Source organism: Curtobacterium sp. ABR8 (genome assembly GCF_057812125.1).
In genome coordinates, this window is record NZ_CM173818.1 from 55,794 (window position 1) to 112,948 (window position 57,155).

The 57,155-nt window shown below is 70.8% G+C and carries 51 protein-coding genes (1 of these 51 only partly in view); 35 read left to right on the top strand and 16 right to left on the bottom strand.

Features of this window, described 5'->3' with window-relative positions; all coding sequences use genetic code 11:
* Positions 1-506: 506 nt before the first annotated feature.
* The 4 genes from ACXKZB_RS00270 to ACXKZB_RS00285 all read left to right on the top strand — a co-directional run bounded on the left by ACXKZB_RS00270 (position 507) and on the right by ACXKZB_RS00285 (position 7,766).
* Positions 507-3,056: a glutamate--cysteine ligase gene (locus ACXKZB_RS00270; protein WP_488824233.1), complete on the top strand. Its 2,550-nt coding sequence runs from the start codon at positions 507-509 to the stop codon at positions 3,054-3,056.
* Positions 3,056-4,849, top strand: a complete 1,794-nt coding sequence (locus tag ACXKZB_RS00275; RefSeq protein ID WP_488824234.1) for an N-acetylglutaminylglutamine amidotransferase — start codon at positions 3,056-3,058, stop codon at positions 4,847-4,849. Before ACXKZB_RS00270 ends, ACXKZB_RS00275 begins: the two co-directional genes overlap by 1 nt.
* Complete coding sequence (locus ACXKZB_RS00280; protein WP_488825936.1) at positions 4,849-6,783, top strand: S9 family peptidase; 1,935 nt, start codon at positions 4,849-4,851, stop codon at positions 6,781-6,783. The genes ACXKZB_RS00275 and ACXKZB_RS00280 overlap by 1 nt, the downstream gene beginning before the upstream one ends.
* 80 nt (positions 6,784-6,863) lie before the next feature.
* On the top strand, positions 6,864-7,766 hold the full coding sequence (locus ACXKZB_RS00285) for a GNAT family N-acetyltransferase (protein WP_488824235.1): 903 nt from the start codon (positions 6,864-6,866) through the stop codon (positions 7,764-7,766).
* 21 nt (positions 7,767-7,787) lie between these two features.
* Here the strand turns inward: ACXKZB_RS00285 and ACXKZB_RS00290 are convergent, their stop codons facing one another.
* Positions 7,788-8,642, bottom strand: a complete 855-nt coding sequence (locus ACXKZB_RS00290) for a phosphotransferase enzyme family protein (RefSeq protein ID WP_488824236.1) — start codon at positions 8,640-8,642, stop codon at positions 7,788-7,790.
* Between the two features lie 131 nt (positions 8,643-8,773).
* Here ACXKZB_RS00290 and ACXKZB_RS00295 point away from each other — a divergent pair, with 131 nt between their 5' ends.
* The 10 genes from ACXKZB_RS00295 to ACXKZB_RS00340 all read left to right on the top strand — a co-directional run bounded on the left by ACXKZB_RS00295 (position 8,774) and on the right by ACXKZB_RS00340 (position 23,290).
* Entirely contained in the window at positions 8,774-9,751 is a 978-nt protein-coding gene (locus tag ACXKZB_RS00295) for a matrixin family metalloprotease (RefSeq protein WP_488824237.1), read from the top strand.
* Between the two features lie 135 nt (positions 9,752-9,886).
* Positions 9,887-14,428 (top strand): RHS repeat protein, encoded by a 4,542-nt coding sequence (locus ACXKZB_RS00300; protein ID WP_488824238.1) that lies wholly within the window; start codon positions 9,887-9,889, stop codon positions 14,426-14,428.
* 253 nt (positions 14,429-14,681) lie between these two features.
* Positions 14,682-15,206: a hypothetical protein gene (locus ACXKZB_RS00305; RefSeq protein ID WP_146249658.1), complete on the top strand. Its 525-nt coding sequence runs from the start codon at positions 14,682-14,684 to the stop codon at positions 15,204-15,206.
* Positions 15,207-15,754: 548 nt separating this feature from the next.
* Positions 15,755-16,471, top strand: a complete 717-nt coding sequence (locus tag ACXKZB_RS00310; RefSeq protein WP_488824239.1) for a GntR family transcriptional regulator — start codon at positions 15,755-15,757, stop codon at positions 16,469-16,471.
* A 91-nt stretch (positions 16,472-16,562) separates the two neighbouring features.
* Entirely contained in the window at positions 16,563-17,591 is a 1,029-nt protein-coding gene (locus ACXKZB_RS00315) for a sugar phosphate isomerase/epimerase family protein (RefSeq protein ID WP_488824240.1), read from the top strand.
* Positions 17,588-18,541, top strand: coding sequence for a 3-hydroxyacyl-CoA dehydrogenase family protein (locus tag ACXKZB_RS00320; protein WP_222659034.1), 954 nt, complete (start codon positions 17,588-17,590; stop codon positions 18,539-18,541). The genes ACXKZB_RS00315 and ACXKZB_RS00320 overlap by 4 nt, the downstream gene beginning before the upstream one ends.
* A gap of 11 nt (positions 18,542-18,552) precedes the next feature.
* Positions 18,553-19,314: an SDR family NAD(P)-dependent oxidoreductase gene (locus ACXKZB_RS00325; protein ID WP_488824241.1), complete on the top strand. Its 762-nt coding sequence runs from the start codon at positions 18,553-18,555 to the stop codon at positions 19,312-19,314.
* A 120-nt stretch (positions 19,315-19,434) separates the two neighbouring features.
* Entirely contained in the window at positions 19,435-20,826 is a 1,392-nt protein-coding gene (locus ACXKZB_RS00330) for an MFS transporter (RefSeq protein ID WP_488824242.1), read from the top strand.
* Positions 20,823-22,529, top strand: coding sequence for a dihydroxyacetone kinase family protein (locus ACXKZB_RS00335; RefSeq protein ID WP_488824243.1), 1,707 nt, complete (start codon positions 20,823-20,825; stop codon positions 22,527-22,529). The genes ACXKZB_RS00330 and ACXKZB_RS00335 overlap by 4 nt, the downstream gene beginning before the upstream one ends.
* On the top strand, positions 22,526-23,290 hold the full coding sequence (locus tag ACXKZB_RS00340; protein ID WP_488824244.1) for a triose-phosphate isomerase family protein: 765 nt from the start codon (positions 22,526-22,528) through the stop codon (positions 23,288-23,290). The genes ACXKZB_RS00335 and ACXKZB_RS00340 overlap by 4 nt, the downstream gene beginning before the upstream one ends.
* On the opposite strand, the gene ACXKZB_RS00345 is transcribed toward ACXKZB_RS00340, so the two are convergent.
* Positions 23,287-23,961 carry a response regulator gene (locus ACXKZB_RS00345; RefSeq protein WP_123292887.1) on the bottom strand — a complete coding sequence of 225 codons (675 nt, stop codon included), beginning with the start codon at positions 23,959-23,961 and terminating at the stop codon, positions 23,287-23,289. The two genes, ACXKZB_RS00340 and ACXKZB_RS00345, sit on opposite strands and share 4 nt — an antisense overlap.
* Positions 23,958-25,169 (bottom strand): sensor histidine kinase, encoded by a 1,212-nt coding sequence (locus ACXKZB_RS00350; protein WP_488824245.1) that lies wholly within the window; start codon positions 25,167-25,169, stop codon positions 23,958-23,960. The genes ACXKZB_RS00345 and ACXKZB_RS00350 overlap by 4 nt, the downstream gene beginning before the upstream one ends.
* A 278-nt stretch (positions 25,170-25,447) precedes the next feature.
* On the opposite strand from ACXKZB_RS00350, the gene ACXKZB_RS00355 reads away from it, so the two are divergent.
* Entirely contained in the window at positions 25,448-26,611 is a 1,164-nt protein-coding gene (locus ACXKZB_RS00355) for an epoxide hydrolase family protein (RefSeq protein WP_488824246.1), read from the top strand.
* Positions 26,612-26,798: 187 nt separating this feature from the next.
* Here ACXKZB_RS00355 and ACXKZB_RS00360 read toward each other — a convergent pair whose 3' ends face one another.
* From ACXKZB_RS00360 to ACXKZB_RS00370, 3 genes are all read right to left on the bottom strand, one after another.
* A complete protein-coding gene (locus tag ACXKZB_RS00360; protein WP_488824247.1) occupies positions 26,799-27,485 on the bottom strand; it encodes an SDR family NAD(P)-dependent oxidoreductase in 687 nt (228 codons plus the stop codon).
* A gap of 99 nt (positions 27,486-27,584) precedes the next feature.
* Positions 27,585-27,905 carry a DUF6355 family natural product biosynthesis protein gene (locus ACXKZB_RS00365; RefSeq protein ID WP_488824248.1) on the bottom strand — a complete coding sequence of 107 codons (321 nt, stop codon included), beginning with the start codon at positions 27,903-27,905 and terminating at the stop codon, positions 27,585-27,587.
* 10 nt (positions 27,906-27,915) lie between these two features.
* Positions 27,916-28,287, bottom strand: a complete 372-nt coding sequence (locus ACXKZB_RS00370; protein ID WP_488824249.1) for a DUF6355 family natural product biosynthesis protein — start codon at positions 28,285-28,287, stop codon at positions 27,916-27,918.
* A gap of 169 nt (positions 28,288-28,456) precedes the next feature.
* Here ACXKZB_RS00370 and ACXKZB_RS00375 point away from each other — a divergent pair, with 169 nt between their 5' ends.
* A complete protein-coding gene (locus ACXKZB_RS00375) occupies positions 28,457-28,663 on the top strand; it encodes a hypothetical protein (protein ID WP_488824250.1) in 207 nt (68 codons plus the stop codon).
* Positions 28,664-28,720: 57 nt separating this feature from the next.
* Here ACXKZB_RS00375 and ACXKZB_RS00380 read toward each other — a convergent pair whose 3' ends face one another.
* Together ACXKZB_RS00380 and ACXKZB_RS00385 are read right to left on the bottom strand one after the other, a co-directional pair.
* The gene (locus ACXKZB_RS00380) at positions 28,721-29,371 is read right to left on the bottom strand and encodes a helix-turn-helix domain-containing protein (RefSeq protein ID WP_488824251.1); all 651 of its coding nucleotides are present in this window, start codon (positions 29,369-29,371) and stop codon (positions 28,721-28,723) included.
* Positions 29,368-30,885 carry an APC family permease gene (locus ACXKZB_RS00385; RefSeq protein WP_488824252.1) on the bottom strand — a complete coding sequence of 506 codons (1,518 nt, stop codon included), beginning with the start codon at positions 30,883-30,885 and terminating at the stop codon, positions 29,368-29,370. Before ACXKZB_RS00385 ends, ACXKZB_RS00380 begins: the two co-directional genes overlap by 4 nt.
* A gap of 208 nt (positions 30,886-31,093) precedes the next feature.
* Here ACXKZB_RS00385 and ACXKZB_RS00390 point away from each other — a divergent pair, with 208 nt between their 5' ends.
* From ACXKZB_RS00390 to ACXKZB_RS00425, 8 genes are all read left to right on the top strand, one after another.
* Entirely contained in the window at positions 31,094-32,587 is a 1,494-nt protein-coding gene (locus ACXKZB_RS00390; RefSeq protein WP_123311171.1) for an APC family permease, read from the top strand.
* 80 nt (positions 32,588-32,667) lie between these two features.
* Positions 32,668-34,701, top strand: coding sequence for a primary-amine oxidase (locus tag ACXKZB_RS00395; protein ID WP_488824253.1), 2,034 nt, complete (start codon positions 32,668-32,670; stop codon positions 34,699-34,701).
* A gap of 1 nt (position 34,702) precedes the next feature.
* Positions 34,703-35,320: a hypothetical protein gene (locus ACXKZB_RS00400; protein ID WP_488824254.1), complete on the top strand. Its 618-nt coding sequence runs from the start codon at positions 34,703-34,705 to the stop codon at positions 35,318-35,320.
* Between the two features lie 171 nt (positions 35,321-35,491).
* A complete protein-coding gene (locus ACXKZB_RS00405) occupies positions 35,492-35,674 on the top strand; it encodes a hypothetical protein (protein WP_456795013.1) in 183 nt (60 codons plus the stop codon).
* Between the two features lie 18 nt (positions 35,675-35,692).
* On the top strand, positions 35,693-36,229 hold the full coding sequence (locus ACXKZB_RS00410) for a MarR family winged helix-turn-helix transcriptional regulator (protein WP_488824255.1): 537 nt from the start codon (positions 35,693-35,695) through the stop codon (positions 36,227-36,229).
* 71 nt (positions 36,230-36,300) lie between these two features.
* Positions 36,301-36,915 carry a TetR/AcrR family transcriptional regulator gene (locus ACXKZB_RS00415; RefSeq protein WP_488824256.1) on the top strand — a complete coding sequence of 205 codons (615 nt, stop codon included), beginning with the start codon at positions 36,301-36,303 and terminating at the stop codon, positions 36,913-36,915.
* A 97-nt stretch (positions 36,916-37,012) separates the two neighbouring features.
* Complete coding sequence (locus ACXKZB_RS00420) at positions 37,013-38,215, top strand: hypothetical protein (RefSeq protein ID WP_488824257.1); 1,203 nt, start codon at positions 37,013-37,015, stop codon at positions 38,213-38,215.
* A complete protein-coding gene (locus ACXKZB_RS00425; RefSeq protein WP_488824258.1) occupies positions 38,161-38,700 on the top strand; it encodes a hypothetical protein in 540 nt (179 codons plus the stop codon). Before ACXKZB_RS00420 ends, ACXKZB_RS00425 begins: the two co-directional genes overlap by 55 nt.
* An 83-nt stretch (positions 38,701-38,783) precedes the next feature.
* Here ACXKZB_RS00425 and ACXKZB_RS00430 read toward each other — a convergent pair whose 3' ends face one another.
* From ACXKZB_RS00430 to ACXKZB_RS00440, 3 genes are all read right to left on the bottom strand, one after another.
* Positions 38,784-39,908: a Gfo/Idh/MocA family protein gene (locus ACXKZB_RS00430; RefSeq protein ID WP_222659049.1), complete on the bottom strand. Its 1,125-nt coding sequence runs from the start codon at positions 39,906-39,908 to the stop codon at positions 38,784-38,786.
* Positions 39,884-40,684 (bottom strand): sugar phosphate isomerase/epimerase family protein, encoded by an 801-nt coding sequence (locus tag ACXKZB_RS00435; protein WP_488824259.1) that lies wholly within the window; start codon positions 40,682-40,684, stop codon positions 39,884-39,886. Before ACXKZB_RS00435 ends, ACXKZB_RS00430 begins: the two co-directional genes overlap by 25 nt.
* 230 nt (positions 40,685-40,914) lie before the next feature.
* Positions 40,915-41,262: a hypothetical protein gene (locus ACXKZB_RS00440; protein WP_148061705.1), complete on the bottom strand. Its 348-nt coding sequence runs from the start codon at positions 41,260-41,262 to the stop codon at positions 40,915-40,917.
* A 171-nt stretch (positions 41,263-41,433) separates the two neighbouring features.
* Between ACXKZB_RS00440 and ACXKZB_RS00445 the strand changes: the two genes are divergently transcribed.
* From ACXKZB_RS00445 to ACXKZB_RS00455, 3 genes are all read left to right on the top strand, one after another.
* Positions 41,434-42,756: a carboxylesterase family protein gene (locus tag ACXKZB_RS00445; protein WP_488824260.1), complete on the top strand. Its 1,323-nt coding sequence runs from the start codon at positions 41,434-41,436 to the stop codon at positions 42,754-42,756.
* Between the two features lie 81 nt (positions 42,757-42,837).
* Positions 42,838-43,428, top strand: coding sequence for a TetR/AcrR family transcriptional regulator (locus ACXKZB_RS00450; protein ID WP_488824261.1), 591 nt, complete (start codon positions 42,838-42,840; stop codon positions 43,426-43,428).
* Between the two features lie 77 nt (positions 43,429-43,505).
* Positions 43,506-43,946 carry an NUDIX hydrolase gene (locus ACXKZB_RS00455; RefSeq protein WP_123311152.1) on the top strand — a complete coding sequence of 147 codons (441 nt, stop codon included), beginning with the start codon at positions 43,506-43,508 and terminating at the stop codon, positions 43,944-43,946.
* Between the two features lie 9 nt (positions 43,947-43,955).
* Here ACXKZB_RS00455 and ACXKZB_RS00460 read toward each other — a convergent pair whose 3' ends face one another.
* Entirely contained in the window at positions 43,956-44,324 is a 369-nt protein-coding gene (locus ACXKZB_RS00460; protein ID WP_488824262.1) for a VOC family protein, read from the bottom strand.
* A 54-nt stretch (positions 44,325-44,378) separates the two neighbouring features.
* Here ACXKZB_RS00460 and ACXKZB_RS00465 point away from each other — a divergent pair, with 54 nt between their 5' ends.
* Positions 44,379-45,017, top strand: coding sequence for a nucleoside/nucleotide kinase family protein (locus tag ACXKZB_RS00465; protein WP_488824263.1), 639 nt, complete (start codon positions 44,379-44,381; stop codon positions 45,015-45,017).
* Positions 45,018-45,054: 37 nt separating this feature from the next.
* Positions 45,055-45,885, top strand: a complete 831-nt coding sequence (locus ACXKZB_RS00470; RefSeq protein WP_488824264.1) for an SDR family oxidoreductase — start codon at positions 45,055-45,057, stop codon at positions 45,883-45,885.
* Positions 45,886-45,918: 33 nt separating this feature from the next.
* On the opposite strand, the gene ACXKZB_RS00475 is transcribed toward ACXKZB_RS00470, so the two are convergent.
* The 3 genes from ACXKZB_RS00475 to nucS form a co-directional block, all read right to left on the bottom strand.
* Positions 45,919-47,232 carry an MFS transporter gene (locus ACXKZB_RS00475; RefSeq protein ID WP_488824265.1) on the bottom strand — a complete coding sequence of 438 codons (1,314 nt, stop codon included), beginning with the start codon at positions 47,230-47,232 and terminating at the stop codon, positions 45,919-45,921.
* Positions 47,229-47,885 (bottom strand): HAD hydrolase-like protein, encoded by a 657-nt coding sequence (locus ACXKZB_RS00480; RefSeq protein WP_488824266.1) that lies wholly within the window; start codon positions 47,883-47,885, stop codon positions 47,229-47,231. Before ACXKZB_RS00480 ends, ACXKZB_RS00475 begins: the two co-directional genes overlap by 4 nt.
* Before the next feature lie 101 nt (positions 47,886-47,986).
* The gene (nucS, locus tag ACXKZB_RS00485) at positions 47,987-48,682 is read right to left on the bottom strand and encodes an endonuclease NucS (protein WP_194649676.1); all 696 of its coding nucleotides are present in this window, start codon (positions 48,680-48,682) and stop codon (positions 47,987-47,989) included.
* Between the two features lie 174 nt (positions 48,683-48,856).
* Here nucS and ACXKZB_RS00490 point away from each other — a divergent pair, with 174 nt between their 5' ends.
* The 6 genes from ACXKZB_RS00490 to ACXKZB_RS00515 all read left to right on the top strand — a co-directional run bounded on the left by ACXKZB_RS00490 (position 48,857) and on the right by ACXKZB_RS00515 (position 57,043).
* Complete coding sequence (locus ACXKZB_RS00490; protein ID WP_488824267.1) at positions 48,857-50,230, top strand: purine-cytosine permease family protein; 1,374 nt, start codon at positions 48,857-48,859, stop codon at positions 50,228-50,230.
* A gap of 236 nt (positions 50,231-50,466) precedes the next feature.
* Positions 50,467-52,023 carry a hydantoinase/oxoprolinase N-terminal domain-containing protein gene (locus tag ACXKZB_RS00495; RefSeq protein ID WP_111028775.1) on the top strand — a complete coding sequence of 519 codons (1,557 nt, stop codon included), beginning with the start codon at positions 50,467-50,469 and terminating at the stop codon, positions 52,021-52,023.
* Positions 52,020-53,189 carry an S-methyl thiohydantoin desulfurase family protein gene (locus ACXKZB_RS00500; RefSeq protein ID WP_488824268.1) on the top strand — a complete coding sequence of 390 codons (1,170 nt, stop codon included), beginning with the start codon at positions 52,020-52,022 and terminating at the stop codon, positions 53,187-53,189. Before ACXKZB_RS00495 ends, ACXKZB_RS00500 begins: the two co-directional genes overlap by 4 nt.
* Entirely contained in the window at positions 53,186-54,310 is a 1,125-nt protein-coding gene (locus ACXKZB_RS00505; protein WP_488824269.1) for an S-methyl thiohydantoin desulfurase family protein, read from the top strand. Before ACXKZB_RS00500 ends, ACXKZB_RS00505 begins: the two co-directional genes overlap by 4 nt.
* 118 nt (positions 54,311-54,428) lie before the next feature.
* Positions 54,429-55,523 (top strand): DUF917 domain-containing protein, encoded by a 1,095-nt coding sequence (locus tag ACXKZB_RS00510; RefSeq protein WP_488824270.1) that lies wholly within the window; start codon positions 54,429-54,431, stop codon positions 55,521-55,523.
* Positions 55,520-57,043 (top strand): helix-turn-helix domain-containing protein, encoded by a 1,524-nt coding sequence (locus ACXKZB_RS00515; protein WP_488824271.1) that lies wholly within the window; start codon positions 55,520-55,522, stop codon positions 57,041-57,043. Before ACXKZB_RS00510 ends, ACXKZB_RS00515 begins: the two co-directional genes overlap by 4 nt.
* A gap of 12 nt (positions 57,044-57,055) precedes the next feature.
* On the opposite strand, the gene ACXKZB_RS00520 is transcribed toward ACXKZB_RS00515, so the two are convergent.
* Positions 57,056-57,155, bottom strand: partial view of an MFS transporter gene (locus ACXKZB_RS00520; protein ID WP_488824272.1) — the end only. 1,322 nt of this gene lie beyond the right edge of the window; only the last 100 of its 1,422 coding nucleotides appear in the window; its start codon lies beyond the right edge, outside the window — the gene reads right to left on this strand; its stop codon occupies positions 57,056-57,058.

Below are 57,155 nucleotides of genomic sequence, written 5' to 3' on the forward strand. Positions count from 1 at the left end.
GTGCGGCTTTCGCGGGCCGGTGCGCGATTGGCGCGGGTCGCACGGTGCGCGGGCTGGTGCGTGGTTGGCGCGGGTCGCGCGGTGCGCGTTGCGCGAGCTGGTGCGAGGTTGACCGCTGGGTGCGTGCTTGTAGTGGCGCACGGTGCGTGGAACCTCGCACGGGGTGAAGAGGTGCGCACGGTGCGGACGGGAGGCGCGTGGCGGGCTGGCGCCGTGCCTCCCGTCCGGCGGGTGGTATGCGTCCACAGCACGGTGCGGCTTTCGCGGGCTGGTGCGTGGTTGGCGCGGGTCGCACGGTGCGCGTTGCGCGGGCTGGTGCGTGGTTGACCGCAGGGTGCGTGCTTGTGGGGGCGCACGGTGCGTGGAACCTCGCACGGGGTGACGAAGCGTGCACGGTGCGGACGAGAGTTCAGTGCTCGTGACGCTCGATCGACGACCGTGTTACGGGCACGAGTCGGGCGGTGTGCCGCGGTGCGCACCACAGGGCACACGCGTAGGTTCCAGCCATGAGTGCAGAGCTGACGCTCGGCGCCGAGGAAGAGCTGCACCTCATCGACCTCGAGTCCGGCCGACTTTCCGCGAAGGCCCCGCGCCTTCTGCCCAAACTGCCCACCGACCGCTTCGGCGCCGAGCTGCAGCGCACGACGATCGAGACGAACACCCCGGTGGTGCGGACCCTCGACGACCTGCGGCGGGTGATCGTCGACCTGCGCAGTGAGCTCAGTGCCGCGATCGCCCCGGCCGGGGTCACGATCGCCGCCGTCGGCACCGCGCCGAGGTCGGAGTACGCCGACTTCGAGCTGAGCGCCGGCGGTCGGTACGGCCGGATGCAGGAGCAGTACCGGATGCTCGTCGACGAACAGCTCATCTGCGGCCTGCAGGTGCACGTCGGGGTCAGTGACCGCGACCTGGCGGTGCTCATCGCCCAGCGGGTGGCGCCGGTGCTCCCGTCACTGCTCGCCCTGAGCGCGTCGAGTCCGTTCTGGAACGGGCAGGACACCGGGTACGCCTCGTTCCGGAGCATCATCTGGCAGCGATGGCCGTCGGCTGGCAGCTTCGGTCCGGTGGAAGACGCCGCCGAGTACGACCGGGTGCTCGACGACCTGATCGCCTCGGGCGTGATCGCCGACAAGAAGATGGCCTACTTCGACGTGCGGCCGTCGTCGCACGCCCCGACGCTCGAGCTGCGGGTCTGCGACGCGACCCCGGTGGTGGACGACGCCGTGCTCATCGCCGGACTCTTCCGCGCCGCCGTGCGCAAGGCCGAGAAGTCGGTCGTGTCCGGCGCCGAGTGGCACCCGCGGAGTGAACCCCTGCACCGTGCGGCGATGTGGCAGGCTGCCCGCTCCGGGTTGAGCGGGGAACTCGTCGGCCTCGGACAACACCCCGAACGCCTGCCCGCCGAGGTCGCGGTGCGCCAGCTCGTGTCCCGCCTGCGCCCGGAGCTCGAGGAGCTCGGCGACTGGGGCACGGTGACGGAGCTCCTCGACGCGACCCTGGCCCGCGGCAACTCCACCGACCGGCAGCGCACCGCCTACGCCGAGCGCGGGGAGCTGGACGACGTCGTCGCCCTGGTGGTGGAGGACACCGCGGGGCTCCCGTCCGGACGCGACGAGGACCCGGTGGTCCCGATCCCCGGGTACCGCGTCCGTGCCGGTGACGAAGCGGTCGGCCCCGGGGCACGCCCCCGTCCGGCGTTCCGTGACCTGGCGGCCTTCTTCGACGGCTGGGACGCCGAGACCGCGATCGACCGCTGCACTGCCCGCGACGTCTGGACCCGTGAGCACCACGTCGGCTTCGTGGTGGACGGCGACGCGCAGGCGTTCGGCTGCGACCTGGTGCCCCGGACGATCAGCGCGTACGAGTGGTCGCAGCTCGAGCGTGGCCTGGGGCAGCGTGCCCGCGCGATCGAACTGTTCCTGCGTGACGCGTACGGCGAGCGGCGGATCGTGGCCGACGGCGTGCTGGACGCGGACCACTTCGTCGGCGCGAAGGGCTGGGACCCGGACGCCACCCGGCTGCCGGCGACCGCCGTCCGTGCGCCGGTGCTCGGGTTCGACCTGGTGCGGAACGAGTTCGGCGGCTGGCGGGTGCTCGAGGACAACGTCCGCTCGCCCTCGGGCGTCGCGTACGGCATCGCCCTGCGCGAGCTGATGGACGACGTCGTGCCGGACGCCCCGCGGCCGGCGCACCTGCGCGACCCGCGCGGCGTGATCGACCGGCTGCGCCGGACCCTCTGTGCAAACGCCACCGCGGTGACGGGCGCGACCGACCCCGTGATCGCACTGGTCAGCGACGGCCCCGGCGCCGGCGCGTGGTTCGAACACCGCAGGCTGGCCGACGGGGCAGGGTTGCGCCTCCTGTCCGGATCGGACCTGGACGTCCGTGACGGACGCGTGGTCGACGCGACGACGGGCGACGTGCTCGACGGGCTGTACCTGCGGATCGACCGCGACGTCAGTGCGCTGACGGCGGAGCACGCTCACGACCTCGGTGCGCGGATCCTCGACGCGGCGGAGGCAGGCCGCGTCCACCTGGCGAACGCGCCGGGCAACGCGCTGGTCGACGACAAGGCGATGTACGTCACCGTGCCGGACCTGATCTGGTACTACCTGGACGAGAAACCCCTGCTGGCATCGGTGCCGACGTACCGCACGAGCATCGAGGTGGAACGGCTGTCGGTCCTGGACCGCGTCGGGGAACTCGTCACGAAGCCGGTCGACGGTGAGGGCGGGCGCGGGGTCTTGATCGGACCGAGCGCGAGCGCCCCCGAGGTGGCCGAGCGACGGCGCGAGATCGCCGCGGACCCCGCCGGGTGGGTGGGGCAGGAGGTCGTGCAGCTGTCCTCGCACCCGACGATCGGACCGGCCGGTCTCGACCCGCGGCACGTGGACCTGCGGGCCTTCGTCTACGCGACGGGGACCGGACCGGACGACGTGCACCTGGCCGACGTGGCCCTGACCCGCGTCGCACCCGAGGGCAGCATGGTCGTCAACTCGTCGCAGGGCGGCGGCGCGAAGGACACGTGGATCATCGGGACGACAGGGGAGCGCTGATGTGTGGACTCGCGGGTGAGATCCGGTTCGACGGCCGAGCGCCGGACGTCGGGGCGGTCGCCCGGATGACCGGGTGCATGGTGCACCGCGGCCCCGACGGTGACGGGCTCTGGGCGCGCGGTCCGGTCGCGCTCGGACACCGACGGCTGTCGATCGTCGACCTGTCCACCGCCGGTGCGCAGCCGATGGTGCTGCCCCGGGCCGGACTGACGATCGCCTACAACGGCATGGTCTACAACTACGAGCAGCTGCGTGACGAGCTGCGCGGCAAGGGCCACGAGTTCTTCTCAACGTCGGACACCGAGGTCATCGCCGTCGCCTACGCCGAGTGGGGCACGGCCTTCGTCGAGCACCTGATCGGCATGTTCGCCATCGCGATCTGGGAGCACGCCAGCGGCCGACTCGTGCTCGCGCGGGACCGGCTCGGCATCAAGCCGCTCTACGTCGCGCCGGTGCGGGGCGGGCTGCGGTTCGCGAGCTCCCTGCCCGCGATCCTTGCGGGAGACGGCGGGACGGACGTCGACACGTCCATCGACCCCGTCGCCTTCGCCTCGTACATGAGCTTCCACTCGATCGTCCCCGCGCCCCGCACGATCCTCTCCGGCGTCGGCAAGCTCCCGCCCGCCACCGTCCGGGTGATCGAGCGCGACGGCACCGCCCGCGACACCGTCTACTGGGAGCCGCGGTTCGAACGCGACCCCGCCAAGGCCGACTGGACCGACCGGGACTGGGAGCAGGCGTTCATCGGCTCGCTCCGCACCGCGGTCGAGCGGCGCATGGTGGCCGACGTCCCCGTGGGCGTCCTGCTGTCCGGCGGCATCGACTCGTCCCTGGTCGTCGGGCTGCTCGCCGAGGCCGGGCAGCAGGACCTCGCCACGTTCAGCATCGGCTTCGAAGCGGCGGGCGGTGAGTCCGGCGACGAGTTCGAGTACTCGGACCAGGTCGCGGAGCACTTCGGCACCGACCACCACCGCATCCACATCCCCTCGTCGCGCCTGCTCGACGGCATCGACGGTGCGGTCGCTGCCATGAGCGAGCCGATGGTCAGCCACGACTGCGTCGCGTTCTACCTGCTGTCGCAGGAGGTCTCGCAGCACGTCAAGGTCGTGCAGTCCGGCCAGGGTGCCGACGAGGTGCTCGCCGGATACGACTGGTACCCGCCGCTCGCCGACGTCCCCCGCGACCAGGCGGCCGAGGCCTACCGTTCCGTGTTCATGGACCGCCGCTGGCCGGCACTGCAGGGGCTGCTCGGGGAACGGTGGAAGAGCGACGACGACACCCCGTCGGCGTTCGTCGACCGCGAGTTCGCGCGTTCCGGAGCGGAGACGAGCGTCGACGCCGCGCTCCGCAGCGACACCACGATCATGCTCGTCGACGACCCGGTGAAGCGGGTCGACAACATGACGATGGCGTGGGGGCTCGAGGCCCGCGTGCCGTTCCTGGACCACGAGTTCGTCGAGCTCGCCGGTGCGATCCCACCCGCGCTCAAGCTGTCGGACGGCGGCAAGGGCGTCATGAAGCGGGCGTCCCGCGGGATCGTCCCCGACAGCGTCATCGACCGCAGCAAGGGCTCGTTCCCGGTGCCCGCGATCCGGCAGCTCGAGGGCCCCTACCTGGAGCGGGTGCGCGCGGCACTGCACGCGCCGGAAGCACGTGAGCGCGGCCTGTTCGACCCGGGTACGGTCGAGCGGATGCTCCAGGACCCGAACAGCACGCGGACCGAGATCGGCGCGAACGCGCTCTGGCAGCTCGGCCTGATCGAGATGTGGCTGCAGCAGCAGGGGGTGCGGTGATGCAGCCGGGAGGCGCGGCGAGCGTCGCGTCGTCGGCCGACGTCCGTCCCTCGGTCACGACCAGGGCCGCGGCCGACCTGGGTGAGCGGCTCGCCGCCGCCTGGGGGTCGTGGGGCCCCACCATGACCCGGAACGCCCGGCGCGTGGCGTTCGTGTCCGACCGGCACGGCACCCCCGAGGTGTTCGTGCAGGACGTCGTCGTCGACGGCGAGCTGCCCGAACCGGTCCGGATCGCGCTGTCCGACGACCCCGTGATCCGGGTGTCGTGGTCGTCCGACGGGGAGTGGCTCGCCGTGGCGATCGCGACCGACGGTGGCGTGAAGCAGCAGGTCTGGGTGGTCCGGCCGGACGGCACCGACGCCGCGCAGATCGCCGGTTCGCGGTACCAGCACGCCGAACTCGGGCCGTGGAGCCGCAGCGGGCACCGGGTCGTCATCACGCTGCCCTCGACCGAGGCCGACCAGCCGGCCCGCTCGTACCTGGTCGACCCGGTGTCCGGCGACCGCGACGACCTGGCCGTCGGCGAACTCATCCACATCCTCGACCTGTCGGTGGAGGAACGGCTCGTCGTGCTGAGCGACGGGCAGCGCGGCCAGGAGTTCGTCGTCGTGGTCGACCGGCTGACCGACGAGAGCCATGCCCTGTTCGCCGACGACCCCGACGGGTCCGCCGAGATCGCGTTCCTGCGGCCCTCGCCCGCGAGCGAGACCAGTCCCCTCGTCGCCTACGTCGCCACCGAGGCCGGACTGCCCCGCCGCGGACTCGTCGCCCAGCCGGTCGGTCCGCACGGGTGGCGCGGCACACCCCGCCGGATCGCCGAACGGCCCGACGCCGAGCTCGAGTACCTCGACGCCGACGACGCCGGCCGCACGCTGCTGCTCGTCTGGAACGTCGACGGGCGCAGCGAACTCGACCTCATCAACACCCACGACGCCTCGCGCACCCCGGTGCCCGACCTGCCCGGGTACGTGGTCACCGACCCGGTCCTCAGCCGTGACGGCCGGAGCGTGCTGCTCGCCGTCGAAGGGCCCACCCGACCGCGGGAACTCTGGCGGCTCGACACGAACGCACTCACCTGGAACCGGGTCACCGACGTGCCGGTGCTGCCCGACGTGCAGCTGGTCGAGCCGACCCTCGAGCGGTTCGCCGCCCGTGACGGACTGGAGCTGACCGGCTGGCTGTACCGGGCGGTGGAGCCGGCCGCGTCGTCGGCGGATGCCGATGGCGCGACGCAGGACGTTCCTCCCGGCCCGCACGCAGCGCTAGTCCACCTGCACGGCGGACCGGAGTCGCAGGAACGACCCACGTTCTCGCCACAGCACCAGGCGCTGGCCGCCGCCGGGGTGACCGTGTTCGCCCCGAACATCCGCGGATCGTCCGGCTACGGGCACGAGTTCGTGCACGCCGACGACCTGGCGTTGCGGTGGAACGCGCTCGCCGACGTCGTCGACTGTGTGCGGTTCCTGGTGACCAACGGGTACGCCGATCGCTCCCGCGTCGCCGTCGAGGGGCGCTCGTACGGCGGGTACGCGACCCTCGCGTCGTTGGCGTTCACCCCCGACGTGTTCGCGGCCGGGGTCGCGGTGTGCGGGATGAGCGACTTCGCGACGTTCTACCGGGACACCGAACCGTGGATCGCCTCGGCGGCCGCGACGAAGTACGGACACCCCGTCGACGACGAAGCGCTGCTCGCGGCCCTGTCGCCGATGCGTGCCATCGACGACGTCACGGCGCCGCTGCTCGTCGTGCACGGCGAGCTCGACACGAACGTCCCCATCGGTGAGGCGCACCAGGTCGTCGCGGCGCTGCGGGAGCGGTCGCACGACGTCGAGTACCTGGAGCTCGAGGGCGAGGGGCACGAGTACCGGCGGGCGTCGTCGCGGGCGCTGCTCGTGCGGCGGATGGTGGAGTTCGTGGCGGCGCGTTTGGCGTGAGGCGCCGCGGGTTCTCGGAGGGGGCGTCACGGGGTGCAACGATGCGCCGGCGGCGCTTGCCGCGGGCAGAGAATGGTGGGATGACGACGACTGACCTGACACGACCCGGAGAGGTCCTCGTGACCTCGGCAGCGGACGTCGAGCAGGTCGTGCAACGCGCCACGAACCAGTACGCCTCCGGGGTCGTCGCGGACACCACCGGGTGGGCCGACGGCGATCGTCGGCGGATCGAGGACCTCGGGTTCCGTGGTGGTGATGCCCGCGGCGAAGCGCTCCGGACCCTCGATCTGACCATCGCCGCCGACGGCACCCCGACGCGCGTGCTCGACGCGCCCGCGATGGCCGCGCTGAACAGCCACCACGCGCGGTTCGCCGAGCGGCGCGGTGACGTGGTCCGCTACCAGACCGACGTGTCGGTGTGGACGGGGATCCCCGCGCAGCCCACGCCGCGGGACTGGGAGGACGTCCGGGCGCTGCTCGGGTCGGGCGGGATGCTCGGCGTCGGTGCGGCTGCCGTCCTGCCCGAGGGGTGGGAGCTCGTCGAGGGTGCCGGCGGCGTACAGCTCACCGGTGAGGCGATCGAGGGTGCGCCCGACCCCGAGGCCGTCGTGCTGACGCCCGACGACGTGCCGGAGATGACCGCCCTGGTGGAGCGGACGAAGCCGGGGCCGTTCCTGCCGCGCACGATCGAGCTCGGCACGTACCTCGGCATCCGGCGCGACGGCCGGCTCGTCGCCATGGCGGGGGAGCGCCTGCACCCGCCGGGGTGGACCGAGATCAGCGCCGTGTGCACGGACGAGGCGTACCGGGGGCAGGGGTTCGGGCGCCGGTTGGTGCTCGCCGTCGCGCACGGGATCCGGGAGCGTGGGGAGACACCCTTGATGCATGCGGCCGCCGGGAACACCGGGGCGATCGGGCTGTACCAGCACCTCGGGTTCCGGCTGCGGGACCGCGGGGCGCCGCGGTTCGTGCGGGTGCCGTGAGCTGCGTTCGGGCCTGACGGGTCAGAACGCGGCGAGGGCGCGGCGGAGCATGTCGTGGCCCTGGGCCTCGTAGCCCTCGTCGCCGACCGCGTAGGCCCAGGTCGCGGTACCCACTGCTTCGCGGAGTTGCAGCCAGCGCCAGGCGTCCGACTCGCGCGGATCGTTGCCGTAGCCGTCGAAGAACGCTGCTTCGAGGGGCGGATCGTGCTGCCAGTGGAGCACCGCGAGGCGGGTGAGGTCGAACGATGCCGGGCGCCAGCCGAAGCGGCCGAAGTCGATGACGCGGAGCCGTCCGTCGTCCACGATCCAGTTGCGCGGGTGGAAGTCGCCGTGGGTCGGGACGAGGGGCTGCGTCGCGTGGTCGGTCGGGAGTGCGCGCAGTGCTGCTCGTGAGCTGGCGACGAGGTCGTCGGGGATCCGGTGCGGTGCGTCGAGCGCGGCCAGTGCCTTCGCCTGCTCGTGCAGCAGGAACGTCGGGTCGTGCCGGGTGCCGTGCTCGTGCAGACGCCGGAGGACTGCGCCGGCCTGCCGGTGGACGTCAGGGGCGTGCTCGTCCGCGGTGCCGAGCGCGAGGTGACCAGGGACGCGTTCGAGGACGAGGACGCGGTGCTGTTCGTCCGCGGCCACGAGGGCACCGGTGTCCCCGGCAGCGCGTAGGGCGTCGGTCACGGTCCGGTGCGCCTCGAGTTCCCGGGGGAAGTGGGTGTTGTCCCGGCCGGACGCCTTCACGGTGTAGCTGACGTCGCCGTTGACGATGTGCAGGACCCTCGTGTCGAGAAGCCCCCACGAGTCATCCGCCACCAAGACCGCGCCGGGGAGCGTCCGGAGCACGAACGCGATCTGGTGGTCGTCGAGTCCGGTGTCGCCCCACTGCATGGCGGCACGCTACCCGGTCCGCTCTGCGCACCGCGGCCGTTCTGGGGGCTTGTCGACCCTTCCGCTCCCTCGGACACTGATGCAGCCGTCCGCCACCGTGGTTCGGGTGCGGTGTGATCAAGGAGGGCGCAGTGCGCACGTCATCGAAGGCCGCAGCCGCGGTCGCACTCGGGTTCGCCCTGACGGCGGTCATCGCCGCACCGGGGATCGCGGATGCTGCGAGCTGCCGAGGCGACAGCATCTCGGTCAACGACCTCGCGTCCGGGTGTCACGTCGGCTCCGGCGTGGTGGCGCTCGACGACGGCCGGACCTTCGCGGTGCCCGCCGCGGGCGTCACGCTCACCGCCGCGCCCGTCGCTGAAGGGGACACCGACCCCGGTGACGTGGTGATCGCGAACCGTGGTGCCGCCGGCATCGCCGTGCAGGTCGACGAGGTGTGGGCCGGATCGCCCACCGCCGTCCGGCAGGAACGCGCAGCCCAGCAACGGCGAACGCTCGGGCCGACGATCCGCGGGACTGCCTCGCACGGCGGCGCCACGACGTTCGCGAGCTGCGGGAGCAGGGCGTACGTGCTGACCGGCGCGCACTGGGAGTCGCCGATCCGGTGGCGGTACAACCCGACCGGGGCGAAGGTGTCGAAGGTCGCAGCGATCCAGCGCGGTGCAGAGGCCTGGACCGGCACGATCACGGCGTGCGGTCAGACGGTCCAGTCGACGGCGGCGCAGGAGTACCTCGGCACCGCGACGCAGAAGCCCGCGGTCACCGCCGATGGCGGCTGCGGGACCTCGAACCGGACGAGCGTCATCGGGTGGGGCAAGCTGCCGTCGAAGACCCTGGCGCTCACGTGCATCTGGTCCTTCACGGACGGGGTCGCCTTCGAGACCGACCAGCGCTACTCGACGAGTCACCGGTGGGGATCGACCAGCACCTGCTCGGGCAACCGGTTCGACCTGCGCGGCATCGCGACGCACGAGTGGGGGCACTCGTACGGGCTCGGGCACACGGCGCAGAAGTCCGGGCTCGTGATGAAGCCGTCGTCGACCGTGTGCGACACGGCGCAGCGGACGCTCGGGCTCGGCGACGTGCGGGGGATCGCGGCGCTGTACTGAGCGGTTCCTTCGTCCATGCAGGCACAGCGAGGTTCCGGCCGTATCGGTGCGACGCTCGTCCTTTCGACCCCCACATGTGGGGGTGCGGTGGTGAGCGATGCTCCGTAACGTGCTGTGGAGTTGCACAGTGCAGCCATGGGGGCTGTGCGCTGGTGCGACGTGCTGAGGGGTTCTTTTCGCGTGTTCGCTGCGTCGTTGTCCGGTCGTGTTCGTGGAGTGATGCTGGCAGTGGTGACGTTGGTCGCCTTGCTGGGTTCGTTGTTGGTGGTGGTGTCGCAGCCGGCACCGGCGCAGGCTGTGGTGACCGGTACGGGCGGGCAGTACGTGCCGATGCCCTCCAACGCCCGCGTGTTGGGCGGTGCGACCGAGAAGGGCGTGTTCCGCACGGTGAAGGTCGCCGGAGTCGCCGGGCTGCCATCGTCCGGGATCGGCGCGGTGACGATGATGGTCACCATCGCCGATCCGTCGGGGTCGGGTCAGTTGCAGATGCGCGCCGACGATGCAGACACGACGACGCTGATGATGATCTACAACTCTGGTGTCGGCGGGAACACGTCGAACACGGGTCTGCTCGCGGTCGCGGACGACGGCACGATCCAGGTGCGGACCGAGACGGCGCAGTCGAAGGTCGTCATCGACATCACCGGCTACTACACGTCGACGAAGAACGGCGTGTCTGCCGGTGGGTTCGTCGCGATGTCGCCGTCCCGAGTGCTCGATTCCCGTGGCGGCATCGGTGCCGCGCAGGGGCAGATCCCAGCAGGTTCGCAGCGCACCATCCAGGCAACCGGCTCGAACGGCATTCCGACTGGCGCTGCGGCGGTCGCGGTGAACATCATCGTGATCAACCGCGAAGCCAAGGCCGGCTACGTCCGTCCCACCCCGACCGGTGAGACCCGCAGCACGGGTGTCCTGAACTACAACTCCGTCGAGGGCCAGTCGACCGCGATGAACGCGCAGGTCGCGTTGAACGCCGATGGGAAGTTCAGCATCGACACCGCTGAGGGCGGGGGGAAGATCGACCTCGTCGTCGACATCCAGGGCTACTTCCTGCAGTCGAACCCGGGTGGCGGCTTCACCCCGCTGAACGGTCGACTCATCGACACCCGCAACGGTGGGAGCATCGCTTCGGGTGCATCGTTCACGGTGCAGGTCGGCGGTGTCCAGGGTGCTCCGACGGTCGAGGGCGGCTTGTCGGCTGCCGCGGTGACGTTCACCGCGGTGAACGACAGTGGTGCTGACTCGTACGCGAAGATGTGGGCCGATGGTGCGGCGGAGCCGGAGTCGTCTGCGATCAGCTCCGACCGGACGTCGAAGATGACGAACACCGTGGTCGCGCCGGTCGGTGCGAACGGCAAGATCCGCATCAAGAACATGGGCACGGCGGCGATGAACTACCTCGTCGACCTGCAGGGTGCGTACAACTCGCTCCCCGGCGGCCCGGGCAACACGAACCGCACCGGTCAGCGGACGTCGGCGACGACGTTGCCGTTCCCGATCACGGACCAGACCAACGCGTCCGTCGATGTCGGGACCGGAAACCTGCTGGTCACCACCTCGGCGATGTCGTTGCCTGGGGCAACGAGCTCGACGCCGATCGGTGCCGCGTACAACTCGCGCAGCACCACCGTCGGGGACGTCAACACGATGGCTGCGAACCGGTGGCAGTACAGCCTCGCCGGGGCGGGGGATCTCACCGCCAATGCAAACGGTGTCATCTACACGGACGCGGTCGGGACAGCTTGGCAGTTCCGGCCGTCGGGGGCGCAGGGTGCGTTCATCAGCCCGGCCGGTCTGCAGCAGACCCTGACCCGGACGACCCCGGCGGGTGAGAGCCCGCAGTACCAGCTGAAGGGCTGGACGACGAACCAGACCACGGTGTTCAACCTTGCGGGGCAGCCCACCAAGGTGAAGGACCGTAATGGCAACATCGTCGACTTCAGGTTCGACACGGACGACCGTTACAAGCTGACCAGCCTCGTCTCCACCGCTGGCACGGCGGCGCAGAAGACTGCGACGTCGTCGTATGCGAACCGGACGCAGACGTTCACGCAGGGCTCCGGGTCGAGTGCCCGGTCAGTTTCGTGGGCGAAGAACAGCACCGGTGACATCACCACGTACACGGACGCCACCGGCAAGCAGACCACGTTCGGGTACACCAACGGCGACCTCACCTCGATCACCGCACCCGAGGGCGGCGTGACGGCGTTCACGTACGACTCGTCTGACCGGATCACCAAGGTCGAGCAGCGCAACACCACCGCCGGTTCCCCGGGCACCGCCGTGACGCGGTTCTCGTTCAAGGACGACACCACGACACTGGTTGCCGACCCGCGGTCCGATCAGTCGGCGGCTGTTGCCGACGCGAAGCACACCACGTACACGCTCTACGACACCGACCTCGTCAAGAAGGCCGTCGATCCGGCTGGCCGTGAGCGGGGCCGTGAGTACAACCCGGCGAACAACGGCGTCACGACTGCGACGACCGGGACCGGCGACACCACGTCCACGTCGACGAAGGAGTACGGAAAGAACTCGAGCCAGTCGCTGACGAAGAGCACGAGCAGCTCGGGTTCGTCGTCGTCTGCGACCTATGACGCGCCGGGGGCTGCGAACAAGTACCTGCCGTCCTCAACGACGGACTCCGCGGGTGACAGCACGTCGTACGAGTACAGCGGCGTCGGCAACCCGACCTCCACCAGCACGGGCGAAGCCGCGGATGCGGCGAAGGCCGAAGTCGACTACAACGACGACGGCACTGTGAAGACGGCGACCGCACCCGGCAACGGCGGAAATCCGACGAAGTACGAGTACGAGAACAAGCAGCTCACGAAGGTCACCGCCCCGAACAACCCCTCGAGCAACACCGACATCGTCGGCGCGAAGGTATACACGTACGACGCGTTCGGACGTGTCCGGACCGAGACCGACGGTCGCGGCAACACGACCACCTACGGGTACGACAACGACGACCGAACCACCTTGATTGCGTTCAGTGACGGCACCGCGTCGGTGACCAGGTCGTACGACGGCAACGGCAACCTCCTCACCGAGACCTCCGCCACCGGCACCATCACCAACACGTACGACCAGCGGAACCGCCTCACCTCCACGGTGAACACCGCCGGCGGCGGAACGGTCTCCTACGGCTACGACCTCGCCGGCAACACCTCCACGGTCACCGATGCGCAGGGGACGGTGACGCACGAGTACGACCCGTCGAACGTGCTCACCGCGACGACGTACCCGACCACCACGGGCACGGCGAAGCAGGTCTACCTGACCGATGACCACGGCCGCCGCACGGACACGTGGCTCGGCGCCCCGAGCAACGCGACTCCCGGGGTGCAGCCGACGTCGTGGACAGGCCACCAGCAGGTCGAGTACGACTCCTCCGGCAAGATCACCCACATCAAGGCGTGGACCGGTAAGGACACCGCGCTCGAGGTGAACACGAAGTACTGCTACCAGTTCGAGGCACCCTCTGACGGCACCTGCGACGACAGCGACAAGTCCAAGGACCGCAGCAAGCTGCAGTGGTCTCGCGACGGCTCTGGTCAGGCCACGAAGTACGGGTACACCTCCGGCCGACTGACGAAGATCACCCAGTCCGGCGGTGACACTCCCACCAATTGGTCGTTCACCTACGACAAGGCCGGAAACCGCACCCGCGCCACGGCAACCAACGCCACCACCGAGGCGACGGTCAGTGACCAGCAGCTGAGCTACAACGCGCTCGGCCAGATCACCACCACCGGGTACGCGTACGACAAGACCGGCAACATGACCGCATCGCCGGGTGCGACGTACACGTACAACGGTGCGCAGCAGATGACGTCTTCCACGAAGGATGGCAAGACGACCACGTACGAGTACGCGGGCGCGGACATGAACAAGCTGCTCTACCAGGCAACCGACGGGGGAGCGGAGTACGGCTACACCTATGGCACATCCGACTCGAATGGTGTCCCCGTGATCGCCAGCCGTGAGCTCGTTGGTACGGGCACGGCCGCGGTGATCAGCGACCCCACCACTGGTCAGCTGCTGGATCTGCGGACTACGGACGGCACGACGAGCATGTACGTCCTCGACGGGATCGGGAACCCGGTTGCATCCCTCAAGGACACGGGCGCTGTTGCCTACAAGGTGACGTACGACGCGTACGGCAAGGAGCAGGTCAACGCCGACGGTGGCAGCAGTGCGCAGTGGCAGCAGAACCCGTACGGGTACAAGGCCGGCATCCGCGCCAGCAACACTGACACCGGACTCACGAAATTCGGCTACCGCTGGCAGTCCGCCGCCACCGGCAGCTGGATCGAACGCGACACACTCGACGCGCCTCTCAGTCCTAGTAACGCGAACCGATATGCCTACGCGGGTGCTGACCCAATCAACAAGTCTGACCCCCGTGGGCGAGACGTTTTCGACTCAGCCACTGACGCTTTCGGGAAAGCCGGTTTGGTTGGCAACCTCGCCAATATTGGCTACTACGCTGCTACAGGGAATAGTAAGGCGGCAGCGACAGAGACTGTCGGCTTGATCACCGGCACTCTTGCCGGAGCCGCCTGCGAACTCGGCATAGCAGCCGCTACTGGCGGTGTCGGGGTTATTGCAACAGCTGGCTGCTACGCGGTCGGTACTGCCGTGTCAAACGTAACGACTGGGAAGGTGTTTTAAGTGTTCAGAATGAAGGGCAACCTGCTACTTCCCACCATCATCGGCATATTTGCCATAGCTCTCGGTGTCGTCGCGCTACTTTCGCCTAATCGCGCCGACGCGGGCATTGGAATCTGGGGTGCAATCGCGGGCTTGTTCGGCATTTACGTGATCTGTGGGGTCATCGTTTCGGGGTGGGGAAGACGCAGATAACGGGGAAGGCTGAAATCCGCAATCCTCACACATGTCGCGGCTAGTTGAATGAGTGATCAGCGTGAGTATCAGCTCGTTCGATGTTGAAAAGATCGATCACCGGCCGCTCGTCCGCTGGGTAGCTGGAGTGATAGGTGCATTCACTGGAATCCTTGCCATCATTGGATGGCCGCTCCCCATAGTTTCGGGGCGATACGTACAGAATGACGCATGGGAACGCACCTTGTCGTTGATTAACGCATGGTTGAACCATGCCGGTTGGAGAATGTCCGGGTCCTCGTGGTTTTGGAGCGGCATTTCAATTGCTGCGATCACTGGCGTGATCTTGACAATAAATCAACGTGATCTTGCCTGGCCCAAAAAATGGCTCGTGATCCTGATCCCGGGCGGACTTGTTGGTACTCTGGGCCCTCTATTCCAGATGCTCTTAGGTGTTCGGTGGTCGAATTACGCATCCGAGGACAATAGTCCCGTGGCTCTCGTGTATTTGATCAGCATGGTCGTCGTCATCGGTCTTCTCCTTCTGCGTGGCTGGGTGATGCGTATCCGGGATCAACCCGATGACGCCAATGCTACAAAGCGCTGATGGCAAGCTGATACACCGCTCATTTCTCGGCCGAAACGCAGGGCCCCATCATGAGCGGATTGAGCACGCACTTCGTCGGCGCTGCTACACGGACGCCGCTTACCGGCACCTGACCGTACTGGGGTCAGCGACCCGCTTTGTTGAACTGCGGGACATGTGCCCAAAGGCACACAGCTGATGGGCCATACCTGGCAGTACGTCAACGTCCGGGGCGGCCCGACCGACGCTTTAAGAACAATCCCGCTCTTCCCGTCGTGCAATATGGCCAGCTCGATATCAGCACAGCGCAAGGCCTGTTCTGAAGCGCGCAATCCTCACGTGCCACCGCCCTCGACGAAGCTGGCTCACTCCTCGAAAAGGCACCACGCCGCCGCGATCACCGGCGGCATCGCAACTAGTTACGCGCCTGGGGAGGGGCGGTCGAGCAAGCCCATCGGCGGCAGAGCGCAAGGTGAAGGCGACGTCAATTAGGCGACACCTCGTGACGGCGCGGCCTGGCTCGGGGCCTCCGCACCGAGCCCGAGTCGTGGATTCTCTAGGATCGACCCATGTCCACGACCATGCCCGGCTTCGGGACGGAGCGCATCACGCAGCTCGGCCTGCGTGACCGTGTCTACGACCGGGTGCTCGAGGTCCTGATGGGCCACGACGTCGAACCGGGCATGCGGCTGTCGATCGACGGGCTCGCCCGAACCCTCGGCGTCTCCCCGACCCCGGTGCGAGAAGCCCTGGTGCAACTCGAACGCACCGGCCTCGTCACCCGTGAAGCGAACAAGGGCTACCGGGTCTCCCCGCCGCTGGCCGGCGACCAGCTCGAGGCCCTGTTCGACGCCCGGTTGATCGTGGAGAGCGGCGCGGTCGAGCTCGCGGCCCGCGGCGACGTCGACGGCCTGCGTGAGCGACTTGGGGCAGCGCTCGACGAGCAGGCTGCGGTGGCCGCTGAGGTCGCGTCCGTCGGTGCTGCGAACGCCCCGGAGGAACTGATGGCCCGCTTCTTCCGCAGCGACTGGCAGTTCCACCAGCTGATCTTCGACGCGACGCGGAACCCGTTCCTCGAGGAGATGTCCGAGATCATCACGACGCGCGTGCACCGCATGCGGCAGATCGTCGAGGGTGGCGGGGACGACACCGACCGCGCCGTGCACGAGCACCGAGCGGTGGTCGATGCCCTCGCGGTCGGGCCGACCGAAGCAGTGGCGGCGATGCGGCACCACATCGACGCCGTCCGGCTCCGGTCGCGCGAGGACGCTTCGCACACGAGCTGATCCCGCAGGGGTTGCGCTCTGTCGAGGTGCGAGTATCTTTCCTATAGGAAAGAGGTTCACTGCCGAACCCCGACATGCGAAGGAGCATTCCGTGAGCACACCGCAGGACTGGGTCGACCAGGATTGGGACCCCACCACCTGGACGTCGGACACCTGGCCGATCGCCGCCTGTCTGCACGGCTTCGCCCAGGTCACGCGTGACGGCACTGCGTTCCACGATGCCCCGGCCGAGGTCTGGGACGACGTGTTCGCGCAGATCGAGGCCGTCGGCTTCTCGCTGGCCGAACTCGCCGACAGCCACATCCGGCCCGCTGACCTCGAAGCCTCCCGCCGCGACGAGCTGTTCGCCGTCGCGAAGGCGCACGGCATCGGGATCCCGTCCGTGCACCTGCAGCGCAAGAGCGTCATCCAGCCCGGGCACGAGGACGAGAACCTCGCCTACGCCCACCGGACCATCGACGCGGCGGCCGAGTGGGGCATGCAGGTCTTCTCGACCGGGCTGCACCAGCCGTTCACCGAGGCCCAGAAGCGCGCGCTGTGGTTCTGGACAGCGCAGGGCCCGAAGGACCCGGACGACCCGGAGGTCTGGAACGCCGCGGTCAAGCGACTGCGGGAGCTCGGTGAGCACGCTGCGAGCGTCGGACTGCCGATGGCCCTCGAACTGTACGAGGACACCTACCTCGGCACCGCCGACAGCGCCGTGCGACTGGTCGAGGACATCGGGCTCGACAACGTCGGCCTGAACGCGGACGTCGCGAACCTCATCCGCCTGCACCGGCCGATCGAGGACTGGCGGGAGCTCTTCGCGAAGACGATGCCGCACACGAACTACCTGCACGTGAAGAACTACACGCGTGACGAGGCCGGCGACGGCAGCTGGGCGACGAGCGCTCCGAGCACCATGGAGACGGGCCTCATCAACTACCGCCAGGTCCTGCGCGACGCCGTCGCCGACGGGTTCCGCGGGATCGTCATGACCGAGCAGTACGGCGGGGACAGCCTCGGCGTCTGCGCCACCAACCAGCAGTACATCCGATCCGTCCTGGCGACGACGAAGCTCGACGCGACGGCGACGGCGGCCCCGACTGCAGCAACCAGCACCGAAGGAGCAATCCGATGAGCACCCTCGACATCGCCGTCGTCGGATCCGGCTACATGGGCGGCGGGATCGCCCAGGTCCTCGCCCTCGCCGGCCACACCGTCCGGATCGCCGACGTCTCGGCCGAGATCGCCGCGTCCAACCGAGCCCGGCTCATCGCAGAGACCGAGCAGTTCGTCGCGGACGGCCTGTTCCCCGCGGACGCCGTGGCGCGCGTCGACGCCCACCTCAGCGCAGCCGCCTCCATCGAGGAAGCGGTCGCCGAGGCCGACTTCATCGAGGAGGCCGTGCCCGAGAAGATCGAGATCAAGCACGCGACCCTGCGCCGCATCAGCGAGGCCGCCCGCCCCGACGCGATCATCGGCTCGAACACCTCGACGATCCTGATCGAGTCGCTGGCCGAGGCCGTCGTCGGCCCGGAGCGGTTCCTCGGCGTGCACTTCTCGAACCCGGCACCGTTCATCCCCGGCGTCGAGCTCATCCCGCACCCGACCACGAACGAGCACGCGATCGAGGTCGGCGAGACCGTCGTCGCCGCGACCGGCAAGCAGTCGGCGCGGGTGAAGGACTCGACGGGCTTCGTCCTGAACCGCCTGCAGTACGCGTTGTTCGAGGAAGCCACGAAGATCGCCGACGAGGGCATCGCCACCCCCGACGACATCGACACCATCGTGCGGACCACGTTCGGCTTCCGCCTGCCGTTCTTCGGCCCGTTCGCGATCGCCGACATGGCCGGTCTCGACGTCTACGCGTTCTGCTTCGAGTCGCTGCAGACCCGTTGGCCCGAGCGCTTCGCCACCCCGCCGTCGCTGCAGCAGCACGTCGACGCGGGCGAGCTCGGCACGAAGTCCGGCGCCGGGTACCTCGAGGTGCCGGCCGACCGGACGCCGGAACTCGTCGCCTACCGCAACAAGGCCTACGTCGCGATGCAGAAGCTGCTCGACGACCTCGGCCCGGCCCCGATCCACTGAGCGGCACGACGATGCGCAACGAACAGCAAACCGCCGTCCTCACCGGAGCGGCATCACCGCGTGGCATCGGTCGCGCCACCGCCCACCACCTGGCCGAGGCCGGCTGGGACATCGGCATCATCGACCTCGACCAGACGGCGAGCGAACAGGTCGCCACCGAGATCCGCGAGCAGCACGGCGTCCGCGCGGTCGGCGTCGGCGCGAACGTCGCCGACGAGACCGCGGTCCGGGCAGCGTTCGACACGATCGAGGCCGAACTCGAACCCATCGTCGCCCTCGTCAACCTGGCCGGCGTCTCGTCCGCGCACGCCTACCTCGACCTGCCCGAGGGGGAGTGGCACCGCGTGCTGTCGATCAACCTCGACGGTGTGCACTTCGCCAGCCTCCGGGCGGCGGAGTCGATGGTGCGGTCCGGCTACGGGCGCATCGTGAACCTGTCGTCGGTCTCCGCCCAGCGCGGCGGCGGCACCTTCAGCAAGACCCCGTACACGGTGGCGAAGGCCGGCGTGATCGGCCTGACCCGTGGCCTGGCGCGCGAACTCGGTCCGCGCGGCGTCACGGTCAACGCCATCGCCCCCGGCCCGATCGACACCGACATCATGGGCGGCACCCTGACCGAGGAGCGCAAGACCGAGATGGCAGCGGACGGCGTGCTGCCGCGCATCGGCACCCCGCGGGACATCGCCGCGGCGATCGCGTACCTGATCAGCGAGGACGCCGGCTTCGTCACGGGCCAGACGCTCAACGTCGACGGCGGCCTGTACATGCACTAGGGCCAGCCGCCCACGGAACGCGCGCCGACCGCGCGACGCGATCCGTGCCTCCCGTCCGGACGACCGAACCGACCGCCGGACGCCAGAACGACCGCACCGTGCTCGCAAAGGAGCGAACCCGTGTCACTTCCCCCTGCCCCCGCGCTCGGGTCGACGAACGACCCCGGCCTCAAGTCCGCCATCGGCAAGGCGACGAAGCACCTCATGCCGATGCTCGTCATCCTGTACTTCGTCGCGTTCCTCGACCGCACCAACGTCGGGTTCGCCGAAGAGGCCCTGAGCGTCGACCGCGGCATCTCCGACGCGGCCTTCGCACTCGGCGCCGGCATCTTCTTCATCGGCTACGCGATCTTCGAGATCCCGTCGAACCTGCTGCTGAAGCGCTTCGGCGCCCGGTTCTGGCTCGCCCGCATCGCGGTCACGTGGGGCATCGTCGCCGCGCTGTTCGCCTTCACGACGAACGACACGATGTTCATCGTCCTGCGGTTCATCCTCGGAGTCACCGAAGCGGGGCTGTTCCCGGGCGTGATCATGTACCTGTCCGAGTGGTTCCCGAACAAGGTGCGCGTGCGCATGTTCGCGATCTTCTACCTGGCGCAGCCGTTCTCGCAGATGATCGGCGCCCCGCTGTCCGGCGGGCTGCTGAGCTTCGGCGACCAGGCGACCCCGTTCCACGGCTGGCAGGTCATGTTCTTCGGCGAGGGGATCCTCGCGGTGCTCGCCGGCATCGCGGCCCTGGTGTTCCTGACGAACAGTCCGCAGCAGGCGAAGTGGCTCGAACCGGGCGAGAAGGCGTCGCTCACCGCCGCCATGGAACGCGAGGACACCGCCCGAAGCGCGGACGGTCCGACGGGCATCTGGAAGGCCATGGCGAGCGGTCGGGTCTGGTACTTCACGATCATCTACTTCTGCCTGCAGGTCGCCGTGTACGGCACGACGTTCTACCTGCCGCAGCAGGTGTCCTCGCTGCTCGGGCAGGACGTCGGCTGGCAGGTCGGCCTGGTGTCCGCGATCCCGTGGCTCGTCGGACTCGTCGCCTGCTACCTGGTCGGCTCGAAGGCGGACTCCGTCGGTCGCCGCCGTCGGTGGGGGACCATGTTCTACGTCACGACCGGGCTCTCGATCCTGGGCTCGGCCTGGGCCGGAGCGAACGGGCAGCCGATCCTGGGGATCGTCTTCATCACGCTGGCGGTCGCGAGCTTCCTCGCCGTCGGCCCGATCACCTGGGCGTACCCGACGGCGTTCCTCACCGGGGCGGCGGCCGCGGCGGGCATCGGCCTGATCAACTCGCTCGGCAACCTGGGCGGGTTCGTCGCCCCGATCATGCGCACGGCGATCAACGAGGTGGTGCCGACCGACAGCGGTGCGTTCGGGATCGTCTCGCTCGGGGTCCTGGCGTTCGTCGCGGCGGTGATGATCTTCTGCACGAAGTTCTTCCGGGGGTCGAAGGCGGATGATCTCCTCGACACCTCGCATGTCCGCACCACGACGTCGAAGGAGACGAACGCGTGACCAGACTGTTCAACGACCCGGCGGACTTCGCCGACGAGGCGACCGACGGCTTCGTCGCCGCGAACGAGCGGTGGGTGCGGAAGGTGCACGGCGGCGTCGCCCGTGCGACCACCAGCCCCGACCGTACGGTCGCGGTCGTGATCGGGGGCGGCTCCGGCCACTACCCGGCCTTCGGCGGACTCGTCGGACCCGGCCTCGCTGCCGGTGCCGCGATGGGCAACCTGTTCGCCAGCCCCAGCGCCCAGCAGGTGGCCGGCGTCGCGCGGGCGTCCGAGCACGGCGGCGGTGTGCTGCTGAGCTACGGCAACTACGCCGGTGACGTCCTGAACTTCGACGCCGCGGCCCGAACGCTCGAGGCCGACGGCATCCCGGTCCGCACCGTCCGCGTCACCGACGACGTGGTGAGTGCGCCCGCGGACCGCCCGCAGGAGCGGCGTGGCATCGCCGGCGACCTCTGCGTCTTCAAGGTCGCCGGTGCCGCCGCCGAGCAGGGCCGCAGCCTCGACGAGGTCACGGCCGTCGCCGAACGTGCCAACGACCGCACGCGGTCGTTCGGCGTCGCGTTCTCCGGGTGCTCCCTGCCCGGTGCCGACGAACCCCTGTTCACGGTGCCCGAGGGTCGGATGGCCATCGGCATGGGCATCCACGGCGAACGGGGGATCGACGAGACGGACGTGCCCACCGCGGACGGCCTGGCCGAGCTGCTGGTGTCCCGTCTGCTCGACGAACTGCCCGACGGCGTGACACCCGACGGCGCGCGCGTCGTCCCGATCCTGAACGGGCTGGGCAGCGTCAAGTACGAGGAGCTCTTCGTCGTCTACCGCTCGGTGCAGCAGCGGCTGGCCGACGCGGGGGTCGTCATCGTCGAACCCGAGGTCGGTGAACTCGTCACGAGCTTCGACATGGCCGGCGTCTCACTCACCCTGTTCTGGCTCGACGCCGAACTCGAGGAACTCTGGGCCGCACCCGCGGACACCCCCGCCTACCGCAAGGGTGGCGCCGTCCCGCAGGAACGCGTCGACCCCTCCACCGTCGAAGCGGACGCCGAGGCGGTCGCCATCGGCGCGGCGAGCGACGACTCGCGCGCCGCCGGTGAGCAGGTCGCGGCCGGCTTCGCCGCCGTCCGCGCGCTCCTCGACGAGCACGCCGACGAACTCGGACGCATCGACGCCGTCGCCGGGGACGGCGACCACGGCATCGGCATGCAGCGCGGCGCGCACGCCGCAGCGGCTGCGGCCACGGACGCAGTAACCGGCGGCGCCGGTGTCGGTACCGTCCTGCGGATCGCGGCAGACGCCTGGTCCGACAAGGCCGGTGGGACGTCCGGTGCGATCTGGGGGGCCGCCCTGGAGGCACTGGGTCGCGTCCTCGGGGACGACGAGCGCCCGTCAGCCGCCACGGTCCAGAGCGCGGTGCACGCCGCCACCGAGGCCGTCCTCGCGTTCGGCGCGACCGTCGGCGACAAGACCATGGTGGACGCGCTCGTACCGTTCGACGAGGTGCTGCGCACCCGGATCGACGCGGGAGCGTTGCTCGGAGAGGCCTGGACGGACGCCGTCCGCGCCGCCCGCGAGGCCGCCGACGCCACCGCCTCGCTCGTGCCGAAGATGGGCAGGGCCCGCACCCACGCCGAGCAGGCCGTCGGCACCCCGGATCCCGGCGCGGTGTCCTTCGCCCTGATCGTGGAGACCGTCGCACCGTGATCACCATCGGGGTGTCGCTGAAGACGTACTTCTCGCATGCCCGGACCCTCGAGTGGGCCGGAGCCGTCGCCGAGATCGCCCGGCGGCACCCCGCGACGCGGTCGGGAGCAGCCTCGATGTTCGTGGCGCCGACGTTCCCGGCGCTCGTCCCCGTGCGCGACGTGCTCTCCGGGTCGGGAGTGCTCCTCGCCGCGCAGGACCTGTCGTGGGCCGACGAGGGAGCGTTCACCGGCGAGGTCTCCGGCACCGAACTGCGGGAGATCGGGGTCGACCTGGTCGAGATCGGGCACGCCGAACGCCGCTCCCTGTTCCACGAGGACGACGCGACCGTCACCGCGAAGGTGCACGCGGCCTTCCGCAACCACCTGCGTCCGGTCCTCTGCGTCGGGGAGACGACCCGGGCCTCCCGGTCGGGTGCAGCGGAAGCGGTGGCGGAGGTGACCGCGCAGCTCGACCGTGGTGTCTCGACGGCCGTCGCGGACGGTCTGGCCGGGGCGCTGACCGTCGCCTACGAGCCGGTGTGGGCGATCGGTGCGCCCGCGCCGGCGCCGGACGACCACATCGTGGCGGTGCTCGCGGGGATCGAGCAGCACCTCGCCACGCGGCCCGAGCTGCGCGGGAGCACGGTCCTGTACGGGGGCAGCGCCGGGCCCGGTCTGCTCACCCGGGGGCAGGGGCGGATCGGCGGGCTGTTCCTCGGTCGGTTCGCGCACGACCCGGCTGCGGTCGAGGCGATCCTCGACGAGGTCGCAGCGGGCTAGGACCCGTCGCGGGTGCCCGCCAGCCCGTGGTCATGCGCGTAGACCACGAGCTGCACGCGGTCCCGCAGCGAGAGCTTGCCGAGGATGCTCGAGATCTGGGTCTTCACGGTCGACTCGGTGACGTACTCCTTCGTCGCGATCTCGGCGTTCGAGAGCCCGCGCGACGCCCAGCCGAACACCACCCGCTCCCGCTCGGTCAGCGCCTGGAACTCGGACGGCTGCGGAGCCGGTGCCCTGGCGACGTCGGCCCCGAACAGCTGCGCGAGGTCGTTCGGCGCGATGACGGAGCTGCCCTCGTGCACCGCCCGGACCGCGGCGAACAGGAACGTCGGAGTGGCGTCCTTGAGCAGGAAGCCGCTCGCGCCGAGCCGGATCGCGGTCGCGGCGGCGGGGTCGAGGCCGAACGTGGTGAGCACCACGACGCGGGGGAGCGGCCCCTCGACGGCACCGGAGAACAGCTGACGGACGGTCTCGACACCGTCCATGCCGGCCATCCGCATGTCGAGCAGCATCACGTCGGGTCGGAGCTCCCGGATGCGGTCGAGGGCCTCGGCGCCGTCGGAGGCCTCACCCACCACGTGCATGTCGTCCTGGGCGTCGAGCACCACGCGCAGACCGGCGCGGAACAGCGCCTGGTCGTCGGTGAGCAGGATCCTGATCGGTTCGGTCATCGGACGGGTCCCCCTTGGACGTCGAACGGGATGCGGGCGCGTGCGGCGAACACGTCGTCCAGCGCGGCGGCGTCGAACGACCCGCCGAGTGCGGTGAGGCGGGTGTGCATGCCGTCGATCCCCCGGCCGGAACCCCCGGTGGTGCCGTCGCCGACGACGTTCTCGACCTCGAGCACGACGTCGGCGCTCCGCCAGGTCTCTCGGACCACGACGGGAAGCCCCGGTGCGCCGTGCCGGAGTGCGTTGGTCAGCATCTCCTGCAGCACGCGTCGGGCCGCCGTGCCGGTGTCCGGCCGGAGCGGGACCGGGACGCCACGCACCGTGCGGTCGACGTCGACACCGGCCTCGCGGATGCCCTGCACGATCTCCTCGAGCGAGCCGGGGTCGGTCGTCTCCCCGGAGCCGTCGATGTGCCCGAGGACCTGCCGGACCTCGACCAGCGAGCTGCGGGCGGTGCTGGCGATGGTGGCACTGACCTCGCGGACGCGGGCCTCGTCGGCCAGGAACGGCACCGAGTCGGCCTGGGCGATGATCACCGCGAGCGAGTGGCCGACGACGTCGTGCACGTCGCGGGCGATGTCCGCGCGGATGCGCTCGGACTCCGCGACGTCGATGGCGCGGGTGGCGGTGGCCTCGGCCTCGGTGGCGACGGCCTCGGCGCGGGACGCGGCAGCCTCGGCATCGGCGCGGCGGACGGACTCGCGGTCGCGCGACCGGAAGGCCCGGACGGCGACCCCGCCGGCCCACACCCCGAGGAGCGCGGCGACCGGTGCGGCCATCGCGAGGAACGCCTGGTCGCGGGGGCCGTTGAGCAGCACCAGGTACCGGAAGCCGGTGACGGCGAGGTAGAATGTCGCGCCGACGCCCGCGACGAGTGCGAGCACCCCGGAGAGGATGACCTCGGTCCGGGTGCCGACCACGGCCGCGGTGCCGATGACGACGAAGATGGCGAGGTCGACGAGTGACGGGCGCTCGCCGCCGCCCACCTGGATGATCCCGAGGACGACCACCATCAGCATCGCCGCCGACGGGGAGACCCGACGCAGGGCGATCGCGCCGGCGGCGGCGAGCACCGCGAAGAAGCTCGCGTGCTCGAGCTCGACCTCGATCGGCAGCAGGAAGACGAACGCCGCCAGGACCGCCCACGCCACGTCGACGACGATCGAACGGGTGGCGAGCGGCCGGATGAACGTGCGCCGGTCCGTCACGGCTCGATCATCGCATGCCGCCCGCGCCGGGCGGCGTGCACCGACGTCACGCGCCCGGGGTCATGGCGGCGAGGGCGATGACGGTGGTGGCGACGATCGCGGCGCAGAGCAGCAGCGTGGCGATCGTGTGTTTCGTCGAGGACTCCATGTCACCAGACTCGCGGTCCAGAGTCTCCGGGGGCATCGGGCGCAGGGGCGAAGCGCTTCGTCCCTGCGGGTGAAGCTCCGCCGGGACCTCCACGCGATCGGTGTCGGTGCCCGGCGTTAGCGTTCGGCGCATGCGCCCGTTCCGCCTGCAGGTGTCCGCTGACGACCTCGACGATCTCCACCGGCGCCTCCGGGATGCCCGCATGCCCGACCCGGTGGGCGGGGCCGCGTCCGAGAGTGCACTGTCGCTGGGTCGGCTCGGGGCACTCCTCGAGCACTGGAGGAACGGGTTCGATTGGCGGCGGATCGAAGCCGAACTCGCGGCGGTCGACCAGTACGAGGTCGACGTCGACGGGCAACGGCTGCACTTCGCGTCCCTGCCCGCCAGCGGTTCGGCGACGGTGCGGACACCCGTCATCGCCGTCCACGGCTGGCCGTACTCCTTCGTGGAGATGCTGCCCCTCGCCCGTGACCTCGCCAGCCGAACCGTCGACCTCGGGAACGGGCGCACCATGGGCTTCGACGTCGTGGTGCCGTCGCTGCCCGGATTCGGGCCGTCGATGCCGCTCGCCGATCGGCCGTTCACCGGGCCGGTCGTCGCTCGACTGTTCCACGGACTCATGACGGACATGCTCGGCCACCCTCGGTACGTCACCTACGGTGAAGACGTCGGCTCGACCACGAGCGACTGGTTGGCTGCGCTGTTCCCGGAATCGACCATCGGCTTGTTCGCCACGCACGCCGCGTTCCCGCCGCCGTCCCGAGCGCAGGACCTGACCGATGCAGAGTCTTCCTGGCTCCGGCGGCACGATGCAGCGTGGGCGCGCGGCCTGGGGTACGCCCGCGTCCAGGCCACGCGCCCCGAGATCCTCGCCGCCGCGTTGAACGACTCGCCGCTCGGTCTCGCGGCCTGGATCATCGAGAAGCTGCTGGCCTGGTCCGGTGCAGGGACGTGGTGGACCGACGACGAACTCCTCCGCACGGTCTCGTTGTACTGGTTCACGAGGAGCGTCGGAGCGTCGTTCCGTCCGTACCTCGACTTCCCGCAACAGCCGGAGCTACCGGCCATCGACGTCCCGGTCGCCGTGGCGGTCCAAACCGGAGAGCGCGGCCTGCCGCGGTCGTACGGTGCGCGGACGTACCGGGACATCCGCAGCTGGCGCGACCTCGATCACGGTGCGCACTTCACCGCTTGGCAGGTGCCGGGCACCGTTGCAGAAGCGATCGCGGCATTCGCAGCCGACGTCGCGGGCAACGAGCACGATCACGTCAGCGTGGACGCCTCGGCGCGGTGAGGAACGCGGTCCACGACAGGACGGCACTCGCGAGGAGCCCACTGCGGGCTCGTCGACCGATCCCCATCCGTTCTTCCCCTCTGCACGCCGCACACTGCGGCCAGGCCGTCCTCGGCGGGGGCAACTCTAGTTCGCCCCGGCCGAGGCCGACGATGCGCCTGCACTGCACAGCGACCCCGATCCGGGATCAGACGACGACGGACCCCCGCTGGCGGTGCGCGATCGAGACGGACTCGCCGGACACCGCGTTCAGCGGCGACGACAGGAAGGCGATGAGGTCGGCGATCTGCTGCGGGGTCGAGTCGCCGGGGCCTCCCGGGCGGACCTCGGTGGACGGGGTGTCCGTCACCGTGCCGGGGTTGACGACGTTCACCGTGACCCCGGTCCCCGCCACGTCGTCGGCCAGGTTCTTCGCGATGACGCTCACCGCGGTGTTCCGGAGTGACGCCGTGATGTTGCCGGAGAAGTAGGCGTTCTGCCCGCTCACCACGACCACCCGGCCGAACCCGGCCTCGCGCTGCGCGGGGAGCACGGCGTTCGCGACCCGGAGGAACCCGAGGGCCTTGCCGTCGATCGCGTCGAGGACCTGCGCGGGGTCGGACTTCCGGGCCGGGTCGAGGGTGCTCGCACTCGGTGCTGCGGTCACGACGAGCACGTCGATGCGCCCGTGCCGCTCGAGGACGGTGGCGATGCCCGCGTCCACCGAGTCCTGCGAGGCGGTGTCCATCGACACGCTGCCGTCGGAGTCCTCCGCGCTGCGGGACGCGACGACGACGGTCGCCCCCTCTGAGCGGAGGCGGTCGGCGACGGCGGTACCGATGTACCCCTTGCCTCCGACGACGAGTGCGACACGGTTCTTGAGTTCGAGGTCCACGCGCCCACGCTATGCCGGGGCGCTGCAGTCTGCTCGCCGTCGCGGCGCGGAGCCCCTGCCCGGCGGCGGGCAGGGGCTCCGGTGGTGCTCAGATCGCGATCAGCAGTACTTACCGGTCCAGGACGCACCGGTCAGGGCTCCGTAGTCCGGATTGGCGTACAGCGTGGTCTCGCCGGCCGACAGGCACATGCTCTTCGACGTGTACGTGTACTTGACGGTGATCTGGACCGGGTCCGACTTGCAGTTGTTGTAGGTGCCCTTCTCGTAGTGTCCGTCGTCCCCGCCGCCGATGTTCCCCGTCGTGATCGGGTAGAACCCGCACGGTGACGCGGCGTTCGCGGGACCGGCCATCGCCAGCGACCCGCCGAGCATCACGGTGGCGGCGAGTGCCGTGCCACCGATCTTCGTCCAGAGCTTCATCGCTCTCCCCCTAACAGCTTCCGATCTTGCTGGCCCCTGAGATCTGCTTGTCGTTCTCGGTGAATCCGAGTCGGACATCGCCGGGCTGGACGCAGTAGTTCTTGCTCCCGCCCTTCATCGTCACCTTGATCTTCACATTGCCGTTGCCGCAATTCCCGTAATGCGCGACCTGGCGTTGACCACTGAACGGCGATATCGACCCGACCACCGGTACGTTGATCGCGAAGGTCGAGTCGTAGTCCTCGATCTCTTCGCTGTACCCGCAGACCATCGCGCTCGCCGGCGCTGCGGTGACGGTACTCACGCCGACGACTCCGCCGAGCGCGAGTGCGGCGGCCGCACTCCCCAGTGCTGCCTTCCGGATCTTCTGATGCAGATGCATTCTTTCTCCCCTCTGCGGGACTGCGGTAGGCTGTCCGCGCAACGAATTGTGCATCGTGTCCTGAATTCCGTTCGTGGAATTCGGAACGACAACGAACTTACTCTTGAAGAATCATCACGCAACCCTGCCAGGTGGGTATTCGGTGGGTATCGAACGGAACGAGGTGGACATGCGCTCACGATCAGCTGGCAATGTCGCGACGATCATCGCCGCAGGGTGTTTGGTACTGCTCCTCGTCGTCGTGTGGCTCCGCGGGCAGCAGTCGATCGGAGACGGGTTCGCGATCCCGGTCGTGCTCGTGCTCGCCCTCGGGTTCGCCGGCTGCACCGTCTGGGCCGGTGTCGTCGCGCTGCGTCGACGCAGGTCCGGGCGCTGACGTCCGGGCGCTGAACCCCGCACCGGACCGCAACCGGATCCGACGTGCCGTCGCGACTCAGCCGAGCAGCGGTTCGAGCCGCGTCACCGCCCGGCGCAGGTGCACCAGTGCGTCCCCCGGCGACGACACCCGGGCCGCGGGCGCTGACAGGGTCAGCCCGGCCACGAGTTCTCCGCGCTCCCCGCGGACGGGGAGCGCCAGGCACCCGAACCCCGCCGTGAACGCGCCGACCTGGTGCACCGGGCCGAGGCCGCCCTCGGCGTGCAGCCGCCCCAACGCGCTCGACCCGGGTGTCGCCCGCAGTGCGGCCTCGTCGAGCAGCGGGAAGTCCGGGTCCACGTCGATGTCACGCACGCCGGCGACGTCGTAGCGCGCCAGGTGCACGCCGGCCCGGACGGCGGATCGGACGTCGGCGAGCACCGACCGCACGGCACGGGGGAGCGGTGCGAGTGCCGGAGCCGCCGACACCCCGGCCAGGTCGGCGACCTTGTGGCCGAGGGCGAAGCCGCGCAGGTCGGGGAGTCGGACGAGGTACTCGTCCTCGACGAGCAGCGTGATGAGCCGGTAGGTGGTGGCCCGCGGCATCCCGAGGGCATCCGAGATCTGCTGGGCGGTGACGCCCGGTCCCGCGTGCGCGGCGGCCTCCAGCACCGCGAGGGCGTTCTGGATCGCCTTCGGCTGCCGTGCGCGGAGTCCGGGTTCGCTCACCGCACCCCCGCCTGGTGGTCGGTTCCGGCGGACGGACGGGAGGCCCCCAGCAGGTCCGCCTCGACCGGCACGTCGTACACGGCGCGGCTCCGACCCCGTCGCCAGGGTCGCCGACGTGTGGCCACCAGGAACGCGACCACCACCGCGGCGACCGACCCGACGGCGATGGCGACGGCCGGCCAGCGGGGCGACGCTGCCTCGACCCCGAGGTAGGTGAGCAGGACGGCGGTGAGCAGGACCCCGGTCGTGACGGCGACGACCGCGACCCCTGCCGTCAGCTCGCCGATGCGCCGCAGGAACACCGGTGCCGCGAAGCACGTCAGGGCGTAGGCGGCGATGTACCCGAGGGCGGCGACGACGAGCTCGGCCTCCATCAGGGTCCACGTCGGGATGCCGCTCGCAAGCCCCAGGACCGGCAGGACCGTGAGCACGCCGCAGGCGACCGCGCCGGCGACGAACGGCGTCCGGAAGCGCGGGGACGCCCGGCCGAGCACGCGGGGGAGCACACCCTCGCGGCCCATCGCGAACAGGACCCGCACGAGCGCCGTCGTCGAGGCGATCGCACACGCCGCGAACGACGCCGCGATCCCGATGTCGAGCGCCCACCCGATCCACTGCATGCCGAAGGCGTTCGCCAGTTCGTTGACGGGCGAGGCGCTCGACGCGAGGTCGGCTCCCATGGCCGCGAACCCCATCTGCTGGGCCGCAGCGCTGACCACGTAGAGCGCCCCGGCGACCAGGACGGTCCACGAGATCGCGCGGGGGATCGCCTGGAACGGGCGCCGGGCCTCCACGCCGAGCACGGACGCGCTCTCGAACCCGACGAACGCGGTCACGGCGAGGGCGGTACCGACCGCGAACGACGCGGGCTGCGTCGGCCCGAGGGCGACGGCGGAGGCGTCGACCGGGTGCAGGCGCGCGACGAGCGCGACGATCAGGACCACGATGACGGCCACCGACAGCGACTCGACGAGCAGCGTCAGCCGGGTCGACAACCGGACCCCGAGCGCGATCACCGCGAAGACGGCGGCGCCCATCACCAGCACGACGACGATCGTGACCAGGGCGTCGTCGCCGGCGGCCGGGACGAAGCGGGACAGCAGGTAGTCGAGGTAGTACCCGCTGCCGGTGAGCGAGAACATCGCGATGAAGCCGTAGCCGAGCAGCAGGGCGGCGCCCGCGACGACCCCGGTGACCGGGCCGAGCCCGAGCGAGACGTAGGTGTAGAGCGAGCCGGTGCCGGCGACGCGACGGACGAACTGGTTCACCGTGCGCCCGACCAGGAACGACAGCGCCATGGCGGCCAGGAGCGACCACGTGGCACCCTGCCCCGCGACCGTCGCGACGAGGACCGGGATGGTGGTCGCGGCGGCGGACGGTGCCACGGCGGACACCGACTGCGCGAGGACGTCGACCGGGCCGATGCTCCGCCGGGACAACCCGTCGACGGGGGAGCGCGTGCCGATGCCGGGCACCCGTGGCGGGTCGGCGATGGCTCGGTCGAGCGCGGTCATGCGGCAACCGTAGGGCTGTGCCGTTGCGCCCGTGTCTCCGTGGTGTTTCGGCGGTGTCTCGCGCAAATGAGACGGCCCCGGCGAGCACGTCCCATTCGGCGGCGACAGGGCTTCACGCCGGTGGAACGGCACCGCAACGGCGGCACGGGACCGTGGTCTCACCCAGCACCACCACCTGCGTCCCACCCACCCGAACCGGAAGGCCACGATGTCCAGCATCACGAAGGACCCCGCGTCACTCGGAGCCGCACCCGCGCCGCAGCGGACCATGCGCGGCTCGCTCGGCGTCACCGCGATCGTGTTCATGGTCGTCGCGGCCGCCGCCCCGCTCACCGTCGTCGGCGGCGCCGCCCCGCTCGGCATGCTGCTCGGCAACGGCGTCGGGTTCCCGTCGCTCTACGCCGCGTCGGCCGTCGTGCTGCTGCTCTTCTCGGTGGGTCTGGCCGCGATGACCCGGCACGTGCCGCGGCCCGGCGCGTTCTTCACCTTCGTGGGGCACGGGCTCGGTCGTCCGGCCGGAGCGGGCGCCGCGACCCTGGCGCTGCTGACGTACACGACCATCCAGGTCAGCGTGCACGGCTACATCGGGTACCTGCTCGGCGTGACCGTCACGGGCCTGGGCGGACCGGACATCCCCTGGTACGTCTGGTCCCTGGTCGTCGTGGCCCTGGTCGGGATGCTCGGCTACCGGCACATCGACCTGTCGAGCAAGGTGCTCGGCGTGATGCTCGTCGGCGAGGTCGGCATCGTGCTCGTCCTGGTCGCGGCGATCGTGTTCCGCGGCGGGGCCGACGGCCTGTCCCTCGCACCGTTCGAGCCGACGCAGATCATGTCCGGCTCGCCCGGCGTCGGGCTGATGTTCGCCATCGCGGCGTTCATCGGGTTCGAGGCCACCGCGATCTTCCGCGACGAGGCGAAGGACCCGGAGCGGACCATCCCGCGCGCGACGTACACGGCCGTGATCGGCATCGGCGTCTTCTACACGCTCGCGTCGTGGGGGCTCGTGATGGCCTGGGGCCCGGACGGCATCCTCGCCGAGGTCGCGAAGGACCCGGGCTCGCTCATCCTCACCACCGCGGCGCAGTACATCGGCAGCGCGGGGGAGGCCGTGCTCAACGTGCTCCTGCTGACGAGCATGTTCGCCTGCGTCCTGTCGTTCCACAACGTCATCACCCGCTACCAGCACTCGATGGCGAACGCGTCGTTGCTGCCCGGCCGGCTCGGCGACGTGCACCGGAAGCACGCGTCCCCGCACACCTCGAGCCTGGTGCAGACCGTCACCGCCGCCGTCCTCATGGTCCTGTTCGCGGTGCTCGGCCTCGACCCGGTGCTGCAGGTGTTCAGCTGGTTCGCCGGCGTCGCCACCCTCGGCGTCGCGATCCTGATGGCCGCGACGAGCCTCGCCGTGATCGTGTACTTCCGCCGCAACCCGGGCGACCGGCGGGTGTGGAACACCGTGGTCGCACCGGTCCTCGGGTTCCTCGGCCTCGTCGCCGCCGCCGTCCTGATCTGGGTGAACTTCCCGACCCTGGTGGGTGACGTCGATGCATCGGGCGCGAGCGTCTTCGGCGTCGTGAGCATCGTGCTCACCGGCCTGGTCGTGGTCGTCCCCGTCATCGGCGTGGTGCAGGCGGTCGTGCTGCGACGCCGCAGCCGGAGCCGCTACGAGCAGATGCTCGACCGTCTCGCCACCGAGAGCTGACCCGCCGGGCGCACCACGCGCCTCCCGGCCGAACCGACCAGACCCCACGCACGACGCAACGCGCAAGGAGCACCACGCACATGACGATCACCGACCCGACCACCGCGACCACCGACGCAGCCACCACCACGCACCCGCTCGGCAGCCTGACCCCCGAGGAGTTCACCGCCGTCCGCGACCTCGTCACGGCGCAGCCGGACTGGACCGACACCACCCGCTTCGCGTACGTCGGCCTCGAGGAGCCGCACAAGCAGGAGGTCCTGGCGTGGCAGGCCGGCGACGGCCCCCTGCCGGACCGGACGGCACGCGTGATGCTGCTCGACATGGCGACCGGCCGATCCACGGACCGCGTCGTGTCGATCACCACCGGCACGGTGCTGCGGACCGACGTGCTCGACGGATCCCGCGGCCAGTTGCCCGTCCTGATCGAGGAGTTCGACGCCGTCGGCGAGATCGCCGGCGCGGACGAGCGCTGGGTCGCCGCCCTGGCGAAGCGCGGCCTGTCCGTCGACGAGGTCAAGTGCGTGCCGCTCTCGGCTGGCTACTACGACTACCCGGAGGAGCAGGGGCGGCGCATCCTGCGCGTGCTCGCGTTCAAGCAGGACCACCCGGCCGACCACGTGTGGGCGCACCCCGTCGACGGCCTGTCGGCCTACGTCGACGCCGCGAACCGGGCCGTCACGCGGATCGTGGACGTGGCGGAGATGCCCGTACCGACGACCTCGGGCAACTTCGACGACCCCGCGGTGCAGGGTGAACCGCTCGACCTCAAGCCGATCGTCATCACCCAACCCGAGGGGCCGTCGTTCCGCGTCGACGGCGAGTTCGTCGAGTGGGCGAACTGGCGGTTCCAGGTCGGCTTCGACGCCCGCGAGGGGCTGGTGCTCCGCCAGCTGTCGTGGCAGGACGGCGAGCGGCTGCGCCCGATCGTGTACCGGGCGTCGATCGACGAGATGCTCGTGCCGTACGGCGACCCGTCTCCGGTGCGGTTCTGGCAGAACTACTTCGACACCGGCGAGTACCTGTTCGGCCGGTTCACGAACTCGCTCGAGTTCGGCTGCGACTGCGTCGGTGAGATCCAGTACTTCGACGCCGTCCTGGCCGACGAGCTCGGGAACCCGCAGACCATCCGCAACGGCATCTGCATGCACGAGGAGGACTTCGGCACGCTCTGGAAGCACGGCGACATCTACACGGGTTCGCAGGAGGTCCGTCGATCCCGCCGGCTGGTGATCTCGTTCTTCACCACCGTCGGCAACTACGACTACGGCTTCTACTGGTACCTGTACCTGGACGGCACGATCGAGTGCGAGGCGAAGCTCACCGGCGTGCTCTTCACCAGCTCGTACCCGGGGCGGTCTGCGGACGGCGACGACTACCCGTACGCATCCGAGGTCGCCCCCGGCCTCGGTGCTCCGTACCACCAGCACCTGTTCTCGGCGCGACTCGACATGATGGTCGACGGACTGTCGAACGCCGTGGACGAGGTCGACGCGGTCCGGGTGCCGGTCGGACCGGGCAACGAGCACGGCAACGCGTTCACGAAGTCGGTGACCCGCATCGCGTCGGAGTCGACGTCCGGCCGTCTCGCCGATGCCTCGAAGGCCCGCACGTGGTTCGTCTCGAACACCGAGGAGCGCAACCACCTCGACCGCCCCACCGGCTACGTGCTGTACCCGCAGGACGCCCCGGTGCTGCTCGCCGACGACTCGTCCTCGGTCGCGGCCCGTGCCGAGTTCGCGCGCAAGCACCTGTACGTCACGCAGTACGACCCGGCGGAGCGCTTCGCGGCCGGTGACTTCGTGCACCAGAACCCCGGCGGCGACGGGGTGGCCCGGTACGTCGAGGGGGACCGGTCGCTCGACGGCGAGGACATCGTGCTCTGGCACACGTTCGGCCCGACGCACTTCCCGCGACCCGAGGACTGGCCCGTCATGCCGGTCGACTACGCCAAGTTCACGCTCAAGCCGTACGGCTTCTTCCCGCGGAACCCGGCCCTCAACGTGCCGGCGGCCATCGGGGCCACCGCGGCGTCGCACTGTTCGCACCATGCGTCCGGTGGCGTCGAGGCGGCGCACGACGCCGTCGCGCACGACCACGGGCACGGACACTGACGTGACCGACCTGCTCGGGCTCGCCGCGATCGTGCCGGCGTCCGCCGGAGCCTGCTGCACGGTCGGGGCGTGGCGCCCCGGCCGTGCGGTCGACGTGGTGGCAGCGGTCGTGATGGTGGCCGCGATGGTGGACGGGGCCTTCGCGCCCCGAGTCCTGCCCGGCGTGCTCTGGTTCGTCGTGCTCGCGCTGCTCGCCGTGGTGGTCGCCATGGTGCACCGGGTGCAGAGCGCGTCCGGTGCGTCCGGTGCGTCCGGTGCGTCCGGTGCGTCCGGTTCGGACGGGAGGCCCGGGTCGCCTCCGGCGGTCCGCGTCGCGTCGACGCACGGTCGGTTCGGGCGGTTGCACGCCGCGCTCGGGCTGCTGGTGATGGGCGCGCTGGGGGTCGGCATGGCGCACGACCCCGGCATGACCGGCATGACGGGTGTCGGCATGCACGGACACGGTGGCGCGGTCGCCGTGACGTGGCAGGCCGTCCTCGGCGGCCTGACCACCGGCTACCTGCTGCTCACCGCCCACATGGTGCGGGACGGCATCCGGCGTCGCGCTCGGGCACTCCCCGTCATCGAGACGCTCGCCATGGGGATCGCGGTGGCGGTCATGGCCACGGCGATGGTCTGACGCTGTCGGCTGTCGGCTGTCGGCTGTCGACTGCTGGCTTCGCTCGCGACGTGAACGGTTCGGCGCGCGAAACGTACATTTCCCGAATCGTTCGTTGCGGAGAACGTTCACGTTGTGAAACAGTTTCCACGTCCGCAGGGGACGAACGGCCGCAGAAGGGCGGGATCAGACATGCACAGCACGTACTCCGGGATGCCTCGGGCGGCACGGATCGGTGGCAGCCACACCCGCATCGGTCTGACCGACCCCGCCGTCATCGACGCCTACGTCCAGCGCCGCATCGAGGACCCGTCGCTGCTCGCCGCGCGCGCCGAGCCGGCGTACGCCGACTTCTTCACCGTCCCCGCCGCGTAGCAAGGAGCGCATGATCGCATGCCGTTGACCGTCGTCCGTCGAGAACACGTCCACCTCTACGCCCGCGAGCCCCGGTCCCAGGCCGCGAAGACCGCCGTCGACGCACTGCTGCGCCTGCAGCACGCCGAGGAGCAGCAGGTCGAGTCGGCGCGCATCGAGAGCGGCCTGAGCAAGAACGAGTCGCTGGCGATCCGGTACATGCTGCAGGCACACCGGGACGGCCGGACCATGGGGCCGAAGGACCTCGCCGTCATGTTGACGGTGTCGAACGCCTCGGTCACGAAACTCGTCGACTCGCTCGTCGACAAGGGACTCCTCGTCCGCACCGCCCACCCGACCGATCGACGAGCGCAGGTCCTGGAGCCCACCGACCTCGCCGCCGAGAAGATCGACGCCTCGTACGCCCGCTTCCACGAAGCCGTGGTCGAGGTCCTCGACAACCTGTCCGACGCGGACAACGCCGTCCTCGCGGAGTCGCTGACGAAGATCAGCGACGCCCTCGCCGAGGGGCTGCCCGTGCCGGTGGACGAGTACACGGTCGACGACCAGGGCTGACGCGGTGCGGCCTGGCCACGGGCCTCCAGTCCTGGGGTGGTGCTAAAACCTTCCAGCGGTAAGTTGGGTGCATGACGCACCCCGCCGACGACGACGCGGTCCCGCCGCGACGCGGCGGGTACCGCAAGGGCGCCGAGCGCCGGACCCAGATCCTCGACGAGATGATCCGGATGGTCGCGGAACAGGGCGTCGACGCATCGTCGCTGCGATCGGTGGCCGAGGCCCTCGGGATCACCCACGCGGCGCTCCGCCACTACTTCCCGAGCCGTGACGAACTGCTGCTCGCCGTCTACCGCGAGCACGAGGTGCGCGAGCAGGGGGCGCCCGACCGGTTGAAGTCGGCGATCGGGGACATGCGCGACAGCGCCTCGCGCAACCGTGCGGTGCCGGGGCTCGTGCAGCTGTACACGACGCTCGCGGCCGACGCCGTGCAGGAGGGGCACCCGGCGACCCGTGACTTCATGCGGGAACGGTTCACGCGGCTCCGGGCCGACCTGGCCGCGCTGATCGAGGCGGACCAAGCCGCGGGGCGGATCCGCGCCGACCTCGACCCGGTCGACCTCGCGTCGCTCAGCATCGCGGCCTCCGACGGGCTGCAGGTGCAGTGGCTGCTCGACCCCGAGGCCGTCGACGGTGAGAAGGTGCTGCGCTTGCTCGAGCAGATCGTGCCCGCGCCTCCGGAGTGATGCCAGTGCACGACGTTGGCCCATAGCCGTATCGATATATGTGCGTATGGATTGAAGTGCGGAACTGATGGTCAATATGCTCCCCAAGCGGTCGTTGGTGACCGTCTACTGGAGGAAGAGCATGCAGAAGTTTTTTGCGATCGTGGCGGGGGTCGGTCTCGTTGCGACGTTGGTGTCGGCGGGACCCGGTGCGGCAAACGCCGCTGAAGAAGAGGCGCCAGTGATCTCAGGCACCGTGACTCGAGCTGACGGCACTCCGTTCTCGGCCGGTGCGTCAGTCGCAGTCTTCGCGGTCGGACGCGATGGCAACGCCACGAGCGTCGGATCAGAGGTTCGATCCGTTCCCGTCGCGGCCGGAACGGTGGGGAGCGGTGGACAATTCGACGTGGGCATCGACGACGTGGCCACAGTCGAACAGTTCGCCGACACAAACAGCGTCGTCGATCTCGAGGTGCGCGCGCTCGACGGTTCGGACTTCGCCCCGTTCGCCCTGAGTCGGAAGCTCATCAGGAGCGCCCACGGGCTGTCCTTCGCGGACCCGAGCGTCGATGCTGAGCAGAACGCCACGACTCGAACCTCAGATTCCGAGCCGATCGCGATGCGGGCAACCGGTACGAACGTCTCGTCCGCTGAGGTCGGTATGCAACGGACGTCCGCACGCACATCGGGTTCCACCCCCTTCACGCAGGTCTGTGGAGAAACGAAGACGAAGAACCTCGGTGTCCGGCGGGTGCTGGTCGGGGCCACGTACGCACTGGCGTCCTACACGAACGGACGATTCGTGTACAAGAACGGCGCATCCTCGAACCTGGGAGTGGTGTACTCGGCGAACGCCAAGAAGGGGAGCTGGTCGAAGGCCGGAACAGTCAGCCGATCCTCGAATGCAGGAGTCGACTACGGGAACCGGTACGGGGGAACCGCCTACTACACGTACTTCACGTACGGGCAGTACGCGCAGTGGTGCCGTCCGGTCGGGTCGACCAAGAACTCGGTCTACAACCACGTCGTGCGCGCGACGGGCTACGCGGGTGGCTCGCAGGTCGCGTCCGCACCCGTACCCGCGGCCACGAGGTGCACGAACTTCAGCAACAACACGACGATCACCAGGAGTTCGACGTCGTCGAACACCTGGGAGCAGGCGGTCAACTTCATCGGTCCGCTCGGTGTGACGCTGACGGCGAAGACGGGATGGAGCTCGAACGCGGCCATGTCCTACACGAACAAGTCGGGGAGCACGAAGCGGGTGTGTGGAACGAAGGGCTACTGGGGCGGTACCCCGGAACGCGCCGTGACGAAGTGAAACGAGCAGCCGTGGTCAGTGGCAGTCTCGCGCTGATGCTCGTGGCGTCGGGGTGCGCCACTGCGACCGACGGTCCGCTGCGGTTCGAGGACCACGGCCTCGACTACTGCGCCACTACCGATGATGGTGGTGAAGGCTTCGGTGTCGGCATCCCGGTCGACCACGAGGCCGGGACCCCCATCACCATTGGCCGGATCTCATCGAGTGAGTCAGACGGTGTCCGTATCGTCGGCGCCGTGGTCGTGAAGGTGCGGGAGAACCGGATCGGAACGACCTCCTGGCCTGTTCCGAGGTCGTACGGTCGTGCGGTTGTTGCCGACGGCGCAGCGATCCCCTCGGACGAGCAGTACGACCTGGTGGTCCACGCGGAGTCCAGCGGTCCGTCGGGTGGCACAGCCGGGGTGGTGTCGATCGAGTACACCCAGGGAGGACGGGAGTACATCGCCGACACCCACACGACGGTCCGGATGAAGCGGAGCTGCTGAAGTCGGTTGGCGAGCAGAAATGGTCGGGTCCCGTACGGGTACCCGACCATTTCTGCTCACCAAGTGGTGCGCGTGGTGTGCGCCTACGCCGTCAGGACCGCGGCCGCGGGGTCGAAGTCCTCGGGCAGCGGCGGGATGGCGTCCACGGTCGACGTGATGTCGACGGCCGACCCCGACGCGGCGGCGTCCCGGATGCCGAGCAGCACGTCGAGGACGTGCAGCGCGACCGCACCCGAGGCACGCTCGGGACGGTCCTCGGCGATGGCACGGGCGAGCTCGACGACGCCGGTGCCGCGTCCCCACGTGGAGCCGACCGCCTCGAGCGTCTCGGGCTCGTCCTGCCCGTAGCGCCACAGCTGGGACGGACCCTCGAACGTGTTCGGGTCCGGCAGCGAGATCGTGCCGAGCGTGCCGTTGATCTCGACGAAGCCCATGCGGGGCAGCGCGTGCTGGAACGAGAACGTCGACTGGGCGGACTGCCCACCGGCGAACTCGATCAGCGCGGCGTGGTGGGTGGGGACCTCGACCGGGAACGTCTCGCCGGCACGGGGTCCGGACGCGATGGTGCGACGGTCGAGCGACTTCGACGACACGGCCTGCACGCGCGATGCGGTGCCGAACGCGTGCACGAGCGTGGTCACGTAGTACGGACCCATGTCGAAGAGCGGACCGGCACCCTGGGCGAACAGGAAGTCCGGGTTCGGGTGCCAGGCCTCCGGGCCGGGGACGTGGAACAACGTGGTGGCGGAGAGCGGCTCGCCGATGTCGCCACGGGCGATGGCACGCAGGGCCGTCTGGATGCCCGCACCGAGCACGGTGTCCGGTGCCGTCGCGACGCGCAGGCCCTTGGCCTTGGCGGACTCGAGGACCGCCGCGGCCGACGCGTGGTCGGTCGCGATCGGCTTCTCGCTCCACACGTGCTTGCCGGCGTCGATGATCTGCTGGTCGACCTCGGCGTGCGCCGCCGGGATCGTCAGGTTGATCACGATGCTGACGTCGTCACGGGCGAGGAGTTCCTCGACCGTGCCGGACGCTGCGACGCCGTACTCCGCGGCCTGTGCGGCTGCGCGGTCGAGCAGCACGTCGGCGACGAAGCGGACCTCGACGTCGGCGAACTTGGTCAGGTTCTCCAGGTACTGCGTGGAGATGTTGCCGGCACCGATGATGCCGAGACCGACACGGCTCACTTGTCGTTGTCCTTCAGCCATGCGAGCGACTCGGTGATGCCCTCGAAGACGTCGCCCGAGTAGGCGTCGAACTCGACGACGCGGATGGCCTGCGGCGCCGCGGCGAGGATGCCCGCCACGTTCACGTCGCCCTGACCCGCGGGGGTCTGGTTCTCGAAGGCGCGCTGGAGCGCCTCGGGCACGACGAGCGCGCTCTCGGACGAGGGCAGTGCGGTGAGGATGTCACCGTCGACCTTGCCGTCCTTGACGTGGATGGCGACGACGCGGTCGCCGAGCGACTTCAGGACGGCGGGGGCGTCGGCGCCGCCGACGGTGGCCCAGAAGGTGTCGAGCTCGAGCACCGTCTCCGGGCTGATCTGCGACACGAAGTGGTCGTAGACCGTGCGGCCGTCGACCTTGTTCGTGAACTCCCACTGGTGGTTGTGGTACCCGAACTGCAGGCCGCGCGAGGCTGCCTCGGCGGTCAGGACGTTGACGCGCTCGGCGATCTTCGCGACGTCGTCGGCGGTCTGCCAGCGGTCGGTCGGGATGAACGGGTCGATGACCGTCTGGATGCCGAGGCGCTCCGCGGCGTCCCAGATCGGGGCGGTGTCCTCGGCGTCGATCACGGCGACGTGGCCGGACGGCGCCTTGAGGCCGGTCGCCGCGAAGGCGCGCTCGAGGTCAGCGGCACGCTCGACGAACGCGTAGGGCTCGACGTTCTCGTACCCGATCTCGGCGACGCGGGCGATGGCCTTGTCGAGGTCTTCGGCGATGGCGTCTCGCAGCGAGTACAGCTGCACAGAAGTGGTGGGCATTGCAGAGGCTCCTTCGGTCCTGTCTGGGTGTCGCGACAACCAGGTGTCGCAGTCCGTCGAGGAGCGATGCTCCGCGGCGAGATCGATGACGACGCTACCCCAAAAACCACCCGGTGTGTAGTTTTGCGGCGGTCGGTGACACGGCCCCCGGGCGGAACGACCGAGCCCGTGACGTCGTCGTGGACGTCACGGGCTCGGCCATCGCGCAGGATCCCTGCGGGATCAGCGGGTCACTTGCCGGTGCAGGTGTGGCTCGTCGAACCGGCCGAGATCCACTGCTGACGACCCACGTCCAACGTGTACATCTCGCCGCGGTAGCTCCAGCGGTACTTGCCGGACGAGATCTTCTTCCGGTCGTTCTTGTAGAACCAGGTGTTCATGGTCAGGCCCGTGGTCTTGATCTGGACCGCCTTGCGGTTGCTGCAGTCGGGCATGAGGCCGATGGGGCCGGCGTGCGCCGGTTCCGCCGTGGCCGTCATGCCGATCCCCGCGATCAGTGCAGCACCCAGCATCAGTGCGACTCGCCGAGTGGACGTCGTCCCTCGGCCCTTCTTCGTCATCGTTCCTGCGTCGGACACGAAAACCCCCCTTGACTAGTGATTCGATACCGCTTCACCCTTTCGTCCGCGCCGAGCCGTGTCAAGGGCTCGCACGTGCACGTCGTGGCCGCGCCGCTGCGCCCGGTTCGTCGGGTCCGGTCGCGGAACCGACCCGCGATCGGGTCAGCGGCCCTCGGTAGCGTGGACGCCATGCTCGACGCGACCCCAGCCCCCTTCGACACCCCGGCCGGGCGCATCATCGGCACCGTCGACGGCGACGTGATCCGCGTGCTCGGGATCCCGTACGCGCGGGCCGACCGGTTCGCGCCGCCGGAGCCGATGCCGCCTTTCGCCAGCGAACTGCACGCCTCCACGCCGTCACCCGTGGCGCCGCAGCCGCACGCGCAGTTCGTCGACCAGCTGCTGGGCGAGGTCGAGGACATCACCGTCGACGAGCACTGCCAGCGCCTGTCCGTCACGCTGCCCGCCGACGTGGCACCCGACGAGCAGCTGCCCGTGATGGTCTGGATCCACGGCGGCTCGTACGTCATCGGCGGCGGTGACCTGCCGATCTACGACGCCCGCGACCTCGTGACCGAGCAGCGCGTGATCGTCGTGTCGGTGACCTTCCGGCTCGGGCTGCTCGGGTTCCTGGGCGACGGGAACGCGATCCCGGCGAACCTCGGCCTGCTCGACCTGATCGAGTCGCTCCGCTGGGTGCGGACGAACATCGCCGCGTTCGGTGGCGACCCCGACCTGGTGACCGTCTTCGGGCAGTCCGCCGGCGGTGACGCAGCTGCTCACCTGATGATCAGCGAGGGCGCTGCCGGCCTGTTCCGCCGGGCGATCATCCAGAGCGCACCGCTCGGGTTGTCCCGTCGCCGATCCCGGATGAACCGCGCGATGATCCGGTCCGTCGGCACCGTGCACGCCGACACGCCGCTCGACGACCTGCTCGAACGGCAGGCCCTCGGCACCCGGGCCGCAGCGCCGTACGGCCTGGCGGGCGGGATGCCGTTCGGCACCCAGTACGGCTTCGCCCCGTTGCCCGCCGAACGCGACCTCGACGCGGCGTGGAGCCGGGTCGCACCCGACGTCGACGTCCTGATCGGTTCGGCGACGGACGAGACCGGCATGTACGTGCCGCTGATCCCCGGTCTGTCGCGGGTCGCGCGGTCCCGGATCCTGCGCCCGGCGCTCCGTTGGTGGGTGGTCCGTCCGCTCTCCGACGTCATCTACGGCCGCGACGTCCGGCGCTTCACCGCGCGGCACCGTCGAGCCGGCGGGCGGGCGACGTCCTACCGACTCGTGCGCGGCGTGACGACCGCGCCGACCGGTGCCGTGCACATGAGCGACCTGCCGCTGCTGCTCGGTGGCCGCGAGGCCTGGGCCGGCACCCGCTTCGTGCCCGAGCGCGACTGGCCCGAGGTCGAGCGGCGCGGCCGGGCCTTCCGCGCGATCTGGGCGGAGTTCGCCCGGACCGGCGTCGTGCGGGCTCCGGACGACGAGACGCTGACGTTCGACCGGGACTGACGTCCGACCGGCGCTGTCCTGGGCTCGCGCCCCCTGAACTGGCGGTCGCGTGGTCGCCCCCGGGACCGGACAATCGTCTGCATGCCCACGCCCGACGCCGAGCTCCGTGCACGCATCGTGTCCGGTGCGATCGAGGCGTACCGCGCGACGGACTTCCACCGGGTCGGTCCGGACGAGGTCGCCGAGCACACCGGTGTCCCGGTCGCCGCGGTCAGCCACGCGTTCCCGATGTGGGAACTGCTCGTGGTCGCGGTCATCGACCGGTGGAACAACGGCAGCCGACTCGCGCTGTGGCCGATCGCCGAACGGGAGGGCGCCGTCGCGTACCTCCGGGCCCGGCTCGAGGCCGGCATCACGGACCCGGCCCTCGTCCGGCTCCGGATCGCCGTGCTCAGCGCCGCGTCGAACCCCGATCACCCCGCCGCCGGGTGGTTCCGGACCCAGTACACCCGCGCGTTCGAGGACCTCACCCTCGCCCTGGTCCGTGACGTCGTCGCTGCGCGCGAACCGCGTGGCGCCTCACCCCGGCACGCCGCCGAGCAGCTCTTGGCGCTGTACGAGGGGCTGCAGCTGCAGGCGATGGTCCGCGACGACGCCGAGCCGCTGAGTGGCTTCGACCGCGCCGTCGCCCGGATGCGGGTCGGTTGGACGGGAGCGCGCGTCGACGCCTGACGACGCGGTCCGGGGCACGGACGGGAGGCACGGCGCGGCTTGCGTGCGTCGGCTCGCCCACCTGGCATGGTCGGCCCATGGAGTACACCGACTACGACACCCGGCTCGCCGCGTACGGCGTGATCACGGATGGTGACCGGGTGCTCCTGGCGAAGCTGCGCTTCCCCGAAGCCGGCACGTGGACGCTGCCGGGCGGTGGCGTCGAGTTCGACGAGACCGTCGAGCAGGCCGTCGTGCGCGAGGTCCGCGAGGAGACCGGGTACGAGTCCGAGGTCGGCGCCCTGCTGGGTGTCCGGCACCACGTCGTCCCCGCCGAGCGTCGGATCCACGCCAACGGGCGTCCGATGAAGGCCGTGCAGGTCGTGTTCCGCGCGACGGTCGTCGGCGGTGCACTGCGCGACGAGGTCGACGGATCGACGGACGAGTCGCGGTGGCTGCCCATCGCCGAGCTCCCGCACCACCGGCACGGGCTGCTCGTACCCGTCGCACTGGCGTGGGCCGGCGCGCTCACCCGCTGACGTGGTCCGTCACTCGGCGACGACGCTGAGGACGTTGCCCGACGGATCCGTGAACCAGGCGATGAGCGGCCCGCCCTTCCGGTTCACACCCTTCTCGTCGGTCATGCCCTCGTAGTGCAGGAACGTGATGCCCTTCGCGACGAGCTCGTCCACCGCGGCGTCGACGTCCGGCACCGGGAAGTTCAGCACCGTGAAGGTGGCCGGTTCGTGGGCAGGGCCCTTCGGGTAGACGAGGACGCCGTGGCCGTCGCCGAGCTGCAGGAAGAGCATGCCGTGGTCCTCGGTGACCTCGACCCCCAGGACGTCCTCGTAGAACGCCTTCGCCTCGGGGACATCGCGCACCGAGAACCCGCTGAACGCCTTCGTCGCATCGACCATGCGGCCAGTGAACCACCGCGGTCCGGTGTCGGCGCGCTCTGCCAGGATGGGGCCGTGAGCCACCAGGACAGCAGCGTCGACGAAGCCGTCGAGCGTGCGGTCGAGCTGGCCGCGGCGGGACCGCGGGCGGTGCTCGGCATCGCGGGAGCTCCCGGCGCGGGCAAGTCGACCCTGGCCCGACGCGTGGTCACCGCAGTCGACGAGCGACTCGGGGCCGGCACGGCGGTCCAGGTGCCGATGGACGGCTTCCACCTGTCGAACGCAGCGCTCGACGCCCTCGGCCGACACGACCGCAAGGGGGCCGTCGACACGTTCGACGCCGACGGCTACGTCGCCCTGGTCCGACGACTCGTCGCCGCCGACACCACGGTGTGGGCGCCCGACTTCGACCGCCGCATCGACGAGCCCGTCGCGGGCAGCATCGCCGTCCCGCCGACCGCCCGGCTCGTGGTCTCCGAGGGGAACTACCTGCTCGACGACACCGAACCGTGGGCATCGCTCGGCGACCTGTTCACCGAGACCTGGTTCTGTGCCGTCGACGACGGGGTGCGGGTCGACCGCCTGGTCGGTCGCCACATGCGCCACGGACGCGACCACGACGCCGCGCGCGCCTGGGCGGTGGAGGTCGACGGCGTGAACGCGGCGAGGGTCGCACCCACGGTGATCCGTGCCTCCAGGACGGTGCGGACGTGACCAGCAGACCGACGCGACACCGATCGAAGGAGCGACCATGACCATCGCCATCACCGGAGCGACCGGCAACATCGGGGGCGCGGTCGCACGCGCGCTCGCCGCGGACGGTGTGCCGTTCCGGATGATCGTGCGTGACGCGTCGCGCGCCCCGGAGCTGCCCGGCACCGAGGTCGCGGTCGCGACGTTCGCCGACGCCGAGGCCAGCCGGGCGGCGCTCCAGGGGGTCGACGTGCTCCTGATGGTCTCGGGGGCCGAGGCCGAGGACCGGCTCGACCAGCACCGCACCTTCGTCGCAGCGGCTGCCGAGGCCGGCGTGCGGCACGTCGTCTACACCTCGTTTCTCGGCGCGGCCGAGGACGCGACCTTCACCCTCGGGCGCGACCACTGGGCGACCGAGCAGGCGATCCGCGCGACCGACACGGCACACACGTTCCTGCGGGACAGCTTCTACCTGGACTTCGTCGAGGACCTGGTCGGCGAGGACGGGGTGATCCGTGGGCCGGCAGGCGACGGCGCGATGGCGGCGGTCGCCCGTGCGGACGTCGCTCGGGTCGCGACCACCGTGCTGCGGGACCCGGGAGCACACCTGGACCGCACGTACGAGCTGACCGGGCCGGAAGCGATCACGCTGGCAGAGGCGGCTGCCGTGGTGTCCGAGGTCCGCGGCCGCACGGTGACCTACCACCCGGAGACGCTCGACGAGGCGTACGCGTCGCGGGCGCAGTGGAACCCGGAGCCGTGGCAGGCCGACGCGTGGGTGAGCACCTACACCGCGATCGCCGAGGGGGCGCTCGCACACGTGTCCGGCGACGTCGAGCGGATCACGGGCCGAGCGCCGATGTCCCTGCGCGAGGTGCTCGCCGGCTGACGGGCACGGGCGGGACGAAGCGCAGCGAGCGGGTCAGGAAACGCGACGCGCGGCGATCGTGCCGACGATGCCGAGCGTCAGGACCGACACGAGCACGACGAGCAGCGGTGCCGTCCAGTCCCCGGTCGCCCCGTGCAGCGCCCCGGCGACGAGCGGCCCGGCCGAGCCGAGCAGGTACCCGCCGCCCTGCACGAACGCAGACATCCGACGCGCGTCGGCGTCACTCGACACGATGCGCACGATCACGATGAAGATCACGGTGATGCCGCCGCCCTGGGCCGCACCGCCGAGCACCGACCACAGCAGCCAGAGCTGCGGGGCGAACAGCAGCCCGAGGGGCATCGCCAGCCACAGGGTGCCGACCAGGGCGATGATCGCCGCCGGACGCCACCGGGTCGCGAGCAGCGGGACGCCGAGCGCCCCGACGACGGCCAGGATCTGGAACACCGACGAGCTCGCTCCGGAGGACGCCTTCGAGAACCCGATCTCGTCGTGCAGCAGCGTCGGGATCCAGGCGGTCAGGGCGTAGTACGAGAACGCCTGCCCGCCGAACGCCAGCGTGAGACCCCACGTGATGAGTCGTCGCGCGGGGCGCACCGGCTCGGCAGCGGTCGCCGCTGCGGCCGCGGCAGCAGCCCGGTCGGCGCGGATCGTCCGGATCGCCCCGGTGTCGAGCACCTGGTCGATCGGGCCGGTGATCGGCAGGGGTTCGTCGTCGGAGCGCACCGGGCGGCGCCACGCGGCCCGCGCACCCACCGCGGAGGTCCAGGCGACCCCGGCGATGACCGCGAAGACGGCCCACACCGCGATCGCGACGGGCCAGCCCCACAGCGCCGCCAGGGGAGCGGTCGCCAGCGAGGTGATCATCGACCCGACGTTGAGCGCCGACGTGTAGACGCCGGTGACCAGGCCGACGCGTTCTGGCGAGGTGTCGCGCCGGATGACGACCGGGATCACCACGTTGCCGATCGTGATGCCGATGCCGATCACCGCGGTGCCGATGAGCAGCGCGGCGGACGACGGCATCGACCGCACCACGGTGCCGGCGAGCACGATGACGAGCGACAGGGACACCGCGCGCTCGGGGTCGGCCTTCGCGATGACCCAGCTGGCGAACGGCGTCGCCAGCGCGAAGCAGAGCACCGGGATCGTCGTCAGCAGCCCGGCGATCGTGGCGGTGAGGCCCAGGTCGACACGGACGTCGCCGATGACCGGGGCCGTCGCGACGATCGGGCCGCGGAAGTTCAGGGCGATGAGGACGATGGCGGCGGGCAGCACCCACGCGGCAGCGCGCAGCCCCCGCCTGGCCGCTGCGGTCCGGCCGGTGCCGTCGGTCGCGCCCGTCACGGCAGCAGGATCGGGAGCAGGTCGAGCGGGGTGGCCGCGCTCGCGATGGTGCCCTCGGCCTCGGCGGGGGAGCCGTACCCCCACTCGGCGAAGACCACCGGGACGCCGTGCACCGTGGCACCCTCGACGTCGTGCACCCGGTCGCCGATCAGCACAGGACGGCTGGTGTCGAACCCGCGGGCGTGCAGGCGGCGCAGCGCTTCCTCGACCACGTCGGCCTTGCTCGACCGGACCTCGTCGTCGCTCGCGCCCGTGATGATGTCGATGTCCCCGGTGAGCCCGTAGTGCTCGAGGATGTAGGTCGCCGGCGTCTCGGGCTTGCTCGTCGCGGTCGAGATCGGCAGTCCGGCGTCGTGCAGGGTGCGCAGCACGACGTCGATGCCGGGGAACATCGTCGAGTCGAGGGCGCCGTGCGAGAAGTAGTGCTCGCGGTAGACGGCGAGCGTGTGCTCGGCCTGCGCCTCGTCCATGCCCATCGCGACCCGGAACGTGTCCATGATCGGCGGGCCGACGAACGACATCAGGGTGTCGTGGTCGGGCACCGGGACGCCGACGGTGCGGAAGGTGTGCGTCAGGCTCTCGAGGATGCCCGGCGCGGAGTCGCTGATGGTGCCGTCGAGGTCGAACAGGATGGCGGAGAACGGGCTGGTCATGTCCTGTCCACCCTAGCCGGGCCGTGGCGGCGACCATCCGGGATCCGTCGGCGGCGGGGCGGGGGTGCGCCGCGCCTCCAGACCGGACGGTCCGACGTGGCTCAGAACAGGCGGGTGTGCCCGCCCTCGATGCCGCGCATCGCGTCGTAGTCGAGCACGAGGACGCGGATGCCGCGGTCCTCGGCGAGGGTGCGCGCCTGCGGCGCCACGGTCTGCGCCGCGAGCACGCCCTGCACCGGACGCAGGTGCGGGTCGCGGTTCATGAGCTCGAGGTAGCGCGTGAGCTGCTCGACGGCGTCGATGTTGGCGTTGCGCTTCATCTCGACCGCGACGCTCGCCCCGGCGTCGTCACGAGCGAGGATGTCGACCGGCCCGATGGCGGTCATGTACTCGCGGCGGACCAGCGTGTGACCGTCGCCGAGCAGCTCGATCTGCTCCGCGAGGAGTTGCTGCAGGTGCGCCTCGACCCCGTCCTTCACCAGGCCCGGGTCGACGCCCAGGTCGTGGGTCTCGTCGGACACGACCTCGTACAGGGAGACGATGAGCTTGTCCTGCGTCTTCTTCTGCGTCACCGTCCACACCTGCGTGATGCCGGCGACCGACTGCTCGTCGTCCGGCTCGGTGATCTCGATCGAGCACGGCGGGCTCATCCAGTTCAGCGGCTTGTAGCTGCCACCGTCGGAGTGCACGAGCAGCGATCCGTCCGCCTTGAGCATGAGCAGGCGGGTCGCGAGCGGCAGGTGGGCGGAGAGCCGGCCCGCGTAGTCGACGGAGCACCGGGCGATGACGAGACGCACCCCGGAAGCCTAACCGGCGTGGTGTCGTGACCCGGACCGGGCGCGCGGGCTGTGCACCGCGCACGGATTCACATGCCCGTAACGACGTTCTGCACATGTACGGCGGTCCGACGCCGTCCTACCGTGGCTGACACCCCGATCGGCCCACGCCGACCCCCTCCCCGAGGAGCCACGATGGCCAGCGAGACCGCAGTGTCAGCACCACGAACCCCCCGTTCCGAGTCGGTCGCCGTCGACGACTACTCGCTCAGCCGAGTCCCGATGTCCGCGCGCTACGGCTGGTTCCAGGTCGCCGTGCAGCGCTTCGGGCAGATCTCGGCCCTGTCCCAGTTCCTGCTCGGTGCGACGCTCGGCTTCGGCATGAGCTTCTGGGATGCCTTCTGGGCGATCACCCTCGGCGCCGTGATCCTGGAGATCGTCTCGGTGCTCGTCGGCGTCATCGGCGTGCGCGAGGGGCTCAACACCTCGGTCATCGCCCGCTGGACCGGGTTCGGCAAGGCCGGCTCGGCGCTGGTCGGGCTGGCGATCGGGCTGAGCCTGATCGGCTGGTTCGGCATCCAGTCCGGGGTCTCGGCGGCCGGCCTCGTCGCGATCCTGCCGATCCTGCCCGCGTGGGCGTGGTCGCTCGTGTTCGGGCTGCTCGTCACCGCGATCGTCCTGCGCGGCTTCCACTCCATGCAGTGGCTGGCGAACGTCACCGTGCCGCTGTTCCTGGTGCTCGTCGGCTGGGCGGTCATCGTCGAGCTGAGCCGGCACTCGATCGCCGAGCTCGCCGCGCGTGCCCCGGCCGGTCCGCAGCTGAGCTTCGTCGCCGGCACCACCCTGGTGGCGGGCGGGTTCATCGTCGGTGCGGTGATCACGCCGGACATGACGCGCTTCAACCGGTCGGTCGGCGACGTCGTGAAGCAGACGCTGCTCGGCGTGACGCTCGGCGAGTACGTCATCGGCCTGGCCGGTGTCCTGCTCGCCCACGCCGTCGGCTCCGCGGACATCACCCGCGTGATCACGTCGAGCGTCGGCTGGGTCGGCATCCTCGTGATCCTGCTCGGCACGTTCAAGATCAACGACTGGAACATCTACAGCTCGAGTCTCGGCGTCACGAACTTCATCGACGCGGTGTTCGGCAAGCAGGTGAACCGCGGGCTCGTGACGCTCGTGATGGGCGTCGTCGGTTCGGTGCTCGCCGCGGTCGGGTTCCTCGGGGCCCTCACGCCGTTCCTGTCCGTGCTCGGAGTCGTCTTCCCGCCCATCGCCGGGATCATGGTGGCGGAGTACTTCGTCGTGAAGCGCTGGCGCCGCGAGCTGAGCGACGCCGAGAACATCCCGGCGACCTCGCCCACCTGGGTGCCGGCCACCCTGGTCATCTGGGCGATCGCCTCGCTCATCGGGTACTTCGTCGCCGTCGGCATCCCGTCGATCAACTCCGTGGTCATCGCCTTCGTGCTCTACGTGATCGCCGGCAAGGTCGGGCTGATCCGCGGCGTCGGGGTCAGTCGGACCGAGGCCGCGCCGGCCCCGGCGTCGGCCCCGGCCACCCCTGCCGCCTGACGCAGGTTCCCCGAACGGCCGGTCGCGTCGTCGCGCACCTGATCCGTGTGACGGCGCGGCCGGTCCCCACGAACCACCAGCACCCCACGAACCACCAGCACCCCACGAACCACCAGCACCCCACGAACCACCAGCACCCCACGAACCACCAGCACCCACGAACCACCAGCACCCACGAACCACCAGCCCCCCGAACGACCCCGCACCCGCTCCACCGCACCACCGAAGGGAACCCCATGCGCATCGGCATCGACGTCGGCGGCACCAACACCGACGCCGTCCTGATGGACGGCAGCACCGTCCGAGCGGCGGTCAAGCGGTCCACCACCCCCGACGTCACCTCGGGCATCGTCGCCGCGCTCGACGGCCTGCGCGAGCAGCACGCCTTCGGCCCCACGGACATCGACGGCGTGATGATCGGCACCACCCACTTCATCAACGCCCTGGTCGAGGCACGCGGCCTCGCCCCGACCGCCGCGGTCCGCCTGGGCCTGCCGGCGACGGCGTCACTGCCCCCGTTCACAGACTGGCCCGGGCACCTGGTGTCGGCCGTGCACGCGCAGCCGTTCCTGGCCCACGGCGGCCACGAGTTCGACGGCCGCGTCATCTCGGAGCTCGACCCCGAGGAACTCAAGCGGCACGCCGGTGCCATCGCGGCCGCGGGCATCCGCTCCGTCGCGATCTCGTCGGTGTTCTCCCCGATCAACGACGAGTTCGAGCAGCGCGCGCAGGAGATCATGGCCGCCGAGCTCGGGCCCGACGTGGCGTTCTCGCTGTCGTCCGAGATCGGTCGCATCGGCCTGCTCGAGCGCGAGAACGCGACGATCATCAACGCGGCGCTCCGTGAGCTCGCCGACCGCATCGTGGACGGCCTGTCCGGGTCGGTCACGGGCAGCGGCATCGACGCACCGCTCTTCCTGAGCCAGAACGACGGCACCCTGATGGACGTCGAGTACGCCCGTCGCTACCCGGTCGCGACGTTCGCCTCGGGTCCGACCAACTCGATGCGTGGCGCAGCGGTGCTGTCCGGCTTCGACACCTGCGCCGTCGTCGACGTCGGCGGCACGACGAGCGACGTCGGCGTCCTGACCGCGGGCTTCCCGCGTGAGGCCACGGGCGAGGTCGCCGTCGCCGGCATCCGCACGAACTTCCGGATGCCCGACGTCCTGTCCGTCGGCATCGGCGGCGGCTCCCGCATCCGCGAGGACGGCAGCGTCGTCGGCCCGGACTCCGTCGGGTACCGCCTGACCGAGGAGGGCCTGGTCTTCGGCGGCACCACCCTGACCGCCACCGACGTGGCCGTCCGCGGCGGCCGTGGCGCGATCGGGGACCCGTCGCTCGTCGCCGGGGTGCCGGCCGAGGTCGCCGCCCGCGCGCTCGACGTCATCGCGGAGCGCGTCGCCGACATCGTCGAACGGATGCGCACCTCGTCCGACCCGCTGCCCGTCGTGGCGGTCGGCGGCGGCTCGGTGCTGCTGCCCGACACCCTGCCCGGACTCGGCACCGTGCACCGCCCGGAGCACTACTCGGTCGCCAACGCCATCGGTGCGGCGATCGCGCAGGTCAGCGGCGAGGTCGACAAGGTCTACGCGATCAGCGACGGCCGCCGGTCCGCCGTGGTCGACGAGGCCCGGCAAGAGGCAGTCGACCGTGCCATCGCGGCCGGCGCCGACCCCGGCTCGGTGGACATCGTCGACTTCGACGAGGTCCCGATCCCGTACCTGCCGGGCAACGCGACGCGGATCCGCGCCAAGGCCGTCGGCGACCTGGCGCTCGGGGCGCTGGTCCGATGAGCGCCACGCAGGCCGCGCCCCGCGCCGCAGCCGCGCAAGCCGCGCCCACAGCACCCCTCCTCACCGCCATCGGCGCCGACTGCTCCGCCCTCGCCCGCGGCGCCGCGATCCTCGGCACCGGCGGCGGCGGTGACCCCTACATCGGACGCCTGCTCGCCGAGGCCGCCGTCCGCGCCCACGGCCCGGTCGAGATCGTCCAGGTCGAGGACCTGCCCGACGACGCCGTGGTGCTCTCCGTCGCGATGATCGGCGCTCCCACGGTGATGGTCGAGAAGCTGCCGTCCGCCGGCCAGTTCGCCGAGGCCATCCGCAGCCTGTCGGCGTTCCTCGGGGTCACCCCCACCCACCTGGCCTGCATCGAGGTCGGCGGCGTGAACTCGACGACCCCGATCGTCGCCGCTGCCGAGCTCGGCCTGCCCCTGGTCGACGGCGACGGCATGGGCCGTGCCTTCCCCGAGGTGCAGATGGTGCTGCCGACCCTGTCCGGGGTCAGCGCGACACCGATGGCCCTGGCCGACGAGAAGGGCAACACCGTCGTCTTCGACACGGTGGACAACCGGTGGGCGGAACGGCTCGCCCGCCCGGCGACGGTCGAGATGGGCTGCTCCGCGATCACGGCGCAGTACGCCATGTCCGGCGCGCAGGTGAAGGAGTCGTTCGTGCGCGGCAGCCTGTCGCTGAGCGTCCGGCTCGGCGAGACGCTGGTCCGCGCACGCAGCGAGAACGCCGACCCCGTCACGGCGGTCACCGAGGTGCTCGGCGGCACGGTCGTGTTCGAGGGCAAGGTCGCCGACATCGAGCGCAAGACCGTCACCGGGTTCGCCCGTGGCACGGCCCGCATCGCCGGTTCCGGCAGCAACACCGGCCTGGAGGCGGTGCTCCGGTTCCAGAACGAGCACCTGCTGGTCGAGGTGGCCGGCCAGGTCCGCACCACGGCTCCCGACCTCATCATCACCTTGGACGCCGAGACCGGCGAGCCGATCACCACCGAGGCCCTGCGGTTCGGCGCCCGCATCCGGATCGTCACGGCACCGGCCGACGAGCGCTGGCACTCCCCGGGCGGCCTGCGCCTGGCCGGCCCGCGGTACTTCGGCTACGACACCCCCGCGGTCCGCCACGACGGCACCACGAGCGCGGGGGAACTGAGCACGGGAGCGAACCGATGAGCTGGATCCTCGAAGTCGACGACCTGCCCGACCTGGCCCGCGGCGCCGCGCTGCTCGGCACCGGCGGCGGAGGCGACCCCACCATCGGGATGCTCCTGGTCCGTGCCGCGATCGAACAGCACGGCCCCGTCACGATCCTCGACCCGTCCGAGGTGCCCGACGACGCCCTCGTCATCCCCACCGCGCAGATGGGCGCACCGACCGTGGTGCTCGAACGCATCCCGGCCGGACCGGAACCCCTCGGCGCCCTCCGTCGGCTCGAAGCCCACCTGGGCCGGACGGCGACCGCCACGATGCCCATCGAGTGCGGCGGCATCAACTCGATGATCCCGCTGCTCGTCGGTGCCACCGGTGGCCTACCCGTCGTCGACGCGGACGGCATGGGCCGCGCGTTCCCCGAGCTGCAGATGGAGACGTTCTCGGTCTACGGGGTCCCCGGCAGTCCGCTGGCGATCAGCGACGAGAACGGCCACGGCGTCATCATCGAGACCGGCACGGACAACAAGAAGATGGAGTGGCTCGCCCGCGGGGTCACCATCCGGCTCGGCGGCGTCGCCTACATCGCTGAGTACGCCATGTCCGGCCGCCAGGTGCAGGAGACCGCCGTCCCGCGCACGCTCTCCCTGGCACTCGCCGTCGGTCGGGCCATCCGAATTGCCCGCGAAGCCCACCGCGACCCCATCGACGCGCTCGCCGAGGTCCTCGGCACGACGATCTACACGCACCTGCGCGAGCTGTTCGACGGCAAGGTCGTCGACGTCGAGCGCCGCACGGTCGACGGGTTCGCCCGCGGTCGTGCCACGGTGCAGGGGACCGACGGGTCCGAGCTCGAACTCCGGTTCCAGAACGAGAACCTGGTCGCCCGGCGGGACGGTCAGCTCGTCGCCGTCGTGCCCGACCTGATCTGCGTCCTCGACGCCGAGACCGCCGAGCCGATCACCACCGAACGCCTGCGGTTCGGGCAGCGCGTCCGGGTGATCGGCATCTCGACCCCCGACCTGATGCGGACCCCGGAGGCGCTCGCCGTGTTCGGGCCGTCGTGCTTCGGACTCGACGAACCGTTCGTCCCGGTCGAGGACCTCCACGAGCACGTCCGCCCGGCCGCCCCGGCGGTCGGCTGACAAACGGCCGCGCGCCGACCCCGGCGCCCGGCCCGTGCACCCGACCCCCGGCCCGTGCACCCGACCCCCGGCCCCGGGCTCCGGCCCCGAGACGCGACCACGGCAGCAGAATGGACCCATGGACCAGGGTGAGCGGCGGGGCGGCGGTGGGGCGGGCCTCCAGGCCGACGACGCGACCGTCTTCGGACGCGGCACCGCCCTGCTCGGCTGCGGTGGTGGTGGCCGCGTCGACCACATGGTCAGCGCGCTCCGCTTCGCGCTCGGCGACCGCAGCGTGCCGGTCGTCGACCTCGACGATCCCGCGCTCCGATCGGTGGTGGCGGTCGGGCTGATCGGGTCGACGACCGTGCTCGAGGAGAAGATGCCGAGCGGCGAGGAGCTGCCGGCCGCGCTCGCGGCGGTCGAACGCTGGACGGGCACCCGTGCCGACGCCGTCGTCGCCGCGCAGATCGGCGGCGTGACCGGACCGGCCGCCGCCCTCACCGCACACGCCGCCGGACTGCCGCTCGTCGACGCGGACCTGGTCGGCCGCGCGGTCCCGCGCATCGACCAGCTGTCGGTCTTCGTCGGCCCGACCACGACGATCACGGCAGCGGCGGCCACCACGAGCGGCCTGCGGATCGTCGTCGACGCCCGGCACCCCCACGACGTCGAGACGGTGTGGCGCGAAGCCGTCTCGCACAGCGGCGGCTGGGCGGCCTTCGCGATCGGCCCGGTCCCGGTCGCGCTGCTGCGCGAGCGGGCCGTCGTCGGCAGCGTGCAGCGCGCCCTCCGGATCGGACGCGCAGCGGGCGGCGCACGCGACGCGGCGGAACTCGCCGCGCTCATCGGCGGCCGGGTCGTCGCGCAGGGCCGGGTCATCGACGTCCAGCGTGAGGGGGACGCGCTCGCGTTCGTCCGCAGCAGCCTGGCCATCCGCGACGCCGACACCGGTGCGGTCGCCCGGGTCGAGGCGGGCAGCGAGTACGTGCACTGCCTGGTCGACGGCCGGCCCGTCGCCAGCACCCCGAGCGTGATCACCGTCGTCGACGCCCGGTCGCTCGCGCCCGTGGCGACCGACCGCACGCGGGTCGGCAACGAACTCGCCGTGCTCGTGCTGCCGTCGGCACCGTGGTGGTGGGCGGACCCCGACCGCACCGCGCGCATGGGCCCGCGGGCGTTCGGCATCGACGCGGACGTCGTCCCCGAGGCCGTGGGCCAGGTGCTCGCGTGAACGCCGTCGGCGACCTGCTCCCGCTCCTGCCCTCCGGCACCCGCCTGCTCGTCGGCCCCGGCAGCACCGCGGTCCGGAGCGTCCGCGGGGTCGTGGGGACCCCCGACCAGGTCGGCCGGTCCCTGTCGCAGGGCGACGACGTCGTCGTGCTGCTCACCCCGGTCGACCGCGCGGACGCGCGCTTCGACGTGCTGCTGCGCCGGGCGTCCGCGGCCGGCACCACCCTGCTCGTCGTCGACGGGGCGCTGGAACTCGGACCCGGCACCACGACGCTCGCCGACCGGCTCGGCGTCGCCGTGCTCGCCACCCCGGACCCGTGGGCGACCTCGGTCCGCCTGCACGAACTCATCGGCACCGGGATGGGCCCGGCGTCCCGGGCCGCCCTCGACGCCTCCCGCGTCGCGCTCGACGCCGGCCCCGAACTCGACGACCTGTTCGCCCGGCTCGACCGGTCGCTCGGTCACCCGGTGCGGTTCCTCGACGCGTCGGGCCTGGCGCTCCGCGGAGCCGCCGTCGACGACGCGGCCCGCGCCGTGCTCGTCCGCCGCGCCGGCACCAGCGATGTGCTGACCGCCGAGGGCATCGACGAGACGCTCGTGGCGATCCCGGTCGGCACCGGCATCGGACCGCGCGCCTGGCTGGCCGTCGGCCTGACCGTCCCGATCGCCGCCGAAAAGCAGGTGGTCGCGAGTGCCCTGCAGGTCGCCGCCGTCGCCGTCGGCCACCGGCTGCTGCTCACCAGGCTCGACGACGAGCGCGACGCCCGCTACCGGATGGCGATGCTCGACGAACTCCGTGCGGCCGACGGGGCGCCCGCCCCGCAACTCGTGCAGCGGACCATCGCCGCCGGGTGGCGGCTGGACGCCTGGCACGTCGGCGCACGCGTGGTCGCACGGCAGGGCGTCGACCTGGTCGCGCTCCGCCAGCAGGTCGACGCCGCGGTGCGCGCCGAGGGACTCGACGCGGTCGTCGTCGAACAGGCGGATGGCTGGGTGCTGTGGGTGTCGGAACCCGACGAACCCGGCCGGGAGGCAGTGGCTGACATCGCGGGTCGGCTGCGGCGCGCGCAGAACACGCTCCGCACCACCGTGGAGACCAACGTGGGCGTCGGCAGTCTGCAGGCGGGCCCTGCCGGGCTGGTCCGGACGCTCGGTGAGGCGGGCGACGCCGCCCGTCTGGCCGCCAGCCGTCCGGAGTCGGGGCACTTCGTGCACGTCGACCGGCTCGGGCTCGCGCAGCTGCTGCTCGCGTGGACGCAGACGGACACGTTCCTGCCGGCGTCGCGGCAGTTGCTCGCTCCGCTCGAGCGCGGTGGCGGGGCGCTCCTGACGACGCTCGCCGCGTACCTGGACGCCGAGTCGTCGATCGCCGAGACCGCCGCCGTGCTGGGGGTGCACCGGAACACCGTGTCCGACCGCATCGCGCGGGTGGAGCGGCTGCTCGGGGTCGACCTGTCCGACCCGGAGACCCGGCTCGCCCTGCACCTGGCGACGCGGGCGCGGGCCGGCGACGGCGACTGAGCGCGGGGTGCGTCAGCTGCGGCTGGTCTCGCTCGTCTTGTCGGTCTGGCTGGCCTTCTCGGTCTCGCGCTTCGTTGTCCCGCTCGTCGTGGCGGTCCCGCGGGCGGGCCGG

What these genes read in the sequence shown, in the direction of transcription:
- ACXKZB_RS00410 (WP_488824255.1), top strand. Translation starts at nt 35,693, where the DNA reads ATGCCGTTGACCGTCGTCCGTCGAGAACACGTCCACCTCTACGCCCGC.
- ACXKZB_RS00285 (WP_488824235.1), top strand. Translation starts at nt 6,864, where the DNA reads ATGACGACGACTGACCTGACACGACCCGGAGAGGTCCTCGTGACCTCG.
- ACXKZB_RS00390 (WP_123311171.1), top strand. Translation starts at nt 31,094, where the DNA reads ATGTCCAGCATCACGAAGGACCCCGCGTCACTCGGAGCCGCACCCGCG.
- ACXKZB_RS00280 (WP_488825936.1), top strand. Translation starts at nt 4,849, where the DNA reads ATGCAGCCGGGAGGCGCGGCGAGCGTCGCGTCGTCGGCCGACGTCCGT.
- ACXKZB_RS00345 (WP_123292887.1), bottom strand. Translation starts at nt 23,961, where the DNA reads ATGACCGAACCGATCAGGATCCTGCTCACCGACGACCAGGCGCTGTTC.
- ACXKZB_RS00270 (WP_488824233.1), top strand. Translation starts at nt 507, where the DNA reads ATGAGTGCAGAGCTGACGCTCGGCGCCGAGGAAGAGCTGCACCTCATC.
- ACXKZB_RS00365 (WP_488824248.1), bottom strand. Translation starts at nt 27,905, where the DNA reads ATGAAGCTCTGGACGAAGATCGGTGGCACGGCACTCGCCGCCACCGTG.
- ACXKZB_RS00310 (WP_488824239.1), top strand. Translation starts at nt 15,755, where the DNA reads ATGTCCACGACCATGCCCGGCTTCGGGACGGAGCGCATCACGCAGCTC.
- ACXKZB_RS00290 (WP_488824236.1), bottom strand. Translation starts at nt 8,642, where the DNA reads ATGCAGTGGGGCGACACCGGACTCGACGACCACCAGATCGCGTTCGTG.
- ACXKZB_RS00320 (WP_222659034.1), top strand. Translation starts at nt 17,588, where the DNA reads ATGAGCACCCTCGACATCGCCGTCGTCGGATCCGGCTACATGGGCGGC.
- ACXKZB_RS00395 (WP_488824253.1), top strand. Translation starts at nt 32,668, where the DNA reads ATGACGATCACCGACCCGACCACCGCGACCACCGACGCAGCCACCACC.
- ACXKZB_RS00275 (WP_488824234.1), top strand. Translation starts at nt 3,056, where the DNA reads ATGTGTGGACTCGCGGGTGAGATCCGGTTCGACGGCCGAGCGCCGGAC.
- ACXKZB_RS00325 (WP_488824241.1), top strand. Translation starts at nt 18,553, where the DNA reads ATGCGCAACGAACAGCAAACCGCCGTCCTCACCGGAGCGGCATCACCG.
- ACXKZB_RS00470 (WP_488824264.1), top strand. Translation starts at nt 45,055, where the DNA reads ATGACCATCGCCATCACCGGAGCGACCGGCAACATCGGGGGCGCGGTC.
- ACXKZB_RS00415 (WP_488824256.1), top strand. Translation starts at nt 36,301, where the DNA reads ATGACGCACCCCGCCGACGACGACGCGGTCCCGCCGCGACGCGGCGGG.
- ACXKZB_RS00495 (WP_111028775.1), top strand. Translation starts at nt 50,467, where the DNA reads ATGCGCATCGGCATCGACGTCGGCGGCACCAACACCGACGCCGTCCTG.
- ACXKZB_RS00500 (WP_488824268.1), top strand. Translation starts at nt 52,020, where the DNA reads ATGAGCGCCACGCAGGCCGCGCCCCGCGCCGCAGCCGCGCAAGCCGCG.
- ACXKZB_RS00430 (WP_222659049.1), bottom strand. Translation starts at nt 39,908, where the DNA reads ATGGCTGAAGGACAACGACAAGTGAGCCGTGTCGGTCTCGGCATCATC.
- ACXKZB_RS00460 (WP_488824262.1), bottom strand. Translation starts at nt 44,324, where the DNA reads ATGGTCGATGCGACGAAGGCGTTCAGCGGGTTCTCGGTGCGCGATGTC.
- ACXKZB_RS00300 (WP_488824238.1), top strand. Translation starts at nt 9,887, where the DNA reads ATGGGGGCTGTGCGCTGGTGCGACGTGCTGAGGGGTTCTTTTCGCGTG.
- ACXKZB_RS00455 (WP_123311152.1), top strand. Translation starts at nt 43,506, where the DNA reads ATGGAGTACACCGACTACGACACCCGGCTCGCCGCGTACGGCGTGATC.
- ACXKZB_RS00385 (WP_488824252.1), bottom strand. Translation starts at nt 30,885, where the DNA reads ATGACCGCGCTCGACCGAGCCATCGCCGACCCGCCACGGGTGCCCGGC.
- ACXKZB_RS00505 (WP_488824269.1), top strand. Translation starts at nt 53,186, where the DNA reads ATGAGCTGGATCCTCGAAGTCGACGACCTGCCCGACCTGGCCCGCGGC.
- ACXKZB_RS00450 (WP_488824261.1), top strand. Translation starts at nt 42,838, where the DNA reads ATGCCCACGCCCGACGCCGAGCTCCGTGCACGCATCGTGTCCGGTGCG.
- ACXKZB_RS00510 (WP_488824270.1), top strand. Translation starts at nt 54,429, where the DNA reads ATGGACCAGGGTGAGCGGCGGGGCGGCGGTGGGGCGGGCCTCCAGGCC.
- ACXKZB_RS00490 (WP_488824267.1), top strand. Translation starts at nt 48,857, where the DNA reads ATGGCCAGCGAGACCGCAGTGTCAGCACCACGAACCCCCCGTTCCGAG.
- ACXKZB_RS00435 (WP_488824259.1), bottom strand. Translation starts at nt 40,684, where the DNA reads ATGCCCACCACTTCTGTGCAGCTGTACTCGCTGCGAGACGCCATCGCC.
- ACXKZB_RS00370 (WP_488824249.1), bottom strand. Translation starts at nt 28,287, where the DNA reads ATGCATCTGCATCAGAAGATCCGGAAGGCAGCACTGGGGAGTGCGGCC.
- ACXKZB_RS00375 (WP_488824250.1), top strand. Translation starts at nt 28,457, where the DNA reads ATGCGCTCACGATCAGCTGGCAATGTCGCGACGATCATCGCCGCAGGG.
- ACXKZB_RS00480 (WP_488824266.1), bottom strand. Translation starts at nt 47,885, where the DNA reads ATGACCAGCCCGTTCTCCGCCATCCTGTTCGACCTCGACGGCACCATC.
- ACXKZB_RS00445 (WP_488824260.1), top strand. Translation starts at nt 41,434, where the DNA reads ATGCTCGACGCGACCCCAGCCCCCTTCGACACCCCGGCCGGGCGCATC.
- ACXKZB_RS00355 (WP_488824246.1), top strand. Translation starts at nt 25,448, where the DNA reads ATGCGCCCGTTCCGCCTGCAGGTGTCCGCTGACGACCTCGACGATCTC.
- ACXKZB_RS00405 (WP_456795013.1), top strand. Translation starts at nt 35,492, where the DNA reads ATGCACAGCACGTACTCCGGGATGCCTCGGGCGGCACGGATCGGTGGC.